The sequence below is a fragment of the Sneathiella sp. genome (assembly GCF_036844445.1).
Classification (GTDB): Bacteria; Pseudomonadota; Alphaproteobacteria; order Sneathiellales; family Sneathiellaceae; genus Sneathiella.
The window spans coordinates 115,076-169,670 of the sequence record NZ_DAIUFV010000006.1 but is presented as its reverse complement, the minus strand read 5'-3'; the positions used below and the strand labels follow the sequence as shown (position 1 = coordinate 169,670).

The window sequence follows — 54,595 nt, the reverse complement described above, 5'->3', positions numbered from 1 at the left end:
GAAAGCGAAGAGAACCGCCCTCTCGTCTATTGCGAAAAGGGCGTTCCGCGGGAGGAACTTTTGGGCAGACTGCGGAGCGCTGACGTCGGCCTTGTCACCCCGCTGATCGACGGGCAGAACCTCGTTGCCAAGGAATTTCTTGCGGTCCAGGATCCACGCGATCCGGGCATGCTTGTGCTCAGCAAATATGCCGGCGCGGCGGAGGAGCTGGAGCGTCTCGGGGTTCTCTGTGTCGATCCGACTAATCCGGCCGATATCGCCGAGAAGATCAATCAGGCGCTGACCATGCCGCTGCCGGCGCGAATAGAGACATATCGCAAAACCATCACGCATCTCTATCGGTACGATATCGAGCACTGGACGGAGAGCTTTTTGAATGAATTGATCAAAGCGCCCGGAAAAACCGCATGGCGGAGTTCCCGCGTATCAGGCAACGCGCCGGTATTTCCGATTAAGCCTTACAACAATCATCGCTTCTGAAGCCGCCTGCCGCGGCCGACCTCACATAAAAAAGCCGGGAGCATAGTCGCTCCCGGCCGGTATCGCAGATGGCGTCAATCAGTTGACGGAAACCACCTCGCCCACGGGGACGAATTTCTCACCATCAAAGGCGATGGGCATCATGGCCTCGATGGGGAAATAGTCGGTCGGGCTCGTCTGAATCTTGATACCGGGCAGCATCATGTCCAGTTCGAGATCAAGATTGGCGGCCTGCTTCATGACGTTTTCACGCGTCAGATCGTCACCGCACTGCTTCAGCACCTGTTCCATGGTCTGGGCGACGAGATAGCCATAAGCCGTGAAGGAGCTGCTCTTATCGCCATCAGGATAATATTCGTCCATGAACGCCTTCCACTTCTTGTAGGGTTCAGTGTCAAAGACGCTCGGGTCCGTGATGTCCATGAAATACTGCAAGGAGATGATGCCCTTGGAGTTTTCAAGGCCGGCCGGCTCGTAAACCGCGCCGACGGAGTTTGAAACCGAGTTGTTCAGGAATACCGGATCCCAGTTCAGTTCGCGCACTTTCTTGATGGCCTGTGCAGCGAACTTCGGCGTTGCGACGTTGAAGAATACGTTCGCGCCGCTGTCTTTCAGCTTGATGATCTGCGAGTTGATGGTCGGATCCGTCACCTCATAGCTTTCTTCCGCAACGATCAGATCCTTCGCCTTGTCGCCAAGGACGTCCTTCATGCCCTTTACATAGTCTTTCCCGTAGTCATCATTCTGATAGAGAATGGCAATTTTCGGATTTTCGACATTCTGCATCACATAGGTGCCGAAAAGCTGCCCTTCAGTCTGGTAGCTCGGCTGCCAACCCATGGTCCAGGGGAAATTCTCAGGGTCGCCCCACTTGGTTGCGCCTGTCGCCACAAACAGCTGCGGGATTTTCTTCTGATTCATATAGGCGTGGATCGCCGAGTTCGACGGGGTGCCAAGGCTCTGGAAGATCAGCAGAACTTCATCCTGCTCCACCAGTTTACGCACCTGCTCCTTGGTTTTCGGCGGGCTGTAGCCGTCATCAAGTGTGATAAACTCAATCAGACGACCGTTCACGCCGCCATTTTCCTTGTTGATCTTTTTAAAATACGCCTCGATCGACTTGCCAATCGCGCCATAGGCCGCAGCCGGGCCGCTGTAAGGCATGGTGTTGCCGATCTTTATGCTGGTATCCGTCACGCCCGGCCCGTACATTTTGTCGGCCAGCGCTGTGCCCGCCGCCAGCCCCATGGCGGCGATGGCAGCGAAGGTGATCGCTAATTTTCTCCCGGTGTTCATATCGTTCCTCCTGTTAGATTGCCCCGCGCGAAGACACGGGGGTACGCTATTCACTCAACCCGTTGTCTCATCCTGCCGGTTATTTTTGCTTTTATGAATTTCACCAGGCCAGCGAAGCCCGACGGCATGATGTAGATGATAAGAATAAGAATAATGCCGAAAATCGCATAGGAAAGGCCGGTTGAAATTTCCTCTGCGAAATTCGGGATGATCAGAATGAAGAAGCCGCCGAAGATCGCGCCCCAGATGGACCCTGTCCCGCCCACCACCATGCCGATGAAGAGCAGGATGGAGAGCTGGAAGGTGAAGCTGTCGGGGGCGACGAACTCAATCACGATGGCCGCCATAGCGCCGGCGATGCCGGTATAGAAGGCGCTGACGCCGAAGGTGAGCGACTTGTAGAGCGCCGCGTTGACTCCCATCGACCGCGCGGCGATCGAGTTGTCACGAATGGCCATCATCGCCCGCCCGGTCCGGCTGTTGATCAGGTTCCAGGCGACCCAGAACATCAGCAGCATCACGGCGAAGACAATCAGATACCACCACTGATCCAATGTCAGCGGCAGCATTTCCGGCACCTCCGGGCGGAACACGTCGAGCCCCTGCACGCCGCCGGTCAGCTCCTCCAGATGCGAGGATTTCAGGATCTGCGGCACCGCGATGCCGAGCGCGAATGTCGCAAGCGCAAGATACAGCCCTTCGAGGCGGAGGGCGGGCAGGCCAAACAGGAACCCGGCGACGAAGCAGACAATCCCGCCAATAGGGATCGTCGCATAGACGGACCAGTTATAGTGAAAGACGAGGATCGCCGCCGTGTAGGCGCCGATGGCGTAAAACGCGCTATGGCCGAGCGAGAACTGTCCATTGAAACCCGTCAGCAGGTTGAGCCCGAGGATCGCGATCGCATAGATCATGATCAGGGTGGCTTGAAAGGTCGAATAGCCAGTCAGGAAAAAGGGCAGCAGCACCCCGATGATTACGAACGCGCCCACCCACAGCATCGGGACACGGGCGCCGACAGTCAGTCGCGGGTCGGTTTCCACTTTTACATCATCCGCCATACTATCACACCCTTGTCACAATGGTTTTGCCGAACAGGCCGGTTGGCTTGAACAACAGGACAATCACGATCAGCGCGAGCGCGACCGTCAGCTTGAGCTCGCTTCCGATCGCGGGAATATAGGTGCCCGCCAGATTTTCGATGATGCCGACGATAAAGCCGCCGGCGACGGCGCCGGCCGGGCTCGAAATGCCGCCGACGATGGCCGCCGCGAAGCCGTAAAGCAGAATGCCGAGCATCATATTCGGATCGAGGAAAACGATGGGGGCGATCATCATCCCGGCAACCGCGCCGATCGCCGCCGCGAGACCCCAGCCGAGCGCCAGCATCCAGCCGACCCGGATGCCGACCAGCTCGGCCGAGACGGGATTGGCGGCCGCGGCCTGCATCGCCATGCCGATGCGCGTAAAGCGGAAGAAGCAGAAAATGGCAAGCAGAAGGATCAGGGTGATGAAGAACATGCCGACTTCATGCAGCCCGATCAGCCCGCCGAAGGAACCGCTCGGGAAGGGCGAGGGAAACGTCTTGATGGTGTGATCCCAGATGGCGCCCGCAAGGCTGTTGAAAATCGCGATCAGGCCGATAAAGACAACCACATGGCCAAGCACCGAGGCTTTATAAAGCGGCTTGATGATGATCCGCTCGATCGCCAGCCCGCCGAGGAAGGATATGATGACGGTCAGAACGAAGGCGACCCAGTAGGGGATCCCCGCAGCGATCATCGACCAGCAGATATAGGTGCTGAACATCGCCATTTCGCCCTGCGCGAAATTGAAGTGATCGATCGCCTGATAGATCATCACCACCGCCAGCGCGAGACAGGCGTAAATCGCGCCGTTCGCAAGCCCGGTCAGCATTTGTTGCAGAAAAAGATCCATGGAATTTTCCTAATAGCCCAAGTAAGACCGCCGAACGGTCTCGTTTTCCAGAATGCTCGACGAGGTACCGGAAAGAACGATGTTGCCGGTTTCCAGAAGATAGGCGTTATCCGCCATTTCCAGCGCGAGCGCGGCGTTCTGCTCGACCAGCAGCATGCTCACCCCCTCCTCCGCATTGATCCGCTTCAGGATCGCGAAAAGCTCCTGCACGATCAGCGGCGCAAGGCCGAAGGACGGCTCATCGAGCAAAAGCAGGCGCGGGCGCAGCATCAAGGCCCGGCCGACCGCGAGCATCTGCGCCTCGCCGCCGCTCAAGGTACCGGCCTGCTGCGTCCGCCGCTGTTTAAGGATCGGGAAATAGCTGTAGACCCGCTCGATATCCTCGGCGATGCCCGCCTTGTCGGTGCGGCTGTAGGCGCCGAGATTGAGGTTATCCTCCGTCGACATGCGCACGAAGGTGCCGCGCCCTTCCGGCACATGGGCGATCCCCTGACGGGTGATGTCCGCCGTCGCCATATTGCTGATGTCGACATCTTCGATCCTGATCTCCCCGCGCCGGCTGATCATCCCGCTGATCGCGCGAAGCGTGGTGGTTTTCCCGGCACCATTCGCCCCGAGAATTGCCGTCACGCCGCCTTTCTCAAGGCTGAAATCGAGACCATGAAGGACGTTCGACAGCCCGTAGGATGCATGCAGGCCTTTTACGTCAAGCAACCGACTCATTTTTTACCCGTCCCAAGATAAGCCTCAATAACATCGGGATGGCGCTGAATTTCCGCCGGCGCGCCCTCCGCCAGCTTGCGTCCGAAATTGAGCGCGACGACTTTCTCCGACACCGCCATAACCAGCCCCATGTGATGCTCCACCAGCAGGACGGTCGTGCCAAACTCGTCCCTGATCCGGCGGATCGTTTCGATGAGAAGTGAAAGTTCGTTGTGATTGAGGCCACCCGCCGGCTCGTCCATCAGCAGGAGCTTCGGCCGGCCAAGCAGGGCGCGGGCGATTTCCAGGCGTTTCTGGACGCCGAAGGGAAGCCCGCCGATGCGCTGCAATGCCGTTTCTTCGAGTGCCATGAAACGCAACATCTCCATCGCCCGGGCGCGCAGCTCGCGCTCCTCCCGCCGGGTCCACGGCAGGTGAAGGGCATTGCTGAAATAATCTGATTTGCCCGTCGAGTGCCCGCCGATCATGATATTGTCGAGAACACTGAGGTTCGAGAAGAGCGCGAGGTTCTGAAACGTGCGGCCGATACCGATGCCGCTCATTCTATGCACCGGCATTTTCAGGATCGATTCCCCGCAATAGAGGATATCGCCTGAATTGACCTCATAAAGCCGGCTGATACAGTTGAAAAGCGTGGTTTTCCCTGCACCGTTGGGTCCGATCAGACCGACGATCTGACCCGGTGCGATGTCAAACGACACACCATCTAGGGCGACAATGCCGCCGAAACGAACGCCGACATTCCGGACAGCCAGTAACGCGTTGGTCGCCGAAACATCCGAAGACGTTTCCAGGTTGAGTATTTTATCCAATCACAGCTTATGGATGCATAAGCTCCCAGATGCATATCACACGAAATATGAAACGCTTCCGGACGCCTAGGCGTCCACCTCCCAGTTAAAAACGTTCGTTATTCGTTATTCGCGGGTAACTGTGCCTGATTATTCTCGCTTTGGCTAGAGAAAATTTTATCAGTAGTTCTTAATGTATTGGATTATCAATTGTTTATGAGAAATGCTGTGGCCAGAAAATGAATATGCTCCGGAGATTGAAATATTAACATTCAATCATCCAGAGCATATGATAATACTAATGTATTAGTTGCTAATTCTTAGCTTGCGCGAATACTTCCAAGGAAGCTCTCGACTTCATGATCAAGGTCCTTCACCTCTTTTGCGAGCTGGTTGGAGACTTCCTGCACTTCGTGCGCGGTCTCGCCGGTCGAGGCGGCAGCGTCCCGTACGAGGTTGATGTTCTGCAGAACTTCCTGCGCGCCGTCCGCGGCCTGGCGAACGCTGCGGGAGATTTCATCCGTTGCAGCGCCCTGTTCTTCGACGGCGGCGGAGATCATCGTCGCAATGCTGTTGATCTTGCCGATTGTCACGGTAATTCCGCCAATCGCGCCGACGGCATTGCCGGTTTCCTCCTGAACGGCCTTGATCTGCTCGGAGATCTCTTCCGTCGCTTTCGCAGTCTGCGCGGCGAGATTCTTCACCTCGCTTGCAACGACCGCGAAGCCCTTGCCCGCATCGCCCGCGCGCGCCGCCTCGATGGTGGCGTTGAGCGCAAGAAGGTTCGTCTGGCCAGCAATGTCATTGATGAGATCGACAATGGCGCCGATCCGGGACGCGGCCTCGTTGAGGGAGGTCACCATCTGGTTGGTCCGCTCGGCTTCCGAGACGGCTTCACCCGCGATCGAGGCGGCGTCGCTGACCTGACGGCTGATTTCGTTGATGGAGGCGGTCAGCTCTTCCGTCGCCGTGGCAACGGCATTCACGCTTGACGAAGCGAGATCGGATGCCGAGGCAACCGTCCGCGTCCGTCCCGCCGTATCCTCGGCGGAGACGGCCATCGACTGCGACATCTTTGTCATTTCCGATGCCGCGGCGGCGAACTTCTCGACGAGATGCTTGACGCTGCCCTCAAAAGTATCGGCAAGCTGGTTGCGCTCCCGTTCCTTCGTCTCGGCCGCCTCTTTCTCAAGACGCTCCCGCTCTTCGCGCGCGGCGCGTTCCGCCTCACGCTGCTCTTCCTCGCGGCGGGCCTTCTCGGCCTCGCGCTGCTGGCGCGCTTCTTCCGCTTCCATGCGCGCTTTCTCGGCATCGCGCGCCATGTCGCGGAAGCCGACCAGCGCATGACCCATCCGGGCAATTTCGTCCGTGCCGTCACGATAGATATCGGCGTTGAGATCCCCCTCGGAGAGGCGATCCGCCGAGGCGACGAGCAGCATCATCCGCCGGATGATATTGCGACGCACGTAGAACCAGCCGATGGCGACTGTCGCGAGCAGCGTACCCAGCGCACAGACCAGGAGCGTCATCCGCGTATTGTCGGCGAGCACCTCGTTCGCCGCCGTCGCTTCGGCGAGCGATCCCTCAACCTTAGAGGTGAAGCTGTGCACATTCTGAACCAGCGCGCCGGCGAGGAACTGGCTCTGGGTGACTATTTTCTCGGCCGCATGTCCTGCTTCCAGTTCCAGCACGCGGGTCTGGAAGATATTGACCGAGTCTTCACTGTTGTTTTTCACGCCGAGCGTCAGGAAGTCTTCGAATAGAGCGGAAAGCTTGTTGAAGATTTCCGGAGGCGTCGTGCCTTCCAGGTCATTCAGAGGACCGCTGACCGTCGAGATGGAGGAGAGGAAAATGGCTTCGAGTTCCTTCACCGTCTCGACATCCGTCGCCTGCAAGCCGGCCGACAGCAGATTGAGCATCTGATAGCCGTTGCTTTTGAACATGAAAATATCTTCCTGCGTGGACAGGATGGCCGCAGACTCCCGCGACAGGGTGCTGGTGTCATATTTCCCCGCCACGCCGTTCGATGCTTCTTCAACCGCCGTCTTGAGCATGCCCTTCCAGTTGTCCGCATTTTCAAACATACGCACGCGAAGCGGCAGCAGCAACGTGTTGAGCGCCGTGTCGAGAACGTCGCGCGCTTCCGTCAGCTTGGGCATCACGGTTTCGAGGCGCGCGGCATGCTCAAGCCGCGTTTGCACCTGCTCATTAAGCAGGGTGAGGCTTTTCTGAATCTCGGTAAGGCCGACATTGACGTCCTTGAGAGAGCTGTCATCGGCCATATAATGTCCGAGGGCCTCCAGCCTTTCCGAGGCCGTTTTGGCGGCATCAGTAATACGGTTGTAGCTCTGACGGCGTTCCGCCTCGCTCGTTGCCGAGCTGAGCTGCGGCGTCGCGGCGGTCAGGGCCGTCGTTTCATTGGCGAGATTGAGCGCGAGGGTAATTGCCGGAAGCTGCTGATCCACCAGTTCCTTCTCTGCCGAGCTCAGCCGGCCAAGGCTGATCCAGCTCACTACGGAAATAGCGACAGTCAAAACAGCAACGACCGAGAACGCGGCGAGCAGGCGGGGCCCGATCCCAAATTGCACCCGGCCCGCGCCGCCCTTGCGGTTAAAAAGGGTCGAAAGCTGTTTCAACCATGAATTTATTCTTGCTCCCTGCATACGCTTCAAGCCTCGCATTAAATTGAACTTCAAGGGTCACACATATCGAACAATGATTAACAACCCGTTAGTATTAACGCGTGTATTTTTGAGCTTATGCAACTTGGCGCGCCACCTCCCCTTCCCCGGGCCGGTTACGGAATTGTGAATGGGCAAAAGCGATATCGGCTGGCGTTTGCATTCCCGCTGCGTCAAACTGCGTGAATTATCCGCAACCCGCAGGGAAGCCCATGAGCAAGGCCGCGCTCCCGACAACCCGATTTCTCTTGGTGATCTCTCTCTTGCTCGCCGCGGCGCTTTTGCGGCCGAGTGAAGCGCGCGCCGCCGAGGAAACTGCCATATTCGCCGGCGGCTGCTTCTGGTGCGTGGAAGCCGATTTTGATTATGTTCCGGGCGTTCTCTCGACCATCTCTGGCTATATCGGCGGGGATGCACCGAACCCGACTTACGCGCAGATATCGGCAGGCGGAACCGGCTATTATGAAGCTGTCAAAATCACCTTCAATCCGGATATCGTCTCCTATGAAAAGCTGCTCGACACTTTTTGGCGCAGCGTCGATCCGACTGATGCCGGCGGTCAGTTCTGTGATCGGGGCGACAGCTACAAAACGGCGATATTCACACTGAGCGACGCTCAGAAAGAGATCGCCACGCAATCGAAAGTCACGCTGCAGCGGGCCGGTCAGCTTGACGATCCGATCGTCACCGTCATTCGCACCGCAACCGCATTCTACCCGGCTGAGGATTATCACCAGGACTACTACGCCCGAAATCCCGTGCGCTATAAATACTACCGCTTCAGTTGCGGACGCGATGCGCGCATAGCCGATCTCTGGGGCAAGGAAGCGCACCGCGGCATCTTGCCTCACTGAGATCCATCCTGCCCGCGCCACCTCAACTTACTGGCCGCCGAATAAATAATTAGTCAAAGTCCCCGACGCGATCTAAGATAGCCCGATTATCTCCGGTTCAGATCAGAACCTTTCGCCGCAACCGCATAATGACAAGAACAGGCGCGCAGGTGGGTATTTCTAGTAGTTTGAAGAACAGTACAACCCTGCAGGGGATCGTGTGGATGGTACTGTCGACACTTCTTTTTGTGGCGATGAACGGCATCGTTCGCTATCTCGGCGGCGCTCTCCCGGCAGCCGAAGCCGCTTTCATCCGCTATTTCATGGGCACCCTTTTCATTCTGCCGATGGTGATAAAGAACTGGCCGGGGCGCATCAGCAGCAATGATACGAAGCTTTTCGTGCTCCGTGGCCTCTTTCATGGCATCGGCGTCGGGCTGTGGTTCTATGCGATGGCGAATATTCCGATCGCCGAGGTCGTTGCGATCGGCTATGTCTCGCCGATTTTCATCTTCATCGGCGCCGCCCTCTTTCTTGGTGAAGGGCTGCAGATGCACCGTCTCTTCGGGATCTTCTGCGGGCTGCTCGGGACGATGATCATCCTGCGTCCGGGGTTTCAGGAGATTAACCTCGGTCAGCTCGCCCAGCTCTGCGCAGCGCCGCTCTTTGCCGCATCCTTCGTGATCGCAAAAAAACTGACGCAGACGCAAAGCTCGACCGTTATCGTCGGGATGCTGTCGCTCGGCTGTACGATCACGCTGATCCCCGCAACCATCATCCAGTGGCAGACGCCAACGCTCGCGCAGTTCCTGTGGCTGACCCTCACCGCCGGCATCGCCACCCTCGGCCATTACGCGCTGACGCGGGCGTTCCAGGCCGCGCCGATCACGCTGACGCAGCCGCTGAATTTTCTGCAGCTCGTCTGGGCGACAATCCTTGGCGTCTTGATGTTCAGCGATCCGCTTGACCCCTTTGTTTTGACGGGCGGAGCGATTATTCTCGGGGCAGCGACCTTTGTTTCGCATCGGGAGCTGAAACTCAACCGGCAGAGAAATGCCGCCGCAGCGGGAGGATGAGATGACCGTAAAAGTCGAATTTCACTATGATTTCGGAAGCCCTAACTGTTACCTGGCGCACAAGGTCATCCCGCAGATCGAGGCCCGCACGGGCGTTGCCTTCAGCTATTTCCCGATCCTGCTCGGCGGCGTCTTCAAGCTGACCAATAACGCCTCCCCCGTTCAGCAGTTTGCCGAGATCCCGCACAAGATGAAATATATGCGTCTTGAGATGCGGCGCTTCATCGAAGAACACAATCTAAGCGCCTTTCGCATGAACCCGCATTTCCCGGTGAATACGCTGCAGATCATGCGCGGCGCCATCGTCGCCGAAGATGAAGGAACGTCAAAGCTTTACGTTGAGACGATGCTGAACGCGATGTGGGAGCAGGAAAAGAAAATGGACGACCCCGCCGTCATCAAAGAAGTTCTGGATGCGGCAGGTCTCGACGGCGACCATTTCCTCGCCCGGATACAGGAAGCGCCGATCAAGGAAAAGCTGCTCGCTAACACCGCGGCTTCCGCCGAGCGCGGCTGCTTCGGCGCGCCGACATTCTTCGTGGGTGATGAAATCTATTTCGGCAAAGATCGTCTGGAGGCCGTCGAGAAAGAGATCCTGCGACAGAAAAACCGTTAAATTTTATATTAACCGGTTATATCTTGAAATCTTCCAGCGCGGCGGCGGTGGCGTCCTCATTGGCGAGATAGGCCGTGATCGCATCCGCTCCGGCCATCTCGCGGTCGGGCTCCTGATCATCGGCAAGGCGGATGAGATTGAGGCAGAACCAGCCGAGCCCGGCCTTCGAGGGTTTGATCGTCGCTTCATAGGAGACGGCGCCAGCCTCCCTTGAGGCCAGCAGCGCGTTCGGGACATCGGGATCAACACACATCGGCCGGCCGATGCCGATCACATCTACATCGCCGCCTTCGAGCGCCGCATCCATGGCGGCGCGGCTGCGAAACCCGCCCGTGACCATCAGCGGAATTTTCGTCGCGGCGCGAATGCTTTTGGCATAATCGAGGAAATAGGCTTCGCGGGTAACGGTGGTTTCGCGGATCTCCTCCGCGCCCCGCACGCCGATCATCATCGCCGGGTTCTCATAGTTGCCGCCGGAGATTTCCAGAAGATCGACGCTGTCCTCCTCCAGCCAGCGGGCGACCTGCAGGCAATCCTCCAAATCAAAGCCGCCCTTCTGGAAATCCGACGAGTTGAGCTTGACCGAGATCGGATAGTCCGCCCCGACGCGGGTGCGAATGCCCTGCACGACACGGCGGAGCAGCCGGGCGCGGTTCTCAAGGCTGCCGCCCCATTCATCGTCGCGCCGATTAGCCAGCGGGGAGAGAAATTCCGAGATCAGGTAGCCATGCGCCGCATGGACCTGCACACCTGAAAAGCCGGTCTCTTTCGCCACTTCCGCGACGCGGATAAAGCGGCGGATGATATCCTCGATCTCATCAGACAGAAGCGCGCGCGGCGCGCCAAACGCATTTCCGGGAAGCGCCAGCGCCACATCGGAGGGCGCGACCGGCGTCGGATTGACGCGAACCGGTGTCTGCCGTCCGGCGTGGTTGATCTGCATGAAGAGAAGCGTGCCGTTCGCGGTTCCTGCGGCAGCGAAGGCGCGGAGCTCCTCAAGTCCTCCGTTCTGATCGATGACGACATTGCCCGGCCGCTCCAGATAGCGCCGATCGACCTGCACATTGCCGGTAATCAGAATGCCCGCGCCGCCTTCCGCCCATTTGCGATATAGCCGGACGTGGCGCTCCGTTGCCCGGTTCAGGGGATCGGCAAGGCCTTCCGTCATCGGCGCCTTGGCGATGCGGTTCTTCGCGGTCACGCCGCAGGGAAGTGTTAGGGAGGAGGCAATATCAAGGCTCATGTCAGGTCCGTTCTTTCTTTCGTCATTCTTGAGGGTGACAATTAAAAACGGGGAAGGCGATGCCTTCCCCGTCTCACTTAATGGGCGAGAAAATTCCCGGTCTGGAAATCACGAACGGCCTGCTGGATTTCCTGAGGCGTATTCATGACGAACGGGCCGTAGCGCGCGACGGGCTCCCCGATCGGCCGACCGGCGACCAGAATGGCGCGCCCGCCCGTCTCGCTCGAAAGGCGCACGTGATCGCCCTGCCCAAGGATCGCGAGATGATGCTGCGCGACGTCGCGGCCGCTCACATTGACGCTGCCCTCAAACACATAGGCAAAGGCTGTATGCCCTTCGGGGATCGCATGCTCGAACGCCCCGCCCGCCTCCAGCATCACATCGATATAGATGGGATCGGTCGCAACGCCCGTGACCGGACCCTTTACAACGCCCGTATCACTCTCAACCTCGCCGGCGATAAGACGGAGCTTCGCGCCGGGAAGCTCGACCTCCGGGACATTCTCAGGCTCGATATTCTGATAGCGCGGACGGCACATCTTGTCCTTCGCCGGAAGATTGACCCAAAGCTGGAAGCCGCTCATCCGGCCTTCCGTCTGCTCCGGCATTTCGGAATGGATGATACCATGGCCGGCGGTCATCCACTGCACGCTGCCGGGGCCGAGAACGCCTTCGGATCCAATCGAATCCTTATGCCTCATCTGCCCCTCGATCATATAGGTGACGGTCTCAAAGCCACGGTGCGGATGCGACGGGAAACCAGCGATATAGTCATCGGGATTTTCGGTGCCGAAGTTATCGAGCAGCAGAAAGGGATCCAGCTCCGATATCTGGCCACTGCCGATGGACCGGCGCAGCTTGACGCCCGCCCCGTCGGAGGCGACCTGCGAGAGGATCACGCGGCTGACTTCACGAATTCTGGACATTGGATCGACCTTTCTCTTCTCTATATGGAATGATTGTTCCAAATATAGATACTCATCAGGGAGTTTAAAGCCCCCGTCATCCCCTGCCTATATAGGGCATCTTCGTTGCCATGACAGTCATGAACTGGACATTGGCGTCGAGAGTGAGGCTGTCCATGTAGAGAACCGCCGAGGCGACATTTTCGACATCCATCACCGGCTCCGCGGCGACCTGGAGATTGGCCTGCAGGACGCCTTGCTGCATCGCCTTCGTCATCGGCGTTGCCGCATTGCCGATATCAATCTGTCCGACAGCGATGTTATAGGCCCGCCCGTCGAGCGACAAGGTGCGGGTGATGCCGGTGATCGCATGCTTGGTCGCGGTATAGGCGATACTGAACGGGCGCGGCACATGCGCCGAGATCGATCCGTTATTGATGATCCGCCCGCCCATCGGCGACTGATGCCGCATCATCCCGAACGCTGCCCGCGCGCAGTAGAAGGCGCCGTTGAGATTGGTATTCACCACATTCTGCCAGACATCGATACCAAGCTCATCCACCGGCACGGGCGGCGCGCCGATCCCGGCGTTGTTAAAGAGGAGATCAAGCCGGCCGTAAGTCTCTTTCACCGCCGCGAAGAGGGCATCGACGGCTTTAGGGTCTGCCACATCCGTCGGGACAATGAGCGCATGCGCCGCGTTCGCGCCCGCCATCTCCTGCGTCTCCTCGAGGGCCGCCCGGTTACGCCCGGCAAGGGCAACGCTGTAGCCGCTCCGAAGCAGCGCAAGCGCGACCGTGCGCCCGATCCCCGCGCTTGCCCCCGTGACTACTGCAATCTTCCGGCTATCGCCCATCTTCACCTCCAACTTTTTTGTTATTGCTGCGCCAGCGCCCGCTTTCGCGCCTGACCGGCAACAAGCCGCCGTTTCCGCGGCGCGGCCAGCCAGACCGAGACAATCGAAATCACAGACATGCCAAGAATGACGTAAAATGCAAGGTGATAATTACCGGCCTGATCGTAAAAATAGCCGGTCAGCCAGGGGCCGACAGCGCCGCCGACCAGCGCGAGCGTACTCACGGTGCCGAAGATAAAGCCGTAGCCCCGCCCCTGAAAGAGATCCGCCGGCATCGAGCCGAAGATCGTCGCCGCGCCGTAGCCGAGCCCACCCTGCAGAATGACCATGGCGTACATTATGACGGGGCTTGGCAGATCCTCCATGGCGAGCAGCAGAACACAGCTCAGGAAAAAGCCGAGCAGCGAGAGTGACCAGACCCATTCCCGCCCGACCTTATCGGAAAGGCTGCCAAGATAGATCTGCCCGAGCACCCCGGCGAGGCCGACGAGGCCAAGCGCGGACGCCGCCTCCATAGGCGAGAAGCCGATCTCGACGAGATATTTGGTCTGGTGGATCTGCACCGCGTACCAGACATAGAGCGCGCTCGCGCAGGAGAGCGCGAGCCACCAGAAGGAGGCCGTCCGCACGGCCTTGGCGAGTGTCCAGTCGGTATTGACCCAGTCGTGGTCGACGATCGGATCGGCCGCCGCCTGTTGCGCCGCTGTCTGCGCTTCACCGGGGGCCGCATCACCATCGGGATGCAGGCCGATATCGGAGGGCTGCTTGCGCTGGAAGAAAAAGTTGAGCGGCAGCACGATCACCAGCAGCAGGCCCGCCATCAGCCAGCATGCCTCACGCCAGCCGTCGGCGCTGATGGTCTCCTGAATGAGCGGCATCAGGACGATCGAGCCGATCCCGACGCCGGAGAAGGCGATCCCCACGGCGAGGCCGCGGCGACGCTGAAACCAGTTCGGCAGGAACATCGAATGCCCGACATAGGTCATCACGATCCCCGATCCGACCACCATGATGCCGAGCGTGATATAGAAGTGCCAGGGCTCTGTCGCAATGGTCGAGAGCAGCAGCCCGAGGCTTACGGAAATCGCCGAGAACGAGATCATAAAGCGCGGAGCAATGAATTCGAGCAGCTTGCCGATAACCGGCGCAAGGATGGCGCCGATCGCAAAGCCGATGGAAAATGCCGCCGCCGTCGTCGCCCGGTCCCAGCCATATTCATTCAGGATCGCCGGGAACAGGAGCGAATAGGCCGTGCGCACATTGACGCCGATGCCCATCGTCACAAAGACAATGGCGACCACTGCCCAACCGTAAAAGAAAGGTGTCCGGGCGAGCAGCGCATTTATGCCGCGCGGCGCCCTTGTGTGATGCTTCCCTGTCATGCCGCTCCCCGTTTTTCGTTATTAACAACCGGACCGTCCCACCAGCATGGATTGAGATTAACCCACTATGCGCGCGGGATGAAACGGAAAAAGCCGCAGCCATGCGTCCAGCCGATGCGGATTTGCCCACTCTAAAGGCTTCTGTTTGATCAAAAACAGTCTGTGCAGCCCGTAAAGTTCGGTTATAGTGCCGGGCGACTGATTATTTATCGGGCTGCAGGCCCGCTATTTTTTATCCGCTTTCCCGAAGCAATTTATAAAGCCAGTACCATGACCAACAGAAAAGCCGCCTCCGGAAATCCTGGATTTATCGAGCAGGTCGTGCTCCTCGCCCTGATGATTTCGATGGTGGCGCTCTCGATCGACGTGATGCTGCCCGCCCTTTTCGAGATCAGCACGGACCTGCAGGCGGGCGATCCGAACGACCGGCAATATGTTATCTCCTCGCTGTTTCTGGGGCTTGCTATCGGCCAGCTTTTCTACGGTCCCATTTCCGACAGCACGGGGCGCAAACCTGTTATATATTTCGGCTTCGCCCTGTTTCTCATCGGCTGCCTGCTGTCCGTCTTTGCGACGAGTTTCACCGTCATGCTGATCGGCCGGTTCCTTCAGGGCATCGGGGCGGCATCCCCCCGCATCGTCACGCTCGCGCTCATCCGCGATCAGTATGAAGGACGGCAGATGGCGCGATTCGTCTCGCTCGTGATGACGGTGTTTATCCTCGTGCCGGTGCTCGCCCCCTCGCTCGGCCAGCTCATCCTCTTTGTCGCCGAATGGCGGATGATCTTCATTGCGCTTTTCCTGCTTGGCGCGGGCACGCTCGTCTGGTTCGGCTTTCGCCAGCGCGAGACGCTCCCGCGCGAGCGCCGTGTCCCCCTGTCTCTCGGCCGCATCTGGCATGCGACGAAGGAAGTCATCATGACCCGCGCGGCCTTCGGCTACACATTCGTCGCCGGGCTGATCTTCAGCGCCTTCATCGGCTATCTCACCATCTCGCAGCAGATTTTTCAGGATGTTTACAAAGTCGGTGACATGTTCGCCGTTTACTTCGGCGCGCTTGCGCTCGCGCTCGGGCTCTCCTCCTTCCTGAATGCGCATCTCGTGATCCGCTTCGGCATGCAGCGGCTCTCCTTCATCTCGCTCCTGAGCCTGACTCTCCTGTCGACGCTGTATGCGATCTATACATATCTCTCCGGCGGCATCCCGCCCTTCTGGACGCTGCTGGTGTTCCTGACGGCGCTCTTTTTCTGCTTCGGCATTCTGTTCGGCAATTTCAACGCGCTCGCGATGGAGCCGCTTGGCCATATCGCCGGCGTCGCGTCGGCGGTGATCGGATCCCTCACCACTTTCATGTCGATGGGCATGGGAACGATGATTGCCCAGATGTTCGATGGCACGCTCAACCCGCTGATGTTCAGTCTTGCCGGTCTCGGCGCGCTGTCGCTGCTCACCATGCTGTGGACGGAACGCAAACCCCGGCGCATGGACGGGGGCGTATAGGATTGCCGACCCGCCGCCCTCAGTTTGCCATTGCTCTGGGTGAACAAACTTGAGTACACTTTCCCTTAATCTGGGAATATAACGCAGGAAAGTAGCGCAATGAGTGTCAGCAATGGCCGCCAGTTTTTAGGGATCCCGGGCCCCACGAATGTCCCCGATGCCGTCCTCTCCGCGATGCACCGCCCGGCGGTCGACATCCGCAAGGGTGAGCTGGTGGAGATCACGCAGCAGATCAAGGAAGATCTGAAAATGATCACCAGATCTTCCGGGATGCCGTTTCTCTTTATCGCCAACGGCCATGGCGCGTGGGAGGCGGCGCTGACGAATGTGCTCTCGCGCGGCGATAAAGTCCTCGTGCTGGAAAGCGGCTCCTTCGCCGTCGGCTGGGGCGAAGCCGGCGCCCGGCTTGGCCTTGACGTCGAAGTTCTTGGCGGCAGCTATCAGCGGGCCGTCGATCCGGACGCGCTCGAAGCGCGCCTGAAGGCGGACACCGCCGGCGAGATCAAGGCGATCCTCGTCGTGCAGGTCGACACGGCCTCGAGCGTTCTCAACAACATTCCGGCGCTCCGCCGCGCCATCGATAACGCGGGTCATGCGGCGCTCTTCCTCGTCGATACCATTGCCTCCCTCGGCACGATGGATTATCGCATGGATGAATGGGGGGTCGATGTCACCGTATCGGCCTGCCAGAAGGGGCTGATGATGTCGCCGGGAGTCAGCTTCGTTGTCGCCAGCGAAAAGGCGATGGAACGGCATCAGACAGCCGATCTTCGCACCGCCTATTGGGACTGGACGGGACGTCTCGCGCCCGAGCACTACCGGAGCTATGCCGGAACGCCGCCCGTGCATCACCTTTTCGGCCTGCAGAAATCTTTCGAGATGATCCGCGCGGAAGGGTTGGAGGCCATTTTTGAACGCCACCGCCTGCTCGCCGGCGCAACCCGCGCGGCCGTTGGCAAATGGGCGGAGAAGGGCGAATTTTCCTTCAATATCACCGCACCGGAAGAACGGGCCAATTCGGTGACAACGGTGCTGCTCCGCAACGGCGACACTCTTCCCGCCATCCATGATTACTGTCTTGAGAAATGCGGTCTGGTGATCGGCGTCGGGATTGCGGCCCTCACCGGCAAGGCCATGCGCATCGCCCATATGGGCCATGTCAACGCCCCGATGATGCTCGGCACCCTCGCCACCCTTGAGATGAGCTTCAAAGCCCTCGGCATCCCGCATGGGGAGGGCGGCATTACGGCAGCCGTTGAATATCTCGCGGCCCATGTCCCGCGCTGACGAAATATGCTAGAATAAAGAGGAACGCATCATGCGCGTTCCGATTGTGGGGAGGACCAAGGATGACACGATCCGATAGCGCCGGCGTGCGCCTGCCGCCGCCCATTATCTACTTCCTCTTTCTCGGCGCCGGCCTGCTGCTCGGCTCGGCCTGGAGAGACGGGCATTTTGCGCCCCTCTATCTGACCGTGATCGGCGCGCTTCTCGTCATTGCTTCCGCCTTGCTTCTGCTGACTGCGGCGGGAAAATTCCGCCGCGCGAAAACGCATCTCGAGCCATGGAAGCCGACGACGCGGATTGTCACGGACGGGATTTACCAATATTCGCGCAATCCGATCTATCTCGGGATGGCGATCGGCTACGCCGGGATCGCCATCGCGGCGGCAAGCCCGATCGCCCTTGTTCTGCTGCTGCCCTGCCTCATCGTCATACGCTATTACGTGATAAGGAAAGAAGAGGCCTATCTTGAACATAAGTTCGGCAGCGAATATCTAGACTACAAGGCCAAAGTCAGGCGCTGGATCTAGCCAGCGCGGGACTTCGCCTCAGTTGTCAACGATCTATGAGGGATGCGGCACATGACGGATGATATAGGAACCAATGTCAAATCGAACGCAACCTGGACGCGGCTGATCTATCTTATCCTCTATGGGATTATTTACTGGTTCGCCAATTTTGTCCTCTTTGCAATCGCCATTGTGCAGTTCATCAAGACATTGCTGAGCGGCTCCCCGTTCGAGCAGTTGCAGGCGTTTGGCAGCTCGTTCGCCGAATATAACCGGCAGCTCGTCGCCTATATGTCCTATCACAGCGATTTCAAACCCTTCCCCGTTGGCCCGTGGCCGCCGGAGACGCCGCGCCCTGATGCCCCCGCGACCACCGACGATGTCATCATCGTCGCCGCAACGCCGGAGCAGAAACCGAGTGATAGCACGGAGCCGAAGAAGCCGTCATCGCCGCGCAAAAAGCCCGAGGCCCCGAGCGAGGGCGACGGCGAGAGCGGCGCCTCGACGAGCTGAGTACCGCATTTTCCTGACAGATACCGACAAGAGGGCGCAGCGCAGGTTGCGCCCTCTCTGCTTTTTATGGGAGATTGCCGGCCGAGATGAAGGGAGACGGCATGACGGGGCGGTTTCAGGAATTTCTGGCAACGAAAGCGGTGCTGCTTGCCGACGGCGCGATGGGGAGCAGCCTTATCGCACGCGGACTTTCCCCGCGCGATGCGCCGGAGCTCTGGAACCTCTCAAGGCCTGATGAAATCCGCGAGATCCACCGGCAATTCATCGGCGCGGGCGCGGATATCATCCTCACCAACAGCTTTGGCGCAAACGCCTGCCGGCTTGGCCCACAGGGGCGTGGCGATAAGGTCGGAGGGCTCAACATTGCCGCCGCGCGTATTGCCCGCTCAGCTGCGGACGCGGCCGGGCGAGAGGTTCTCGTCGCCGGCAGCATCGGGCCGCTTGGAACCGCCGTCGCGGAGAGCGGCCTTCTCACCCCGGCCGCCGCCTTCGTCGCCTTCAAATCCCAGGCGGCGGCTCTTAAACAAGGGGGCGTTGACCTTCTCTGGATTGAAACGCTGTCAGGGCGCGCGGAACTTCGCGCCGCCCTCGCTGCCGCGGCAGATTGCGCCCTCCCCGCCATCGCGACGCTTTCTTTTCATTCTGGCCAGAAAGGGAAGGACACCCTCTGCCCCGCCGATCTCCCCGCCTTCCTTCGCGCCCTCGGCGCGCCGCCGCTTGCGTGGGGGAGCAACTGCGGCGACGGGCCGCGCGAGGTGCTGCACCATCTACGTGATTTTGGCGGGCAGGCGCGGGCCAGCGACATCATCGCGGTGAAAGCGAACTGCGGTCTGCCCATCCGGGAGGGGGATGCGCTTCGCTACCCCGCGACCCCCGCCGTCATGGCGGCCTATGCCCGGCTTGCGGCGGATCTCGGCGCGCGCATTATTGGCGGCTGCTGCGGGACGACGCCCGCGCATCTGCAGGCAATGGCGGCCGCGCTCGAAGCCTATGAACCTAAGCCCGCCCCTACCGCGACGGAGATAGACGATATCTTCGCCCGCGTAGGCTCCGGATAAAGCGCGACTTAGGCGCTCGCGCTCGGCCGCGCCGAAATCTCCTTATACCAGCGCGTCAGGTTATCCAGCCCTTCCGGCAGGGGAATACGGCCCATCCCCTTGGCGAAATCGACCACCACCAGAACGCCGATATCGGCCGCCGAAAAGCTGTCGCCGACCATAAACTTCCGGCCTTCGAGATGCGTATTCACATCTTCGAAAAAATAGATGGTGCGCTGCCGCCCGCGATCGGCCAGCGCGAGGATCTGCTCAAAGCCGTGAATGCCGGTAAGGGCGCGCCCGACCATAAAGGGGGCGGAGTTGCGCATCGCCTCGGCAACGGCGAGGAAGCCGTTCACATGGATATAGTGGCACCAGTTGTTGACATGCGCCCGCTCCTCCGCAGTGTGGCCAAAGAGCGCGGGTTCGGGATATTTCTCCTCGATATAGCGGTTGATGGCGTCGATGGAGGAAATGAAGCTGCCATCCTCGATCTGCAAAACAGGAACGGTGCAGTTGGGATTGATCTTGCGAAATTCTTCCGTCATATGGGCGCCCTTTTGCAGGTCGACCATTTCCTTCTCCAGCGTGACGCCTTTTTCGGCGAGAAATATCCGCACCCAGCGGGGGCTCGGCGCTCCCGGATAGTCATAGAGTTTCATGTTGCTTCTTTCCCTTGTTCATTTTTGCGCCCGCATCAGAGAAGGGGGGACGCCCGGCCGCGTTACACTTTCAGCCAGTAGTTCCCCTCCGCATCCTTTTTGAGATGACCCGCCGTCGGCGTCGCGAAATGCGTGCCGATAATCAGCGTGTCCGTATCGCAATAGCGCGCGAGGAATTCTTCGCGCGTCGCCCTCGCCGCCGCCTTATCGGTATCGGCCGTGCAGGACCAGTCAGGATGCGCGATCTGGCAGGGGTGATGCATGCTGTCGCCGGTGATGACCGCCTCTTCCCCTTTCGATCTGATCCGGATGCAGACATGGCCGGGCGTATGCCCGGGGGATGGGAACAGGCTCACCTCATCGCAGACCTTGTGATCCATCGCGACGAGATCGGCGAGCCCTGCGTCGATGACGGGCTGCACGGAATCTTCAACGACGTCGCCATATTCCTCCTGCGGTGTCGTGCTCCAGTGCTGCCATTCCGTCTCGCCGAAAAGATAGCGCGCATTGGGGAATGTCGGTACCCATTTGCCACCCACCAGCATCGTGTTCCAGCCGACATGATCGACGTGAAGATGCGTGCAGAGCACCGTATCGATACTGTCGCGCGGGTAGTCGGCCGCCTCGAGATCGGTAAGGAAGCTGCCCTGCAGCATGTTCCAGGATGGAATTTTGCGCTCCTTGTCGTTGCCGATACAGGTATCGACGATGATCCGCCGGCTGCCGGTGTCGATGACGAGCGCATGGATGCTCATGATCAGACGGCCCGCTTCGGTCGCGAAATGCGGCACCATCCAGCGGAGCGGCTGCACCGCTTCCGGCGTTGCCTGCGGCAGGATAAAACGCGTCCCGCCGATCGCCTCCACCTCGATGATCCGGGTGATCGTCACATCCCCGATCTGCCATCTGTTCATTGTCCGACCCCCTCTTTTCATTCTTGTTGGGCACAGTATAACCGCGCCGTGGCGGCGGACAAGAAGTTCAACGCGTCCGGCCGAAAGTTATCCACGCAGCATAAATGCGCGCTGCCGTCGTCAGCCAGCAGAGCAGACCGAAAATCACTGCGATCGTGGTGAAATGAGTCGGCAGGAGGCACATCAGGACGAAGGCAAGGATCGTCTCGGTCCCCTCGGTCAGGCCGCCGAGATAGTAAAGCGATTTATGGCCGCGAAGGTCCGTCGTGATGCCGTGCCGCTCGGCAAGGATCGCATGGGCGAGGAAGGTCGCGCCGGTTCCCATAAAGCTGAAGACAAGAAATGCGGCGGCAACGGCATTTCCCGCATCGGCGAGCGCAAAGCCGAACACGACGCCTGCGTAAAAAATAAAATCGCAGACGATATCGAGATAGCCGCCGAAATCGGTGAGCCGCGTCTGGCGGGCAACCGCGCCGTCGAGCCCGTCGCCAAACCGGTTGAGCAGGATGAGAGCGAGCGCGGCGAGATAATAGTCGAAGGCGAGCAATGGCACCGCCGCGAGGCCGAGCGCAAATCCGCCAAGAGTGATCGCGTTCGCCGGAACGCCGAGCGCCGCGATTCTTCGCCCTGCCGCATTGAGGGGCGGATCAATAACCTGCCGGAGCGCCGCATCTAACATGGACCGTCAACAAATCCCTTATTGCCTGCACGGACAGCGAATGAGAGTGTATGAGACATGACATATTCCCCGCGGCGGAGCAAGAGAGCGCGGCCTGGAAGTCCAGAGGAGAAGGAGGAGAAATGCACCACATCCATGAATTTACCGCCCGCCTTGACTGGACCGGCGCAAGCGAGGGGCCGACAACGACCTATCAGAGCTATTCCCGTGATTATAGCGTGAGGCTGCCGAGCGGTCCGGTCCTGCAAGGCACGGCCGCCGTCGCCTTTCGCGGCGTTGACAGCCGCTTTAACCCTGAAGACATGCTGATTGCCTCTCTTGCGGCCTGTCATATGCTGAGTTATCTCGCGCTTTGCGCGCGCAAAAAAATTATCTGCACCGCCTATTCTGATACGCCCTATGGGCGGATGGAGCAGATGGATGGGCGCATCCGCTTCACCGAGGTTTTGCTAAAGCCCGTCGTCACCATCAGCCGCGACAGCGACATGGACCGCGCCATCGCCCTGCATCACGCGGCGCATGAGGAATGTTTCATCGCCAACTCGGTCAATTTCCCCGTCCTGAACGATCCGACAGTCCGATATGCGGACTAACCAATTTTTAAGGATAGCTGTGCAAAGCTGCGCCGAAAATAAACTGATTTCGGAATGAAGAATGCAACTCAAGTTTGAAGCCGCCATCTTTAATCAGGACGTTCTCGCCGCACTGAAGGAAGGCGAGCATCACAAGGATCTCTCAGACAGCTGGGCCGAAACCCATTATTTCGACGTCTATGCCGCGAGCATCGACGAGGCCTGGGAGAAGATGAAGCGCAAATACAGCGCCGCACGTGGCTTCGTCATCAAGTCGATCGACCCGATCGACTGAGCGCGCCTTAATACCCCACGTAATAGGGGTTGGTGCCGCCCGCGTGATCGGTGACATCGAGCACCCGCGCAATCGACGGCACGGCGGTCTTGATCTCCACCTCGACGCCCTGCTTCAGCGTGGCGTCGGCCATGCCGCAGCCCTGGCATCCGCCCGCCATTTCCACATAGGCAGTATCATCCTTCACATCGATGAGGGTGATATAGCCGCCGTGGGCCGCAATGGCCGGATTGATCCGTGTCTCGAGCAGGTCCTGGATGCGCTCCGCCTCTTCCGTCAGCAGGCCGGGGCGATCCGATGTCTCCGCCGTCTCTTCGACCATCCGCTCGAAACGCACGCGCTGGATCTCGGGCACATAATGCTTCAGCGTATTCTCGATCTTGATCTGCGTACCGAACGCGGGCGTCGACAGCCCGCGGCTGTCCATCTCGAGAATGACGAGACCTTCCGAGGGATCATAGGCCTTGAAAGCGATATCGCCGCCGTCGGCGCTCAACTGCGGCTGGATACGGGTTTCGATCAGGTCGCGAAGCGCATCGACAATTTTCTGATCCGCTTCCGAATAGCTTGCGCTCGCTTTCGGCGCCGCATCGTTCAGCACCGGCATCCCGCTCATGTAATGATCCATGATGGCGGCGAGAACCATTGGCTTCAACTGGATCCAGAGAATTTTCTCTTCCGTCTCCGGCTTTTTCACGATGGTGACATAATCCTCGCCAAGCTCCACGCCCTTGACGCCCGGGATCCCGAACAGCCGACCGGCGAGCGGTGAGCGGGCGCGCGCCTCCTCTTCATCACCGAATGACACGGACCCCGACGCCAGAACCTGACGGCCCGGCATGAATTTCATCTTGTCCTCATTCTCATGCGGCAATGTCTGAATGAACATGAACCAACTCCTGCCCCTCGCCATTGCAAGGGGGTATATAAAAGACCACCGTCAGCTAACAGAAATTCGGTAACCCTACAAGTTACAATGATAACATATGGTGCGGCGGCGGCGTTGCAATAGCGCGCCCGTCACACCGTTGCGACCGGATTGGCGGGTGAGCCGACCGCCCCCGGCAGACGGAGCGGCGGCGCCGTCAGCAGAAAGCGCGAGCGCCCCGCCGCCTTCAGCCACCTATTCAGCGGCGTCAGATACCAGAGCTCGCCGAGGTGAATGCCGAGCTTGAAGAGACAATGCTCATGGATCGGCAGAAATGCGCAGCATCCCTCGCCGGGACGGGAGGGATACGCCTCCACCGCATAGTTGTCGGCGATCAGCACGGAGATGCCGCTGTCGGTGATCCAGTTCAGCAGCCGTGCATCACGGCCGTCCAGCGTGGCGCAGGAATTATGCAGCTTCTCCTTGTCGGGATTTCCCTTCATATCCATGATCATCTGCGCAAATCCCGTGTGCAGGCAGAGCATGTCACCCGCCTCGACGGTCACCGCGTCCTTGTCCAGCACCTGCATCAGATCGTCATAGCCGACCACTTTTCGCGCCCTTCCGAACGCGCCTTCCAGATCGACCATCACGCCGCGCCCCTGCACGCCGGCCGCCGCCATATTCTCGATCCCGAGCGCGCGGGCGCGGCTGCCGCCGGCATCATCGGGCCCGCAGATATGCTCGCCGCCCCGATAGCCGTTGTAATAGACGATCTCCGCCTTGCCGTCGCCATCGGCATCGAACTCCTGCCCGACATGGGCGAGGCTGTCCCACTGCGTGGAATATTGCGTATGCAGCACGACGAGATCATCGCAGATGACATCGATCAGATTCGGATCATCGCGCGAGAGGTTGTAATTCATATTGGGAACGTCGCCACCCCGCTTCGTCGGCAGGAGTTCCGGCGGATAGCGGCGCGGATTGAGCAGGTTGCCACCCGGCAGATCAAGCGGCAGACTGAGGCAGAAGCGCTCCCCCGTCTTCACTTCGGCCGCAGCGGCACGCACGCGTTCGGGTGTGATCAAATTGAGCCGGCCGATCTGGTCATCGGGCCCGAAATCCCCCCAATTCGAGCCTTCCGGCCGGTTCACCCAACGTGACATGCTGCTTCTCCCCCTTAAAATTATTTTCCGCAAGCATAGCGGGAAGTGCCGCGCCTGCAAAGACCCAGGCAGCGCGAATTGACGGACGCCCCGGAAGCTGTTAGCTGTTGTAAAAAACAATCAAGAATGGCCTTCCCGATGACGAGAGAAACGGCGAACGCGATCAGAATTATTCTGACCCTGTCGGCCATCTATGTGGCAAGCAACTTCTTCCGCTCGGCCGTTGCCGTTATTGGGCCGAACATGATGGATGAGCTGGGACTGACGCCGGAGGAGTTCGGGCTCGTCGGCGGCAGCTTCTTCATCGCCTTTGCCCTGATGCAGGTGCCCGTCGGGATTTTCCTCGACCGCTACGGGCCAAGAAAGACGATCTTTGTACTGATGCTGCTCGCCAATATCGGTTCGATCGGCTTCGCGCTTGCGTCAACCTTTTTTGAACTGATCAGCACCCGCTTTATCATTGGCGCGGGCTGCGCGCCGGTTCTGATGGGCTCGCTCGTCATCATCTCGCGCTGGCTGTCGGCGGAGCGTTTCGCCTTCTACCTCTCGCTTATCGTCGCGATGGGCGGTGTCGGCAACCTTCTCGCGACGACGCCAACGGCGCTGCTTGCCGATATGGTCGGATGGCGCGCCGTCTTCTGGATTGCCGCGATCATCAGCCTTTGCTCGCTGGTCCTCGGCTGCCTCATCATTCGCGATGCGCCGCCCGGCCACACCTTTCACGACCGCGCGCCCGAGACCTTCCGCGACGCCTTCCGCGGCGTTGTCGAGGTCGTCAGCAACCGGCAGTTTCAGTATCTCTTCGCCCTCAACCTTGTCATTTACGGCGCGGTGATGGCCATTCTCGGCCTTTGGGGCAGTAATTTCCTGCGCGATATTTACGGGCTCGACCTCGCGGCGCGCGGCAATATTCTGCTTCTGATGACCGCCGGTGTCATATGCGGCAATTTCTTCTACGGGTATCTCGACGGCATTGTCGCGCGGCGAAAGCCGCTCGTGATGTATGCGGCGGGCGCGACGATCCTCATCCTCTTCATCCTCGGCACCGTGCCGGTGCTTCCCGTCTGGCAGGTGACGATCCTGCTCTTCCTTCTCTGTTTTACGGGGAGTTACGGCGTGCTGATCATGTCGCATGGCCGGACGATCTTCCCCGAACGCCTGCTCGGGCGCGGCGTCGCCACGCTGAATACGGCGGTCATGCTCGGCGTCTTCCTGTTGCAGGCGCTTGGCGGTTTCATCGTCGGGCATTTCGTACACCCGGACGGAACCGCACCAATCGAGGCCTACCGCGTACTTTATTTCGCGCTCGCGGGCGTCATCGTCGCGGGACTTCTCTTCTATAGCCGGACCCATGAGTCGAAGGCCGTGCAAAAGAAAACGCCGGATCCCGCGTAAGGGATCCGGCGTTTATCCGTTCAGTTAAGCCGCGTATCAATCGCGGTAGTGGCTGCCCTTGCGATCGAGAATACGGAGCAGGCCCGGCCATTCCAGCGTCGGCCGGCCGGCATTGTCGGTCGCGGCAAACTGCGCCGCGGCATGTTCGCAAACCTCGCGCGGCGGGAAAACCAGCTCGGCATCGCCCGCCATCGCCTTGATCTGCGCCTCACACGACTTTTCGAGATAGAAGATCCGCCGGAAAGCTTCCGGCACCGTCTTGCCGATCGTCAGCAGCCCATGATTGCGGAGAATCATCGCGATGCTGTCGCCCATGTCGCGGACCAGCCGTTCCCGCTCATCAAGATCGAGCGCAATGCCCTCATAGCCATGATAGGCAAGACGGCCGTAGAACATCATCGAATGCTGGCTGAGCGGAAGCAGGCCATGCTTCTGCGCCGCAACGGCCATGCCCGCCGTCGTATGCGTATGCAGGACGCAGTTGATGTCATGGCGGGCGCCGTGGACGGCGCTGTGGATGGTGTAGCCGGCGGGATTGATCTTGAACGGCGTGTCGTCAAGAATATTCCCGTCGATATCGACCTTCACGAGGCTGGAGGCGGTGATCTCGTCGAAGAACAGCCCATAGGGGTTGATCAGAAAGTGATTCTCGGTTCCGGGGACCCGCGCGGAAATATGCGTGAAGATCAGATCGCTCATGCCAAAGTGGGCAACGAGCTGATAGCAGGCCGCCAGATTGACCCGCGTCTCCCATTCTTCGTCGCTGACCTTGCCTTTCAGGCTGGGCACCAGTACGTCTACACCCATCTCGACCTCCTTTTTGCTTTGTTTTATGATTTCAGCATGTTACGGGCGATAACCAACTGCTGAATCTGGGTTGTTCCTTCATAGAGACGGAGCAACCGGACATCGCGATAGAACCGCTCGACCTTATATTCGGCCATGTAGCCCGAACCGCCGTGGATCTGCACAGCCCGGTCAGCAATCCGCCCCGCCGCTTCCGTTGTAAACATCTTACAGCAGGCAGCGAGCATCGCAATCTCTTCCTTGTTGTCGTACTTTTTCGCCGCATCCATCGTCATCGCCAGTCCGGCGTAAAGCTCGGCCTGGCTGTCGGCCAGCATCGCCTGGACAAGCTGGAAGTCGCCGATCCGTGTGCCGAACTGCTTGCGTTCGGACGCATAGGCGACGGCCTCTTCAAGGATGCGCTCGGAAATACCGGTGGAGACGGAACTGAGATGTAGCCGGCCCCGGTCGAGCACCTTCATGGCGGTGTAGAACCCCTGCCCCTCGACACCCCCAAGCAGAGCGGAGGCCGGAATGCGGGCATCTTCAAAAATGATATCGCTGGTCTTGGTGCCGCGCTGCCCCATCTTCTCGTCCGCCTTGGCGATGGTCACGCCCGGCGTTTTCGGATCGACGAGGAAGGCGGAAATGCCGGACGCACCCTTCTTGTTCGGATCGGTGCGGGCCATCACGGTCAGCATCCCGGCGCGGAGCGCATTGGTGATAAACCGCTTGGTGCCGTTCAGCACGTAGTCATCGCCGTCGCGGATGGCGACGGTGCGAAGCGAGGCCGCGTCCGATCCGGCCTCCGGCTCGGTCAGGCAGAAGGAGGAGATGATCTCGCCCGAGGCGAGGCGGGGCAGGTACTGCCGCTTCTGCTCCTCGGTGCCGGTCATGACGAGGCCCTGGCTGCCGATGCCGACCGTCGTGCCGATAACGGAGCGGAACGCGAGCGCTGCCTTGCAAAGTTCATGAATGACTTCGCATTCCTGCGCCATACTGAGGCCGAGCCCGCCATATTCCTCCGGGATGGAGAGGCCGAACAGGCCAAGTTCGCGCATTTCCTGAATGATGTCTTCCGGCACCTCGTTGGTCTGTTCCACTATATCTTCTGCGGGTACCAGCCGGTCACGGACAAAGCGCGTGACAGAATCTTTCATCAGCTTAAAGGTCTCGTTATCCAGAGCCATCTTCTTTCCTTTTTATGTCAATGCATCCGAAGCTATCTCACGCCTCCCGCAACGCCGCTTCAAAAGCGGCTTCTGCGGCGGGGGCGGTGGAACATCTTGCGTCCTTTACACACCGCTCTGTTAGCAGATATGGGACGCCCTCGCAATTAAAGGAAGTGAAATTTTCGCGCCGGAGGGCGGCGCATAACGAGCCGGCCCGCGCGCGCGAAAAGGCGGCGTTTGCCGGCCTCTTCCCATCTCCTGCCTCGCTTCCCGCCGTCAATATCAGGCTTGCGGCCCCCGGGGGCGCAGCGTATGTTGCGCCGGCGTCATCCGCAGGAAGGGACCGAAACATATGAGACGCGTTCTCACATTCATCGTGATCGGTATCGTCGCGATTATCTGTATCTCCATCGCGACCGTCTATCTCTCGATCGGCTCGGTTATCGTCACGGCGTTTGAAAAATATGGCAGCGCCATTGCCGGCGCGCCGGTCACGCTCGAGACTGCCGACTTCTCTCCGACGAGTGGCGAGACAGCCTTGAAGGGGCTCGCCGTCGACACCCCGCCGGGGTTCAAGGCGACACATGTGTTTCTCGCGCCCAAGATCGATCTGCTGATCGATCCGCAGACCCTCGGCACGGATGTCATTGCCATCAAACGCCTTGAGATTACGGCGCCGGAGATCACATTCGAGATTGTCGAGGGAACCGACAGCCTTCGCACCCTTCGGACGCATATCGATGCCGCCATCGCCGACGAAAAGGCGGGACGGTTCATCACCGGAGAGAATGGCAGGACGCCAAAATTCATCATCCACGACCTTTATATCAACAAGGGCGTCGTGATTGTCGAAGCGGAAAAGCTGAACGGGCGGCGGACAACGGCGGTGCTGGATGATATCCATTTGCAGGATGTCGGGCGCGATGAGAACGGCCTCGCCCCCGCCGCGCTGGTGCGCAGGATCTATTCGCCGCTCCTTCAGGCGGTAAGCCTTGCGATCCTCGAAACCGACCTGCCGCTCAGCGACCAGATTCTAAACCTGCTGCGCAGCGCCAGCGAGGAAACCGACGAGATGCTCGAACGGCTCCGGAAACTGCTGGAAAAATAAAGTTGCCGCCTGTGGCCTGAGCGGGCATAAACAAGGGCCCTTGCAACTGTTTGTCAGGATCAGCCCGTGGCACAAAATCCACCCCCGCGAGAAGAAAACCTTCATCGCAGTGACAACCGCCGTCAGGAGCTCATGGCAGCGGCGGCCCATCTGTTCAATCAGCGGGGGTATGACGCGACGTCCATGCGCGATATCGCGCGCGAGGCCGGGATGCTGGCCGGCTCCATGTATTATCACTTCTCCTCGAAGGATGAGCTGATTATTGCGACTTATGAGGAAGGGCGCCGGCTGATCAGCACCGCGGTCCTTGAGGCGATCGAAGGCGTCGAGGATCCGTGGGACCGCTTACGCGAGGCGGCGATTGCGCATATGAACACGCTCTTTAGCGGCAACAATTTCTCGATCCTGCTCTGCGCCGATATCTCCCGCACCGCGCCGACGCTGCGCAGCCGGCTGATCGAGATTCGCGACAAATACGACAAGCTCTTTATGGACCTGATCGAGGATCTCCCCCTCGCCGACGATATCGACCGCGGCCTTTTACGCCTCAGCCTGCTCGGGTCGCTCAACTGGTCGAGCAGCTGGTATCGCCCGGGCGGACAGACGCCGGCCCAGATCGCGGCGTTTTTCGTCCGCGTGATGAAGGACGGGCTGACCTGAGGCTGTGGAGCGGGGCTAATTATACATATTCTACATGTGAATAAATTATTTCACATCATTTCACAGAAAATTATATTGCGTTCCCCGCCGGAAAAGCTATATCTACAGTGGATGCGGTGCATCCTGATCCCGCGGCACCCGGCACAATGCATCCGGCGCGCCTATTGTGATCAGAATTGTGCAACGGAGCGCACAATCGGTGACATCGTTCGTTGATTGCGGCTTCAAAATAAGGCTAAACTAAGGCGACACCAATGCCTGTCAGCGGGGATCGCCCTGTCCCTCCCCGGACAGCACAAGGCGAGTAGAAAAGTTGAACGAACCAAAGCTCAAGACAGAAATTCCGGTCGTGCCCCGCCAGGAGGTTTCCTCGGTCGTCATCCGGTTCGCTGGCGATTCCGGCGATGGCATTCAGATTACCGGCAGCCGCTTTACGGACACGACGGCGCTGGCCGGCAATGACCTTGCCACTTTCCCCGATTTTCCGGCCGAAATCCGCGCCCCTGTCGGCACGACGTTCGGCGTCTCCGCCTTCCAGATCAACTTCGGCTCGCGCCGCATTGAAACGGCGGGCGATGATCCCGATGTGCTGGTCGCGCTCAATCCGGCGGCGCTGATGGTCAACCTCGCGCGGCTGAAAACTGGCGGGCTGATCATTGTCGATGGCGGCACGTTTAATGACCGCAATCTCAAAAAGGCCGGCTATCTCTCCAACCCGCTGGAAGATAATTCGCTGGAGGCCTACCGGCTTCTCAATGTCGATATCACGAAGCTGACGCTCGAATCGGTGAAGGAATTCGGCCTCTCCCAGAAGGAGGGCCTGCGCTGCAAGAACTTCTGGGTGCTCGGCCTCGTTTACTGGATTTACGGCCGCGACCGCAGCGATACCATCGACTGGCTGCGCCGCAAATTCGCCAAGCGCCCCGAGATTGCCGACGCCAACATCGCCGCGCTCAACGCCGGCCATGTCTACGGCGAGGTATCGGAGATTGGCGCCTACACGCCGCTTTACGCCATTCCGGCGGCCCAGATGCCGCACGGCCTTTACCGCACCATCACGGGCGGCGAAGCCCTCGCGCTTGGTCTCGTTGCCGGAGCGGAGCTTGCCAACCTCAAAATTTTCTTCGGCTCCTATCCGATCACACCGGCCTCTCCCGTGCTCCACACACTCGCCCGGATGAAGCAGTTCGGCGTCAAAACCTTCCAGGCCGAGGATGAGATTGCCGCGGTCTGCTCGGCAATTGGTGCATCCTACGCAGGATCGCTCGGGATCACCTCTTCGTCCGGTCCCGGCATCGCGCTCAAAGGCGAAGCGATCGGTCTTGCCATCTCGACGGAACTGCCGCTCGTCATCGTTAATTCGCAGCGCGCCGGCCCCTCGACCGGCATGCCGACGAAAACCGAACAGTCCGATCTTTATCAGGCCGTCTATGGCCGCAACGGCGATGCGCCACTCGTCGTACTTGCCGCCCACGGCCCCGCAGACTGCTTCGATGTCGCAATCGAGGCGTGCCGCCTTGCGACGCGCTATATGACGCCGGTGATGCTGCTGACCGACGGTTATATCGGTAACGCGGCGGAGCCGTGGCTGATCCCGACAGTGTCTACCCGCGAGAAATTCCCGGTCGCGTTTGCGACCAATCCCGAAGGCTTCGCCCCCTTCAACCGCGATCCCGAAACGCTGGCCCGCCCGTGGGCGATCCCCGGCACCCCGGGATTGGAGCATCGAATCGGCGGTATCGAGAAGCAGGACGGATCGGGCAATATTTCTTATGAGCCCGCCAACCATCAACGGATGACTGACCTTCGCCGCAACAAAGTGCTCAATATCGCAAACGATATCCCCGAGCAGAAACTTGAGAGCGGCGTTGAAGGCGGCGACCTCGCCGTTGTCGGCTGGGGCTCGACGTACGGCCCGATCAGCCGCGCCGTCGACAACAAGCTGCAGGAAGGCAGGAAGGTCGCGCATATCCACCTTCGCCACATCTGGCCGCTGCCCCGCAATCTCGGCGATCTGCTGCGTGGATTCAAGCAGGTTATCGTACCCGAAATGAATGACGGCCAGTTGAAAACACTGCTCCGCGATCAATATTTAATTGATGTACAGCCTTTGACCAAAGTGACCGGTCAGCCGTTCAAGATTTCCGAAATCGAACGCGCCATCGATGCGGCGCTGGAGAACTGACATGAATGTTGCCGTACAAAAAGACAAGCTGAAAGCAACCGACTTCGCCTCCGATCAGGAGGTACGCTGGTGCCCCGGCTGTGGCGACTATGCGATCCTCAAGGCTGTGCAGCGCACCCTTCCCGATCTCGACACCCCGAAAGAGAATTATGTGTTCATCTCGGGGATCGGCTGCTCGTCGCGTTTCCCCTATTACATGTCGACTTACGGGTTTCACACAATCCATGGCCGCGCCCCCGCCTTCGCAACCGGCATCAAGATCGCCAACCCCGAGCTTGACGTCTGGATGATCACGGGCGATGGCGACGGCTTCAGCATCGGCGGCAACCATATGCTGCATGTGCTGCGGCGCAATGTGAATTTGCAGATCCTGCTCTGCAACAACGAGATTTACGGCCTGACCAAGGGGCAGTATTCGCCGACATCGGCCATTGGCCTTCGCACCCCGTCCTCCCCCGACGGATCGGTGGACACGCCACTGAAGCCGCTGGTCTTTACGCTTGGCGCCGGGGCCCGCTTTGCGGCCCGCGCCTATGATACGCAGAAAACCCTGCCCGATATCCTGAAGCGCGCGCATGAGCATAAAGGCACGTCGCTAGTCGAGATCCTGCAGAACTGCATTGTCTATAATGACGGCGTGTTCGATGGCGTGCTCGCGCGCGATGTGGCCGCCGAACAGCAGCTCCATGTCGAGCATGGCAAGCCGCTCCTCTTTGGTGCGGAGAAGAACAGGGGGATCCGCCTCAACACCCGGACCCTCACACTCGAAGCCGTCACGCTTGGCGAGAAGGGCGTCACGGAAGATGACATCCTCGTTCATGACGAGAAGAACCGCGCCCTTGCCACCCTGCTCGCGGCGATGGACGGCGATGACCTGCCGGTCGCCTTCGGGGTGATTTACTGCGATCCGGCGCCGACCTATGAGGACGGCATTGAAGCGAAAATCAGCGCATCTCAGGGCGCAGAAGCTCCCTCACTCGACAAGCTGCTCCGTCAGGGTCACACCTGGCAGGCATAAGATTGCAGAATAAGAAAATTGAGAGCGAAAGCCGATCGTGTGCGATCGGCTTTTGTCATTTAAAGCCTTGTGGCATTATTCTTCCGGCTTTGATGAGGATGACATACGGCGGCGCGTTTTCCGCTGCAGATAGTTAAGCCCGGCAATGAGCGCCCAGATCGGCAACACGATCACCGCGCCGAGCAGAATATAATCCCCCGCCCAGCGGAAGGTGCTGAGCGTCAGGGAGTAGATCTCGCCGATCGTCCCGCCGAGATCCTTCAAAAGATCCAGCGGCGTGATATCAAAGAATGTCAGCCCCCAACCGACGAGGAATGAGGCAAGCAGGAGCTTTACAATCAGCGAGCCGATATTTTTTGGCATATATAATCCTCAACAAATGCCGCACGGCGGAACCATCCGGGTATATCTCTATAATATCGTTCAACGCCGGAGCCTGACCAGATATTATTTTGCGCGCGCCCTCCGAGGTTAAATCGGCATATCGCGTGCGCGCAGGAGGACAATCCGCTTTTGCACATTAGCCAACAGTTGCTATAGTAGGAAAAAGTCCAGCGTAGAGAGGGGTTATGTCGCTAAAGTTTCGCATTCCGGCCGGCGAGAAGATTGTCGTCAACGGCGCCGTCATTACCAACACCAGCCCCCGGGCCATGCATTTTTCTTTGGAAAATGACGCCTCGATCATGCGCGAGCGGGATATTCTCCTGCCCGAGGACGCCAAAACGCCGCTCCAGACGGTTTATCTCTTCATCCAGCTCATGTATATCGAACCCGATAACCGCGACGCACATTTCAAGAGCTTCCAGGAGGCGGCGCAGATTGCCTTCCTCTCGACCGCGGAGCTGACCGAGCGCAACCTCGTTTTTGAACTCGTCGGGCTGGTGGGGGAGAAAAACTACTACGCCGCCCTCAAGCTGCTGCAGAAGCATTTCAAGCAGGCGGACGCCGGCGAGACGGAATCGGCGGATTAATTGTCACTGCCTACGTGCTTCTTTCGCTCTGATTCCGGGTGAAACTTCAGGAAATAATGCCAAAAAATATCGGCCGGCGGACAAAATCACGCCCCGGCCAATTTTTTTTGCGTGGAAAAGCGCTCTGAAAATCCTTAGTTTTCTGCGCTTTTACGCCGCTAGCCGGTCGAGTTTTGAAAAAAATATCACCTTACGGGCAAATTCATTTCCCCGTTAAGCTTTTGTTAGCAAATGGGAGCGATAGTCATCCCACGGTCTCGAAGTAGACCCGCGGCTCAAATGAGCCATAACCGTCGCAGAGGCGACAACTCTAGAAATGAGGATGACTAAAATGGCTTCTATTAACACAAACTCCGGTTCCATGGCTGCTCTGCGTACTCTTGCTAATACGCAGAAGAATCTTGCTTACGTCCAGTCTCAGCTCGAAACCGGCCTCCGCGTCAACAGCGCCAAAGACGCCCCCGCAACTTTCGTTATCGCGCAAGGCATGCGTGCCGACATCGGCGCCCTGAATGCTGTTTCTGAAGGTATCGCATTCGGCCAGGCCACCATCGGTATGGCAATGGCTGCTGCAACCGCGATCTCCAACCAGCTCACCTCGCTGAAGCAGCTCGCGACCCAGGCGAAGAACGAAGGCCTCGACGGCGCCGTCATCCAGGGTCAGATCGATGCAACCCTCGCCCAGATCGATACGATCACCAGCACGTCCGCCTTCAACGGCGTCAACCTGCTGACGGCAACGGCGGCAACGCTGAACGTCCCGACGGGTCTTGGTGCCGCTGACCAGATCTCTTTCTCGAACGTCGACCTGACGTCCACCACGGGTCTTGCGCTGAACACGGTTGACGCAACGGACACCGCCAACCTCGATACGCACATCGCGACGATCGATGCCGCCATCGCCACCGTTGGCGCGGCTCTGACCAGCATCGGTACCTTCTCCAGCCGTCTCGATGACCAGGCAGAGTTCACCACGCTGCTGACCGATACGATGAAGGAAGGCCTTGGCGTTCTCGTCGATGCCGACATGGCAGAGGTTGCCGCTGAACTGCAGGCCGTTCAGACCAAGGAACAGCTCAACATCCAGTCGCTGAGCATTGCAAACGCAGCGCCGCAGTCAATCCTGGCTCTGTTCCGCTAAACTTCACCAACGGGGAGACGGCCTTTCGGGGCCGTCTTTTCCGTTAACCTCCCGTTCATGAATTCTGCGCTAACATAACGCAAATTCCTTTTCATCGGGAAACGCGATGCAGGTATCGTCGAACAGTCCGCTCCTCTGGTACAAGCTGGCCAACAGCTTGAAGGATTCGCATATGAAAGCGTTCGAGGCGCAGCCTTCGGTCACGCGCGATATGACGACCTTCCGCGAGAAGATCGGCGAGGTCAGGTCGGTTGACGATCTGATGAAGAACCGCACGCTGCTGACGATGGTGCTCTCCGCCTTCCAGCTCGAGAGCGAGATCGACAAGCCCGCGATGGTGCGGAAAATCCTCACCGAAGATCCGGCCGACAAGAAGAGCCTCGTCAACCGGCTGGTAGAGCCGCGCTGGACGAAGCTGGCGACCGCCCTGCAGGGACTTAAATCCGACCCCGAGTTCTTCCAGAAAGAAGCGAATATTAATGCCATTCTCGCCGGCTATCGGACCAATGAATTCGAGAAATACGAAGGCGAGAAAGCCGACGGCGTGCGCGAGGCGCTCTATTTCAAGCGCATGGCGGGCGGCGTCGAGACGCTGTCGCAGATCATGGCCGACAAAACGCTTATGCATGTGGTGCGCGTCGGGCTCGGCCTGCCGGAAAGCTTCCAGTCGCTCGAATATGCGCAGCAGCGCGACCGCCTTGAGAAGCAGATCAATATCGAGGATTTCAAGGATCCCGAAAAAATCGAGAAGATGATCCAGCGCTTCCTGATCTATACCGAGATCAACAATACCGACGCAACGGCCAACCCGATCCTGTCGCTGTTCCAGCCCATCAATCGCGACGGCGGGTTCATTGGCCCGCAGCCGATCCAGGTCAACCTGTTCGTCTAATTGGCGAACGATTAACCGGTTAATTTTGCCCCTATAGCGGGGCAGAAGTTTCATCCCCCAAAGAAAAAAATGCCTAGCCCGGCCGGACGCTGCTCTCGGCCGCGCTCTTTTTGCCGCCTGTCTCCCCACTGAAATTGGCAGTTTTCTGCGCCCTACAGCAACTGGCACGGCCTTTGCTTATGTAGCTGCGAGTGAATGGCGTTCAAAGGTAACGCAGAAAACGACAGGAGAAACAAAATGGCTGCTTTTTCTATCAACACCAACGCAACGGCGATGGCAGCACTTCGCACGTTGACGGCAACCCAGTCCGCCCTTGGCGAAACCCAGCGGCAGGTAGAGACGGGTCTCAAGGTTGCCGAACCCAAGGATAACCCGGCTTCCTTTACCATTTCGCAGGCGATGCGCGGCGATATTGCCGCCATGGACGCCATTGAAGAGGCGCTCACCTTCGGTCAGGCAACCGTCGCCATGGCGAATGCCGGCGCGCTCAAGATTTCCAACATCCTGATCGACATTAACCAGAAAGTGACGCAGGCCTTCAACGATGGTTTGGATACCGCCGTTCTGCAGGAAGAAGTTGATTCGCTCCTCGCCGACATCACGACGACCGTCAATTCCACGGTGTTCAACGGGGTTAACCTGATCGATGGCGTCAGCCCGTCGCTCGAAGTTCTGACCGGTCTTGGCGGCGTATCGCAGACCATTCCGATCCAGGACCTGCGCCTTGCAACACTTGGTCTTGCCACCCTCGATCTGACCGATCCGGCCGCCTCCCTCACGGCGCTCGAAGCCGCTGAAACGCTGGTCGGCAACGTACTCACAACGCTCGGTACCGCGGCGAACCGGCTGGATCGCCAGGCAGAATTTACTCAGCTTCTGACCGACAAGCTGAAAGAAGGTCTCGGCATTCTGGTCGATGCGAACCTTGCCGAAGCCAGCGCCCAGCTGCAGGCCCTTCAGACGAAAGAACAGCTTGGCATCCAGTCGCTCTCCATCGCCAACGCCCGGCCGCAGTCGATCCTGCAGCTCTTCAAGTAACGGGTTGTTAGGAATTTAGTAAGAGTATCGTAGGACAATTTATCCTCGTATCCTCTACTGCTGATCGGATGAGATAACGATGTCTGTAGCTGCTTACCAGAAAGCCAACCAGAATGCGGAGGCCCCTCGGCTGACCGAATATCGGGCGTTCGCATTATTCACTCGCGCCATGGAGGAAGCTGACAAGGAAGACGATGCAATGGCCAGGATCCGCGCCATCGCCAACAACCGGCGATTGTGGCTGACCTTGCAGACCGATCTTCTCTCCGAGGAGAACAATCTCCCGGATGATTTGAAAGGTCGGCTTCTTTCCATCGCGTTATGGGTGGGACGCTACAGCACGAAGGCCATGAAAGGCGAAGCCACCGTCGATCCTCTGGTGACGGTGAACAAGCAGATCATGGAAGGGATGAAACCGCGCGATGTCGCGCGAAAATCACCGGAGACGACGAGCGAACGTCCACGTCTCGACACCAGCATCACCCTCTGACACGATACCAAGTCGGCCTTAGCCCCGCATAAACCACCGCTCTACGCGGCGACGGCGCATTTTTCGCACTGCCGGCCTTTTTGGCAAGCCGCCCTATCTCACGCGGGCCCCAGCCGCTATACTCCGCCCGATCTGATTTTCGCGGAGAGAGAATATGAGTTGGGAAAAAGAAGCCGAAGACATCCGCGCCATGCGCGCTGCCGCCCTGGCCCAGGGCGGAGTGGACGCGATCCGCGCCCAGCATGCCAAGGGCCGCCTTACCATTCGCGAGCGGATTGACGGTATTCTCGACAAGGGGAGTTTCCGCGAGCACGGCCGCATCGCCGGCGCCGCCGAGCGCGATGAGGCGGGTAACCTCACCGGCTTCTCCCCCGCCAATTATGTCACCGGGCTTGGCCTGATCGACGGCCGCCCTGTCGCCGTCGGCGGGGAGGATTTCACGCTGAAGGGCGGCTCGCCCAACGCGGCGGGCCTTCGGAAAAGCATCTACGCTGAAGAGCTTGCCTCGCAATATCGCGTCCCCCTCGTGCGTCTGCTTGAAGGTGCGGGCGGCAGCGTCGCCAAGGGAAAAGGCAGCGGGACCGTCGGCAATCCCGTATTCGAGAAGCCGCGCTTTCTCTCGATTGCGAAGCTGCTCGGCGAAGTTCCGGTCGCTTCCGCCGCGCTTGGCCCCGTCGCAGGCTTCCCGGCGGCGCGCTTTGCAGCCTCGCATTTCTCGGTGATGACACGCGAGACGGCGCAGCTTCTGATCGCCGGCCCTGCGCTGGTCGAGCGCGCGCTCAATATCAAGATAACGAAGGAAGAGCTCGGTGGTGCAAATGTTCACAGCCGAAACGCCGTTGCCGCCAATATCGCGGCTGATGAAACGGACGCCTTCCGCCAGATCCGCGGGTTCCTCGGCTATCTCCCCGGCAACGTCTGGGAGCTTGCACCGCGCGCAGAGCCGACCGATCCCGCCGACCGGATGGCGGAGGAGCTGATCCGCATCGTGCCGAAAAACCGCCGCCAGATCTTCGATATGCGAAAGCTCGTGCAACTCGTCCTCGATCAGGACAGCTTCTTTGAGATGGGACGCCATTTCGGCCCCGGTCTGATCACGGCCTTCGCGCGGCTCGATGGCTACAGCGTCGGCGTGATCGCCAATGACAGCAAATTCTACGCCGGCGCGATGAGCGCGAAAGCGGCCCAGAAGGTCCGCCGCTTTATCGAGCTTTGCGACACCTTTCACCTTCCCATTGTGAATTTCGTCGATGAGCCGGGCTTCATGATTGGCCCGGAGGCGGAGAAAGAGGGCACGATCAAATATGGCACTTCTGCTGTTGCGGCGGCCGTCATGTCGGTCGTCCCCTGGGCCAGCGTGATCGTGAAAAAATCCTTCGGCGTCGCCGCCGCGGCGCATTACAGCGAGAACGGCTATGTCCTCGCCTGGCCTAGTGCGGAAGTAGGCCCGCTGCCCGTTGAAGGCGGCGTCGCGGTCGCCTATCGCCGCCAGCTCGAAGCGGCGGAAGATCCCGAAACGCTCCGCGCCGAGCTCGAGGAAAAGCTCTCCTTGCAGCAGTCGCCCTTCCCGCGCGCCGAGAGTTTCGCCGTTCACGACCTGATCGATCCGCGCGAGACGCGCCCCGCGCTCTGCCAGTGGATCAACTGGGTCGCGCCGCAGCTTGAGGCATTGAAAGGGCCGGTCAGCTTCGCCTTCCGCCCCTAGGCCATTTACCTGCCGCAGGCGCTTTGCTAGTATCGGGCGCCAGAAAATCAATAACGGGAAGAAAGCGATGACAGCCACATTGAAAGTTCAGATCGACGGATGGGAAAACGGCGGCACGATACCGGGGAAATTCGCCTTTGGCGTCCCGGCGAGCGAAGGGCATGTCGCGCTCAGCGATAATATCAGCCCTGCGATCAGCTGGTCCGGCGCGCCTGCGGGCACCAAATCATTTGCAATTATCTGCCACGATCCGGACGTGCCCTCGAGCGGGGAAGACGTCAACCAGGAAGGCCGGACGATCCCGTCCACCCTGCCGCGCGTCGATTTCTATCACTGGGTCCAGTTGGATATTCCGGCGAGCGTGACGCGCCTTGAGGAAGGCGCGGCCGGAAAGGGCGTGGTCGCGAAGGGCAAGGCACCGGGTAAAAATGCCCACGGCATCTCCGGCCTCAACAATTATACCGACTGGTTCGCGGGCGATCCGGACATGGGCGGCGACTATGGCCAGTATGACGGACCCTGCCCGCCGTGGAACGACAGCATCGTGCATCACTATCACTTCACCGTCTATGCCCTCGATGTCGAAACGCTGGGGCTTCAAGGCAAGTTCGGCGGCCCCGAAGCGCTTGCCGCGATGGAAGGCCACATCCTCGCGAAAGGCTCTGTTGTCGGGAAATATAGCCTGAACCCGGACGTTCCGGCTTAAAGCTTACATCTGCGTCTGATCATTACCGCCTCCGTCTCGCGCGGGGGCGGTTTTCTTTTGGATGTGCGTCAGGCGCGCTCCATAAAGGCAAGGCGGATGGCGAGGCCGATAAAGATCGTGCCCGAGAGCCGCGAGATCCATTTCGCCGCCGAGGGGCGCTGCAACAGCAGCCGGCCGGCCCCGCCCGAAAAAAGCCCGACCGCCCCGTTGCAGAGTATCCCCGTCAGGTTGAAGATCAGCCCGAGGATCAGGATCTGCAGTGCGATGGAGCCCGCACTGACCGAGACGAACTGCGGCAGGAAAGCAATAAAGAACAGCGCGACCTTCGGATTGAAAATGTTCGTCAGCATGCCGCGGCGAAAGACCGTCGCCATCGTCGCCGGCTTCACATGCGGGCGGCTGAGGTCCCCTGCCCGCTCGGAAAAGCTGCGGATGCCGATCCAGAGAAGATAGCCCGCGCCTGCGAAGCGCAGAATATCGAAGGCGAGCGCCGAGGTCTTGAAAATCGCCGTCACCCCGACGATGGCAAGCAGGATATGCACCATCGAGCCCGCGGAAATGCCGAGCGCGGCGGTGACGCCGGCGCGCGGCCCCTGCTTCAACCCGCTCGCCGTGGTGAACAGCATGTCCGGTCCCGGCGTCAGGTTGAGCGCGAGCGCTGAGACGACAAACAGCCAGAAGGGCCCCCACTCGATCAGCATCGATCAGTTTCCTTTTGCAAACTCCGGCCGGATCACGGCCTGCGCAACCAGCATCCGGTTGGTATTGGGATCGAAGGTGGCGGCGGGCGATCCGTAAAGAACATAGCCCTCGGCCAGCGCCCTGCTTACCCGGACGCAGAATTCATGGGTATCTTCGCCGCTCAGCAGCCGGTAAACGGGTTTTTCATCACTCATCAGTCAAGCCTCTTGCACGTCAATTCAGCTTCGTTTTTTCCGCGTCAGTAGTAATGCGAGCACCGCGACCGCGAAACAGGCAACGCCTGCGATCAGCAGCGGCAGGCGAAGCGGTGTCACATTCCGCCGGAGCGAGATCGCCTGCGCCGATATGGTCGCTTTTTCGGGCGTAATCCGCCAGTCGAACAGATAGTCGCCCGGCGCCGGCACGTCGAAGTCCGTGATGACCTGTTCCGCCGTTCGCGATGCATATTCGGGCGCATTATCCTCGCGCTTGTCGCGCTGCACGCCCTCGGCGGTAAAGGCAGGCAGCCCGCCGGGGCCGACGAGGATGATGCTGTATTCAAAAGCGGGATTGCTCTCCTCGCGAAGTTCAATCTCGTAGGAGATATCGAGCAGCGCCCGCATCGGGTTCATCGCGGGATCGAGCCGAACGAGCGGCGTGCTCCCCTCCGGCCCCTGCAGTTCAAAGCGGACCGCCTCCCTGCCGCTCGTCGAATAGTCATAGGCCGCCCAGCCGATCAGGCCGGCCCCTGCCAGAAAGAGCAACAGAAAATAGTGTCTTTTCATATGGTTTACCGCAAACGAGCGCCCGCCGATACAATGCCGCGACAATCGGCATTGCGCAAGCGCAACTCCGCGCGCGGCAGAAAATTCATGGGTCTTCGGGGAAGCGTGTGATGGTGCCGCCGGATAGATTTGAACTATCGACCTCTCCCTTACCAAGGGAGTGCTCTACCCCTGAGCTACGGCGGCAATGCAGATCAGAACGCGGCGGAATATATAGGGATTTCCTCCCTTGTCAAAGAAATTGTGCATTCCCCGGGTTTTTAAAAACGGACGCCGGACAAGGGTTGCAAAGCCGGCCGGAAGGGCATGAAAAGCGCCCTCTCGGGACGTTGGCGCACGTCTCCATAGACGCACCCACAGGGCGGGCGACGTATCCGTTTCGTCACAGAACTTTCAAGAAACTGCAACGCACGCCCTTTATCAAGTAGCCGATCACGGTGCCCCTTAAAGGGGGTGTCGCTAACCAGAGAGTTGCAGGAGTGCTACGATGTCTGCCGAAAAAAATGACCGCTTGTCGTTCGACGACTTTGACGAGGCGAACTATCCGCGCCGCGAAACCACCGATTTTGAGAGAATAACGGACCGGGTTCTCTCGCGCCGCCGCTTTCTTGGCGGAAGCGCCAAACTCGGCGCCGCCGCGTTTCTGCTCGGGACCACCTCCCTGCTCAACCGCGAGGGCCACGCCGCCAGCAGTCTTGATTTTCCCCCCGTCGCCGCCAACAGCCTCGATACCATCACCGTGCCCGATGGCTTTGACTGGCATGTCGTGACCCTTTGGGGCGATCCGCTCTGGTCGCACAGCAAGCCTTTCGATCCGGTAACGCGCGGCACGGCGGCGAGCCAGCTTCTCGCCGTTGGCGATAACACCGACGGGATGAGCCTTTTCGAGATTGACGGGCGGACCGTTCTTGTCGCCAACAATGAATATGTGAACCTTGATATCATCTATGGCAACCGGGCCAGCAAGGGGCCGGAGACGGCAGATGATGTCCGGAAGGCTATGGCCGCGCATGGCATCACCATCTCGGAAATCAGGAAGGACGGCGGCAAATGGCGCATCGTCCGCGACAGCCCCTATAACCGTCGCCTGACCGCGAGCAGCCCGATGGAGATCACCGGTCCCGCCCGTGGCCACGCCCTGATGAAGACGGAAGCGGATTCCGCCGGCACCCGCGCGCTTGGCACGCTCAACAACTGCGGCAACGGCCGGACGCCGTGGGGCACCTACCTCACCTGCGAGGAAAACTTCAACGGTTATTTTTCGAGCAGCGATGAGGCCTACGCCCCCTCCCCCTCGATGACGCGCTATGGCGTTGGCAACAAGGACTGGGGGTATGGCTGGGCCCGCGTGGAGCCGCGCTTTGATATCAGCAAGCACCCGAACGAGCCAAACCGATTCGGCTATATCGTTGAAATCGATCCCGAAGATCCCACCTCGACGCCGAAAAAGCGCACCGCGCTCGGCCGCTTCAAGCATGAAAATGCCGAACTTGTCGTCGCCAAGAACGGCGAAGTGGTCGTTTATCTCGGCGATGACGAACGCGGCGAATTCCTCTATCGATTTGTGAGCGCCGGGAAATATGTCGAGGGTGGCAACAACCGCGATCTTCTGGAAGAGGGAACGCTCTTCGTTGCGAAATTCAGCGATGACAGCAGCGGCCGCTGGATCCCGCTAACACCCGCGACAACGGGGATGTCGGAAGCGGAGATCGCCATCCGGACCCGCGAGGCGGCCTCCGCTGTCGGGGCAACGACGATGGATCGCCCCGAATGGGTCGCCGTCAACCCGCACCGCGCGGAAGCCTACCTCACCCTCACCAACAACAAGAACCGCGGCATTGACAAGACCAACGCCGGCGGCGATCCGATGCCGCTGAATGGTCCCAATCCGCGCGCCGAGAATAATTACGGACATATCGTCCGCTGGCGGCCGGCAGGTGAGGATCATGCGGCAGAAACCTTCACGTGGGATATCTATGTTCTTGCCGGCAACCCGGCACTGCATGAGGGCGCCAATGCGGGGTCAGTCAATATCACCGCCGATAACATGTTCAACTCGCCCGACGGGCTTGCCTTTGACGCAAGCGGCAACCTCTGGATCCAGACGGACGGCAATTATTCCGACAGCGGCGATTTCAAGGGCATGGGCAACAACCAGATGCTGCTCGGCGACCCGGCGACGGGCGAGATCAAACGCTTTCTGGTCGGACCGAAAGAATCCGAAGTTACCGGCATCACCTGGAGCCCGGATCGGCGCACGCTTTTCGTTGGCATCCAGCATCCCGGCGAAAAGGGCAACAGCCACTTCCCGGACGGCGGCACATCCGTTCCCCGCTCCGCAGTGATTGCGATCAACCGCAAGGACGGCGGCCTCATCGGCTAAGCCGCCGCTGATATGAGGGGATGAGAGAAGAGGGAAGAGGGAAGAGGGGCGCATCGCCCCTCTTTTTATGTCGCCCTTTTTTGTGCGGACATGACATAATAGGGCGAGACGCAGTCCCACGGCATTTGAGACGATGACGAACGAGAGCATAAAGAAGCAACAGCAGGCCGAGAAAGCCGAGCGACTTGCCGAGGCGCTTCGGCAGAATTTGCGCAAACGGAAAGAACTTCAGCGCAATCGCGGTGAAGCCGCGCCGCCGCCGATCAAGAACCCCGACCGTTTCGGCAAGGCGTGAATTCGTCTTTTACCTTGGCCCTTTCCCCCACAAACGCTAGTATGCCGCTCAAAATCAATAGTTTGAGCGGAGAGTGACGACCCATGGCAATTATGTCGGACAAATGGATCAGGCAGGCGGCGCAGGACATGAAGATGATCGAGCCGTTTGTCGAAAGCCAGAAGCGCGAAGGCACCATCTCCTATGGTCTTTCCTCCTATGGCTACGACGCCCGGGTTTCCGATGAGTTCAAGATATTCACCAATATCGATTCGGCCACTGTCGATCCGAAAGCCTTCTCCAACAACAGTTTCGTTGATCGCAAGACGGATGTGTGCGTTATTCCGCCGAATTCCTTTGTTCTTGCGCGCACCGTCGAATATTTCCGCATCCCGCGCGATGTCCTCGTCATCTGCCTCGGCAAATCCACCTATGCGCGCTGCGGCATCATCGTCAACGTGACCCCGCTCGAGCCGGAGTGGGAAGGCCATGTGACGCTGGAATTTTCCAACACCACGCCGTTGCCGGCAAAAATCTATGCCAATGAAGGAGCCTGCCAGTTCCTGTTCCTGAAAGGAAACGAGCCGTGCGAGGTCACCTACAAGGACCGCGCCGGCAAGTATATGGGCCAGCAGGGGGTCACCCTGCCGCGCCTGTGAGCGACGATAATCAGGCGCATCGCGGCGAAAAGCGGCAAGGTCCTGTCCTGCGGGCCCCCAAATTCTTTCCCTTGGCGGGAAAAATGGGATAATAAGGCGCTCTTTCGACAAATTTCATGGCGGATATGGCAGGGAAGGCTCCCCTCTCCTATCGTCAGAATGAAGCAGGATAGTCAATATGGATAGTATTCGGATCAGAGGCGGCAAACCGCTTATTGGAAAAATCGAGATCAGCGGCGCGAAAAACTCGGCGCTGCCGCTGATGGTTGCGAGCCTGCTGACAGAAGAAACGCTGACCCTCTCCAACCTGCCGCATGTTGCCGATATCTCGACGCTGATCACCCTGCTCTGCCAGCATGGCGTGACGGCGGTCATGAACGGCGAAAGCGGAAACGGCGGCGGCTCGGACGGCCGCTCCCTCGCGCTGACCGCGAAAGAGATTACGAGCACCGAGGCCCCATACGACATTGTTCGCAAAATGCGGGCGGGCGCGCTCGTCATCGGCCCGCTGCTTGCGCGGGTCGGCAAGGCGCGCGTCTCGCTTCCCGGCGGCTGCGCCATCGGCACCCGGCCAATGAATTTGCATATCAGCGCGCTTGAAGAGATGGGCGCAAAAATCACCATTGCGGGTGGCTATATGGAGGCAGAGGCGCCGAACGGCCTCGTCGGCGCGGAGATCCGCTTCGAGACGGTATCGGTCGGCGCGACCGAGAACCTGCTAATGGCTGCCTCACTCGCCAAAGGTACAACGGTGCTGGAGAACGCCGCGAAGGAGCCGGAGATTACCGATCTTGTCGAACTGCTCCGCGCCATGGGGGCCGATATCGAGGGCGAGGGCACGAGCCGCCTCGTCATCCGCGGGGTGGAGCGGCTGCACGGCGCGAGCCACCGCGTCATGCCGGACCGGATTGAAACCGGCACCTACGCGATGGCGGCAGTGATCACGGGCGGGCGGATCGAGCTCACCAACACGCGCGCGAATATCATCCGCTCCGTTCTCGATGTGCTGGAGGAAGCGGGCGCCGATATCACGGAGACGGAAAACGGCATCATCGTCGCCCGCCAGAACTCCGCGATCCATGGCGTTGATATCATGACGCTGCCCTACCCCGGCTATCCGACCGACATGCAGGCGCAGCTCATGGCGCTGATGACCCTTGCCGACGGCGCGGCGATGATTACGGAAACGATCTTTGAAAATCGCTTCATGCATGTGCCGGAGCTTGCCAGGCTTGGCGCGAATATCACCGTGCATGGCCATTCGGCGCTTGTCCGCGGAGTAAAAAGGCTGGTCGGCGCGCCGGTGATGGCGACGGATCTTCGCGCCTCCGTCTCGCTCGTGCTTGCGGGCTTGGCGGCGGAGGGAGAAACGATTATCAATCGTGTGTATCATCTCGACCGCGGCTATGAGCGGCTTGAAGAAAAGCTCGCGGCCTGCGGCGCGGATATCGAACGCATCCACGCGAGTTGACCAAACCATGAGGAACCGCAATGCCCGATCCCCTGAAGCTTGTCGCGACCGAAATTGAAGATATGCAGATCCTCTCCGCCGCGCTTGAGGGATTGATCACCAGCGCAGGCGAGATGAGCTATCTTCGGCCCGCCCGCGCTTTCACGGTGATGGGCTCGCGTTTTCGATGGGAGGAGCCGGCGGCGCAGGATGAGGACAGTAAAAGCTGGCATCGCATCCGCTCCGGCGTTTATATCGGGGATGTGATCGCGGTCAAGGCAAGTGGCATCTCCCAGCAGCGGCCGCGCGAAGTACTTGAATTATTGAGCCTCTCGACACATGTCGGAGAGGATATGGAGACCGAAATCACGTTCAACTTTGCCGGCGGCGGAACCCTTCGGATAAAAGCGGAATGTATTAATGTAACCCTGACCGACACAGGCGACGCGTGGAAAACGGACCATCGGCCGACCCATGAGACGGCGCCGCTCGCGGATCAGGACAATTAGGAAACGGAGCGAACGCGTGTCATCAAGCGAAGAACTGGTCATTGCCCTGCCGAAAGGTCGGATACTGAAAGAGGTCATGCCGCTCATTCGCGCGGTCGGGATCGAACCCGAGCCGGCGTTTGACGATCCGGACAGCCGCCTGCTGCAATTTCGCACCAACCATCCGCATATCTCCATTATCCGCGTGCGTTCGTTCGATGTCGCGACCTTCGTTGCCTTCGGCGCGGCGCAGCTTGGTGTCGCGGGCAACGATGTGCTGCTGGAATTCAACTATCCCGAAATCTACGCTCCGGTCGATCTCGACATCGGGCATTGCCATATTGCCGTCGCCCAGCCCGTCGATATGGAAGAGGACAGCGATCCCGGCCGCTGGAGCCATATCCGCATCGCGACGAAATACCCGAACCTGACGCATAAATTCTTTGCCGAGGCAGGGATCCAGGCGGAATGCATCAAGCTTTCCGGTGCGATGGAGCTTGCCCCCGGCCTCGGGCTTTGCCGCCGCATCGTTGATCTTGTCTCGACAGGCGCAACACTGAAGGCCAACGGGCTGGTGGAGGTTGAGAAAATCCTCGACATCACCTCGCGCCTCGTCGTCAATCGCGCCGCGCTGAAGACCCGCTCGGTCGAGCTCAACGGCTGGATCGAGAAATTCCGGGAGGTTGTGAATGCCGCTTAAACTTGAGAGCCGCGACGCCGGATTTGAGGCTGCCTTCGCCGCATTTCTCGACCAGAAACGGGACGAGGATCGCAACGTCGATGCCATCGCGGCCGATATCCTCGCTGATGTCCGTGCAAGAGGCGATGCGGCGCTGCTCGACTACACCGCGAAATTCGACCGGCTGACGGTGACGGCCGCGGCGGATTTGCGCCTCTCCCGCGCCGAGATCGACGCCGCCATCGCCGCGTGCGATGCCGAAACGCTCGCCGCGCTTAAAGTCGCGGCCGACCGCATCGAGGCCTATCACAGGAAGCAGCTTCCCGAGGATGCCTTTTACGAGGATGCCGACGGCGTCTCCCTCGGCTATCGCTGGACGGCGATCGAGAATGTCGGCCTCTATGTGCCGGGCGGGCGGGCGACCTACCCCTCCTCTGTCCTGATGAACGCGATCCCGGCGAAGGTTGCCGGCGCCTCGCGCCTCGTCATGGTCGTGCCGATGCCAGAGGGAGCGTTCAACCCGCTCGTCCTCGCCGCGGCGGATCTTTGCGGAGTCGATGAAATCTACCGCATTGGCGGCGCGCAGGCGATAGGCGCCCTCGCCTATGGGACCGAGACAATCGCCCCCGTCGACAAGATCGTCGGCCCCGGCAATGCCTATGTCGCGAGCGCCAAGAAACAGGTGTTTGGCACTGTCGGCATCGACATGATCGCAGGGCCCTCGGAAATCCTGGTCGTCGCCGACAGCCGCAATGATCCGGCGTGGATCGCCGCGGATCTCCTCAGCCAGGCCGAGCATGACCCGGTCGCGCAAAGCATCCTGATCACGGATGATGCGGGTTTCGCCGCGGCTGTCGAGAAGGCGATCGAGACGCATCTTACGACGCTCGAGCGCGCCGCGATTGCCCGCCAAAGCTGGCAGAAATTTGGCGCCATCATCATCGTTGGCGACATGGCGGAGGCGCCAGCCCTTGTCGATCGCATCGCACCCGAGCATCTTGAGCTCTGCGTTGATGAGCCTGAGGCGCTTGCCGCAAAAATCCGCCATGCAGGCGCGATTTTCCTCGGTCGCTACAGCCCCGAGGCGATTGGCGACTATGTTGCCGGGCCGAACCATGTGCTGCCGACCTCGCGCACGGCGCGCTTCTCTTCGGGGCTTTCGACCCTCGATTTCGTCAAGCGCACGTCGCTGATGAAGCTCGGGCCCGACAGCCTCAGGCGGATCGGCCCCGCGGCGCTCGCGCTTGCGAGATCCGAAGGCCTTGGCGCACACGCCCTCTCCATCTCGATCCGCCTGAACTGACGGGAGCCTGATCGGAATGGCGTCATGAGCACCCAGCGGATTGTCAAAATCGCCCTCGATGAGAAATCGGTCGTGCGCCGCAACGCGGATATCGAGCATGAGCGGAAAGTCGCCATTTTCGATATTCTGGAGCAGAATCATTTCGCGGTCGTTGGCCATGAGGAGAGCGGTCCCTATTCGCTGCATCTCAGCATCGAGGACAACCGCCTCGTCTTCGATATCCGCAGCGAGGATGACGAGACGGAACTGGCGCGCGTGCCGCTGCCCGTCATTTCATTCCGCCGCATCATCAAGGATTATTTCCACGTCTGCGAAAGCTATTTCGACGCCATCAAGACCGGCTCGCCCTCCAAGATCGAAGCCATCGACATGGGCCGGCGCGGCTTGCACAACGAAGGCTCGGAACTGCTCAAGGAACGGATCAGCGACAAGGTCGATACCGACTTCGACACGGCCCGCCGCCTGTTCACCCTGATGTGCATTCTCCATATAAGAGGATGATCATGCCGGGGGGAGGGGTTCATATCAAGACCCGAAAATCGGGCCTCAGCCGCGCATGAGCGACCATGCCTACAGCGACAAACTGCCGGGAAGCGTTCTCTTCGCCTGCACGCATAACAGCATCCGTTCGGTGATGGCGGAAAACATCATGAAGAGCCTTTATGGCCACACGGTCTATGTCGACAGCGCCGGGGTGCGCGCCCAGACGGTCAATCCCTTCGCGGTCGAGGTGCTGGATGAAATCGGCCTCGATGCGTCGCGCCATATCGCCAAGAATATGGACGATCTCGGCGATGAGTCGTTCGATCTCATCATCTCCCTCTCGATCGATGCCCACCACAAGGCGGAAGAGATGACCCGGACAACGGCGACCGAGCTTGAATTCTGGAATATCATCGATCCATCGGTCACGGAAGGAAACCGGGAGATGCGCCTCAACGCCTTCCGCCACGTCCGCGATGATCTTTACGAGAAAATAAAAGCAAGATTTAGGACGGTGCCTTTACCCGAAGTTTAAGTCAACCGGCCGCTTACTGTTGCGAATTCACCAGAATTCCCTTTGAATTTGCGTTTTCTATACCTATCTGACAAGGAAAGACTTGCATTTTATCGGTGCTGACCCTTATTTTGCAGCATCCGAAATAACTGGAAATAGGATTTTATGGCCAAAGAAGAACTGCTTGAATTTGAAGGAACTGTAACGGAACTGCTGCCAAACGCGATGTTCCGTGTCGTCCTTGAGAATGATCACGAAGTACTGGCGCACACCGCCGGCAAAATGCGTAAACACCGTATCCGCGTTTTGGCAGGTGACAAGGTCACTGTCGAGATGACCCCGTATGACCTGACCAAAGGCCGTATCACCTTCCGTTATAAATAAGGTGATCGCGTATGGGTGATCACGCCAACACCGGAAAGACGGCGTCCGGCCACGCTCCAGCGCGTCATCAGGTTACCCCGCACTTGTCCCCCGCTCCCGAATTTATCCTGGCATCGGCATCGCCGCGGCGGCTTCAGCTGCTCGAGCAAATCGGCATCCGCCCCAATGCCATCGATCCGGCCGAGATTGATGAGAGCCCGGCGCGGGGCGAACTGCCCCGCCATCTCGCCGCCCGTCTCGCCGAGCAGAAAGCACGGGCCGTCGCGGACCGCCATAGCGGCAAATTCCTTCTCTCCGCCGATACCGTCGTCGCGGTCGGTCGCCGCGCGCTTGGCAAAGCGGAAAGCGAGGCCGAGGCGAGGCGCTTTCTCACGCTCCTTTCCGGCCGCCGCCACCAGGTGCATACCGGCGTCACGCTGATCACGCCGAGCGGCAAGGCGATCGCGCGCACCGTCTCGTCAGCGGTCATTTTCAAACCGCTCGACGCGGTCGATATGCGCGTCTATCTCGCCTCGGGAGAATGGCAGGGCAAGGCCGGCGGATACGCCATTCAGGGCCTGGCTGCGGCCTTCATCCGCCAGATCCAGGGCTCCTACAGCAACGTTGTCGGACTGCCGCTTTTTGAAGTCGCCAACATGCTGAAAGGAGCCGGTTTTCCGCTCTGGGCCGAGCTTCGGGCATGACCCGCACCCTGCTCATCGAGGAGGGCCCGATCGAGACCCGGGCCGCGCTCCTTGACGGCGGCGACCTTCTGGAAATCCATATCGAACGGCCGGAGACGCTGTCGCGCGTCGGCCTCTTCTATCTCGGGCGCATCGCCAAAATTCTCCCCGACATGAACATTGCCTTCGTCGATATCGGCGGCGGCGAGACAGGCTTTCTCCAGCTTGGCGACCTCGCATCGGCGGAGAAAAGCATCTCCCGCGCTCTTCATGAAGGCGAAAAGCTGCTGCTACAGGTGCGGAAGGACGCAACCGGGGACAAGGGCATCCAGCTCGGCGCGCGCTACGAGCTTGTCGGCAATTTTCTCGTCTTTCGGCCGGGCGGCCGCGGGCTTCTGTTCGCCAAAGGCCTCCGCGATGAGACGCGCCGCGCCGCGCTCCGCTCCCTCCTCGCGCGAGAGGCGGAAGACGCCGGGCTCACCATTCGCACGAGCGCCGGAGAGGCAAGCGATGCCGAGATAACTGCCGACCTTGCCCGCCTGCGCGAGACGTGGGCCGAGGCAAAGGCCACGGCGAAAATAATGAAAAAGCCGGGGCTGGCCGGGTCCGCCCCCTCCCCGCTACACCTCCTGCTCAATCGCTGCCTCGCGCCCGGCCTTGACATCATCGTCAATAATGTCGCGGCGCTGAACGGCGTCAAACGCTACCGCGTGGCGCATCCGCAAATGCCCGCCGGCGCGCTCACCCTCTGGACGGAGCCGACGGCTCTGTTCGAGGCGATGGAGGTCGAAGCCGGGATCGAGCGCGCGCTTCGCCGGCGCCTCACCCTTCCTTCGGGCGCGAACATCGTTATTGAGCCAACCGAGGCGCTTACCGTGATCGATGTCAATTCGGCCGGGCGGACGGCAGGCGACGGGCGTCGCTCCGCCGAGCTCGCCGTCAATATGGAAGCGGCCGCGGAAATCTGCCGCCAGATCCGCCTTCGCAACCTCGGCGGCATTATCATCATCGATTTCATTCAGATGAACGGCAAGGGCGAAGCGCGGGAACTCACCGCCGCGCTCGAGGCCGCCCTTGCGCGCGATCCCGTGCCCACCCGCGTCGTCGGCATGACCGAGCTTGGCCTGATGCAGATCACCCGCAAGCGCCAGCGCCAGCCGCTTCGCGACCTGATGCTCGAGCCTTGCCCGCCATGCGGCGGCGATGGTTTTCGAAAATCCGACGCCGCGCTGCTCGCCGATCTTTTCCGCGCCCTGCAGCGGAGCGCGCCGCATGTCAAATCGGCGGCACTCCGCATTCGAACGGGAAGCGCTCTTGCCTTCCTGCTGCAAAAGCATCAGAGTCGTTTTGAAGCGGCGCTCGCCCGCCCGCTTGTCCTTGAGACGGACGCAACCATGGATGCGTTCCAGTATGAGGTGAGTTGAAAAGTGACTGAGACCAACATTCCGGCAAAGCCCTGCCCGCAATGCGGCAAGCCCGCCGTATTCAAATACCGGCCCTTCTGCTCGGCCCGCTGCAAGCAGGTGGATCTTGGCAAATGGTTTAACGAGGCCTATGTCATCCCCGGCGAACCGGCCCTTCCCGATAGCGACGAAACCCCGGACTAGCCCGGCCTTTTCGCGCCGATGCGGAAAAAAACCTCTCCGGAACAGAGACTTGCCGCTTTTCTTGTTTTTTGCGTCAACACCTCTGGACAGCCCGTGATATTTCTTTTATAACCCAGCAGCCGCGCCGGAATGACGGCGCGAAGAACATGAAATGCCCAGGTAGCTCAGTTGGTAGAGCAGCGGATTGAAAATCCGCGTGTCGGTGGTTCGATTCCGCCCCTGGGCACCACTTCCCCGCCCCCCGAATATTATGTGATGACGACAGTCGGTCTTAACCAACCGCCGTTGGGCTCTCGGATGCGTGCGCAGGAAAGCCGCGCTTTGGGATCAGCAGCACGATAAGGCCCGCGCCGACGGCGAGCCAGAGGGAGCCGATCCAGAGGAGGTCATAGCTGCCGGTTGTATCGAAAACATAGCCGCCAAGGAATGCGCCCATCGCCCCGCCGATCGAGTGTCCCGCCGCAATCAGCCCCATCGTCAATCCCATGACTTTCAAACCCACGTGGCTGGCGACGAGGCTGGCGGTCACCGGCAATGTCGCGTAATCCACCGTGCCAAATAGTATGGCGAACAGAAACAGGGTTTCCATGGAACTGCCGGGAAGGTTCGCGAGAAGGACAAAGGTCACGCTTCGCAAAATATAGATTGCGCCGAGAAGCATCGGACGATTGACCCGGTCCGTCAGCCAGCCCGCCGTGATCATGCCAAGCAGGTTGACGCCGGAGAGAACGCCGTAAGCCGTGGCGCTTGGGATGGGCGGAAAGCCGCAAAAGGCGGCAAACGGCATTAGATGCGTTTCAATCACGCCTGTCGTCGTAAATCCGCAGATCAGGAAGCTCCAGAACAGCGCATGGAACGCCGGCTTTCTGATAATAAAGAGGAAATCCTCCACCATCCCGGATGTATCAGAGTGCTGTGCAAGCGGACGCCCGGCCGCGCCATCGCGGCGCTTCAGACTTCCGGCAATGCAAGGGATAAGCATCAGACTGGCGATGCCGAGCGCCCCGAAACTCCAGCGCCAGCTCGCAAAGGCCAGCAGCACGGCAATCAGGGGAACGATGAGGAACTGGCCGCCCGTCGCCCCCGATGTCGCGATGCCGGTCGCGAGCCCGGTATGTGTCTGAAAAGTTCGCGCAATGGCGGTCGCGACGACATGAGTTGCAACGATACCAAATCCGACAGCGGCAAAGCCGGCGAATCCGATAACGAACATTACCTTGCCATCCATCGCGGCCACCAGAAGACAGCCGATGCCAAGGAGGCCCATGCCAAGGTTGAGGGTGAAACGCGGTCCGCGCCTGTCGACCAGCCGCCCGGCAAAGGGCGCAACTATCGCCATGACAACAAGCGCCGTCGCGCCCACACCGGAAATATAGCTGCTTGACCAGCCAAACTCGCTTTGCCAGACCGGCATGACAAGCCCGAGCGCGGCGCGCCCCGAAAAGGCGATGGCCAACACCAGAAAGCCGAAGATAACAACAGCCCAGTGCTGGGGCTTCGTCTGCAAGGTTGCATTGTTCATATGGATGTCTCCGTGCCCTACAGATGACACGCGAAGACGGAAAAACAAAGCGAGAAATTTTAAGTTCGAATATAATGCGCAAGATGGACCGTAGGCTGAATTGAGCCTTGAGCAAGATGCACCACTCGCGAAAAACCCTGCCGAACGAGGAGGATCTGATGCAAAAGATGAAAGCCGCCAATAGCATAGAGCCCGGACGAATCATTTCGGATGGCGTCAAGGCGAGGGTGGCGCCATGACTTTGGCGGAAAGCGACGCGAACGGGGATAACGCGGCCGCGTCATCGGGCTCACAGCTCGACCGGCTGCTCGCACTCGCGGCTGAGCGGGAGCCGGTGCGGACTGCCGTCGTGCATCCTTGCGATGCGGTTTCTCTGACCGGCGCGCTCGAAGCGGCGCGGATGAGACTGATCGAGCCGATCCTGGTCGGCCCGGCCGAAAAGATCAAGGCCGCTGCTGCTGCGGCGGACGAAGATCTCACCGGCATCCCTCTCGTTGCGGTCGAGCACAGCCATGCCGCCGCCGCGGAAGCCTGCCGCATGGCGCGCGCCGGCGAAGTTGGCGCGATCATGAAAGGCAGCCTCCATACGGACGAGCTGCTCGGCGCGGCGGTGGACGGCGCATCGGGATTGCGCA

Annotated in this window: 59 protein-coding genes and 2 tRNA genes (2 of these 61 cut by a window edge); 38 read left to right on the top strand and 23 right to left on the bottom strand. The window is 59.7% G+C overall.

Going from position 1 to position 54,595, the window contains the following annotated elements; translation table 11 throughout:
* Positions 1–480 carry the final stretch of an alpha,alpha-trehalose-phosphate synthase (UDP-forming) gene (locus V7Z56_RS13070; protein ID WP_334129945.1) on the top strand. Its footprint begins 1,005 nt before the window's first position, so 480 of the gene's 1,485 nt are visible here — the last part of the coding sequence; its start codon lies beyond the left edge, outside the window; the stop codon is at positions 478–480.
* Between the two features lie 78 nt (positions 481–558).
* Here the strand turns inward: V7Z56_RS13070 and V7Z56_RS13065 are convergent, their stop codons facing one another.
* The 6 genes from V7Z56_RS13065 to V7Z56_RS13040 form a co-directional block, all read right to left on the bottom strand.
* Positions 559–1,776 (bottom strand): ABC transporter substrate-binding protein, encoded by a 1,218-nt coding sequence (locus V7Z56_RS13065; protein WP_334129944.1) that lies wholly within the window; start codon positions 1,774–1,776, stop codon positions 559–561.
* Between the two features lie 50 nt (positions 1,777–1,826).
* Positions 1,827–2,837, bottom strand: a complete 1,011-nt coding sequence (locus V7Z56_RS13060) for a branched-chain amino acid ABC transporter permease (RefSeq protein WP_334129943.1) — start codon at positions 2,835–2,837, stop codon at positions 1,827–1,829.
* Between the two features lie 4 nt (positions 2,838–2,841).
* Complete coding sequence (locus tag V7Z56_RS13055; protein WP_334129942.1) at positions 2,842–3,714, bottom strand: branched-chain amino acid ABC transporter permease; 873 nt, start codon at positions 3,712–3,714, stop codon at positions 2,842–2,844.
* 9 nt (positions 3,715–3,723) lie between these two features.
* Positions 3,724–4,437 carry an ABC transporter ATP-binding protein gene (locus V7Z56_RS13050; protein ID WP_334129941.1) on the bottom strand — a complete coding sequence of 238 codons (714 nt, stop codon included), beginning with the start codon at positions 4,435–4,437 and terminating at the stop codon, positions 3,724–3,726.
* Entirely contained in the window at positions 4,434–5,231 is a 798-nt protein-coding gene (locus V7Z56_RS13045; protein ID WP_443023814.1) for an ABC transporter ATP-binding protein, read from the bottom strand. The genes V7Z56_RS13050 and V7Z56_RS13045 overlap by 4 nt, the downstream gene beginning before the upstream one ends.
* A gap of 317 nt (positions 5,232–5,548) precedes the next feature.
* Positions 5,549–7,864, bottom strand: a complete 2,316-nt coding sequence (locus V7Z56_RS13040; RefSeq protein WP_334129939.1) for a methyl-accepting chemotaxis protein — start codon at positions 7,862–7,864, stop codon at positions 5,549–5,551.
* Positions 7,865–8,121: 257 nt separating this feature from the next.
* Between V7Z56_RS13040 and msrA the strand changes: the two genes are divergently transcribed.
* The 3 genes from msrA (at position 8,122) to V7Z56_RS13025 (ending at position 10,434) form a co-directional block, all read left to right on the top strand.
* Positions 8,122–8,763, top strand: a complete 642-nt coding sequence (gene msrA, locus V7Z56_RS13035; RefSeq protein WP_334129938.1) for a peptide-methionine (S)-S-oxide reductase MsrA — start codon at positions 8,122–8,124, stop codon at positions 8,761–8,763.
* A 128-nt stretch (positions 8,764–8,891) separates the two neighbouring features.
* Positions 8,892–9,818 carry a DMT family transporter gene (locus V7Z56_RS13030; RefSeq protein ID WP_334129937.1) on the top strand — a complete coding sequence of 309 codons (927 nt, stop codon included), beginning with the start codon at positions 8,892–8,894 and terminating at the stop codon, positions 9,816–9,818.
* 1 nt (position 9,819) lies between these two features.
* The gene (locus V7Z56_RS13025) at positions 9,820–10,434 is read left to right on the top strand and encodes a 2-hydroxychromene-2-carboxylate isomerase (protein WP_334129936.1); all 615 of its coding nucleotides are present in this window, start codon (positions 9,820–9,822) and stop codon (positions 10,432–10,434) included.
* 16 nt (positions 10,435–10,450) lie between these two features.
* On the opposite strand, the gene V7Z56_RS13020 is transcribed toward V7Z56_RS13025, so the two are convergent.
* The 4 genes from V7Z56_RS13020 to V7Z56_RS13005 form a co-directional block, all read right to left on the bottom strand.
* Complete coding sequence (locus V7Z56_RS13020; protein WP_334129935.1) at positions 10,451–11,677, bottom strand: NADH:flavin oxidoreductase/NADH oxidase family protein; 1,227 nt, start codon at positions 11,675–11,677, stop codon at positions 10,451–10,453.
* A 77-nt stretch (positions 11,678–11,754) separates the two neighbouring features.
* Positions 11,755–12,603: a pirin family protein gene (locus V7Z56_RS13015; RefSeq protein ID WP_334129934.1), complete on the bottom strand. Its 849-nt coding sequence runs from the start codon at positions 12,601–12,603 to the stop codon at positions 11,755–11,757.
* Positions 12,604–12,679: 76 nt separating this feature from the next.
* Entirely contained in the window at positions 12,680–13,438 is a 759-nt protein-coding gene (locus V7Z56_RS13010) for an SDR family oxidoreductase (protein ID WP_334129933.1), read from the bottom strand.
* Positions 13,439–13,458: 20 nt separating this feature from the next.
* Positions 13,459–14,820 (bottom strand): MFS transporter, encoded by a 1,362-nt coding sequence (locus V7Z56_RS13005; protein ID WP_334129932.1) that lies wholly within the window; start codon positions 14,818–14,820, stop codon positions 13,459–13,461.
* Between the two features lie 270 nt (positions 14,821–15,090).
* Between V7Z56_RS13005 and V7Z56_RS13000 the strand changes: the two genes are divergently transcribed.
* The 5 genes from V7Z56_RS13000 to bmt all read left to right on the top strand — a co-directional run bounded on the left by V7Z56_RS13000 (position 15,091) and on the right by bmt (position 19,684).
* Complete coding sequence (locus V7Z56_RS13000) at positions 15,091–16,320, top strand: multidrug effflux MFS transporter (RefSeq protein ID WP_334129931.1); 1,230 nt, start codon at positions 15,091–15,093, stop codon at positions 16,318–16,320.
* 99 nt (positions 16,321–16,419) lie between these two features.
* Positions 16,420–17,607, top strand: a complete 1,188-nt coding sequence (locus tag V7Z56_RS12995; RefSeq protein WP_334129930.1) for a pyridoxal-phosphate-dependent aminotransferase family protein — start codon at positions 16,420–16,422, stop codon at positions 17,605–17,607.
* Between the two features lie 62 nt (positions 17,608–17,669).
* Positions 17,670–18,134 (top strand): methyltransferase family protein, encoded by a 465-nt coding sequence (locus tag V7Z56_RS12990; protein WP_334129929.1) that lies wholly within the window; start codon positions 17,670–17,672, stop codon positions 18,132–18,134.
* 51 nt (positions 18,135–18,185) lie between these two features.
* Positions 18,186–18,626 carry a DUF4389 domain-containing protein gene (locus V7Z56_RS12985; RefSeq protein WP_334129928.1) on the top strand — a complete coding sequence of 147 codons (441 nt, stop codon included), beginning with the start codon at positions 18,186–18,188 and terminating at the stop codon, positions 18,624–18,626.
* Positions 18,627–18,727: 101 nt separating this feature from the next.
* The gene (bmt, locus tag V7Z56_RS12980) at positions 18,728–19,684 is read left to right on the top strand and encodes a betaine--homocysteine S-methyltransferase (protein WP_334129927.1); all 957 of its coding nucleotides are present in this window, start codon (positions 18,728–18,730) and stop codon (positions 19,682–19,684) included.
* Positions 19,685–19,692: 8 nt separating this feature from the next.
* Here bmt and V7Z56_RS12975 read toward each other — a convergent pair whose 3' ends face one another.
* The 3 genes from V7Z56_RS12975 to V7Z56_RS12965 form a co-directional block, all read right to left on the bottom strand.
* Positions 19,693–20,325, bottom strand: a complete 633-nt coding sequence (locus tag V7Z56_RS12975; protein ID WP_334129926.1) for a glutathione S-transferase family protein — start codon at positions 20,323–20,325, stop codon at positions 19,693–19,695.
* A 62-nt stretch (positions 20,326–20,387) separates the two neighbouring features.
* Entirely contained in the window at positions 20,388–21,239 is an 852-nt protein-coding gene (locus tag V7Z56_RS12970) for an MBL fold metallo-hydrolase (RefSeq protein ID WP_334129925.1), read from the bottom strand.
* 67 nt (positions 21,240–21,306) lie between these two features.
* Positions 21,307–21,918 carry a CDP-alcohol phosphatidyltransferase family protein gene (locus tag V7Z56_RS12965; protein ID WP_334129924.1) on the bottom strand — a complete coding sequence of 204 codons (612 nt, stop codon included), beginning with the start codon at positions 21,916–21,918 and terminating at the stop codon, positions 21,307–21,309.
* A gap of 122 nt (positions 21,919–22,040) precedes the next feature.
* On the opposite strand from V7Z56_RS12965, the gene V7Z56_RS12960 reads away from it, so the two are divergent.
* Both V7Z56_RS12960 and V7Z56_RS12955 read left to right on the top strand, forming a co-directional pair.
* Positions 22,041–22,511 carry an OsmC family protein gene (locus V7Z56_RS12960; protein WP_334129923.1) on the top strand — a complete coding sequence of 157 codons (471 nt, stop codon included), beginning with the start codon at positions 22,041–22,043 and terminating at the stop codon, positions 22,509–22,511.
* Between the two features lie 61 nt (positions 22,512–22,572).
* Entirely contained in the window at positions 22,573–22,785 is a 213-nt protein-coding gene (locus tag V7Z56_RS12955) for a hypothetical protein (RefSeq protein ID WP_334129922.1), read from the top strand.
* A 7-nt stretch (positions 22,786–22,792) separates the two neighbouring features.
* Here V7Z56_RS12955 and V7Z56_RS12950 read toward each other — a convergent pair whose 3' ends face one another.
* Positions 22,793–23,674 (bottom strand): NifU family protein, encoded by an 882-nt coding sequence (locus V7Z56_RS12950; protein ID WP_334129921.1) that lies wholly within the window; start codon positions 23,672–23,674, stop codon positions 22,793–22,795.
* A gap of 131 nt (positions 23,675–23,805) precedes the next feature.
* Positions 23,806–24,819, bottom strand: coding sequence for a cyclase family protein (locus V7Z56_RS12945; RefSeq protein ID WP_334129920.1), 1,014 nt, complete (start codon positions 24,817–24,819; stop codon positions 23,806–23,808).
* Between the two features lie 138 nt (positions 24,820–24,957).
* On the opposite strand from V7Z56_RS12945, the gene V7Z56_RS12940 reads away from it, so the two are divergent.
* Positions 24,958–26,214, top strand: coding sequence for an MFS transporter (locus V7Z56_RS12940; protein ID WP_334129919.1), 1,257 nt, complete (start codon positions 24,958–24,960; stop codon positions 26,212–26,214).
* Between the two features lie 36 nt (positions 26,215–26,250).
* On the opposite strand, the gene V7Z56_RS12935 is transcribed toward V7Z56_RS12940, so the two are convergent.
* The gene (locus tag V7Z56_RS12935) at positions 26,251–27,021 is read right to left on the bottom strand and encodes a class II aldolase/adducin family protein (RefSeq protein ID WP_334129918.1); all 771 of its coding nucleotides are present in this window, start codon (positions 27,019–27,021) and stop codon (positions 26,251–26,253) included.
* A gap of 23 nt (positions 27,022–27,044) precedes the next feature.
* Positions 27,045–28,190 carry an acyl-CoA dehydrogenase family protein gene (locus V7Z56_RS12930; protein WP_334129917.1) on the bottom strand — a complete coding sequence of 382 codons (1,146 nt, stop codon included), beginning with the start codon at positions 28,188–28,190 and terminating at the stop codon, positions 27,045–27,047.
* A 334-nt stretch (positions 28,191–28,524) separates the two neighbouring features.
* Here V7Z56_RS12930 and V7Z56_RS12925 point away from each other — a divergent pair, with 334 nt between their 5' ends.
* The 4 genes from V7Z56_RS12925 (at position 28,525) to V7Z56_RS12910 (ending at position 33,143) form a co-directional block, all read left to right on the top strand.
* Entirely contained in the window at positions 28,525–29,280 is a 756-nt protein-coding gene (locus V7Z56_RS12925; protein ID WP_334129916.1) for a hypothetical protein, read from the top strand.
* Positions 29,281–29,412: 132 nt separating this feature from the next.
* Entirely contained in the window at positions 29,413–29,940 is a 528-nt protein-coding gene (locus V7Z56_RS12920; RefSeq protein ID WP_334129915.1) for a TetR/AcrR family transcriptional regulator, read from the top strand.
* Positions 29,941–30,253: 313 nt separating this feature from the next.
* Positions 30,254–32,125 carry a 2-oxoacid:acceptor oxidoreductase subunit alpha gene (locus V7Z56_RS12915; RefSeq protein WP_334129914.1) on the top strand — a complete coding sequence of 624 codons (1,872 nt, stop codon included), beginning with the start codon at positions 30,254–30,256 and terminating at the stop codon, positions 32,123–32,125.
* Between the two features lies 1 nt (position 32,126).
* Entirely contained in the window at positions 32,127–33,143 is a 1,017-nt protein-coding gene (locus tag V7Z56_RS12910; RefSeq protein ID WP_334129913.1) for a 2-oxoacid:ferredoxin oxidoreductase subunit beta, read from the top strand.
* A gap of 75 nt (positions 33,144–33,218) precedes the next feature.
* On the opposite strand, the gene V7Z56_RS12905 is transcribed toward V7Z56_RS12910, so the two are convergent.
* The gene (locus V7Z56_RS12905; protein ID WP_334129912.1) at positions 33,219–33,506 is read right to left on the bottom strand and encodes a DUF6460 domain-containing protein; all 288 of its coding nucleotides are present in this window, start codon (positions 33,504–33,506) and stop codon (positions 33,219–33,221) included.
* Positions 33,507–33,712: 206 nt separating this feature from the next.
* Here V7Z56_RS12905 and V7Z56_RS12900 point away from each other — a divergent pair, with 206 nt between their 5' ends.
* From V7Z56_RS12900 to V7Z56_RS12870, 7 genes are all read left to right on the top strand, one after another.
* Entirely contained in the window at positions 33,713–34,114 is a 402-nt protein-coding gene (locus V7Z56_RS12900; RefSeq protein ID WP_334129911.1) for a flagellar biosynthesis repressor FlbT, read from the top strand.
* Between the two features lie 331 nt (positions 34,115–34,445).
* Complete coding sequence (locus V7Z56_RS12895) at positions 34,446–35,255, top strand: flagellin N-terminal helical domain-containing protein (RefSeq protein ID WP_334129910.1); 810 nt, start codon at positions 34,446–34,448, stop codon at positions 35,253–35,255.
* 106 nt (positions 35,256–35,361) lie between these two features.
* Entirely contained in the window at positions 35,362–36,147 is a 786-nt protein-coding gene (locus V7Z56_RS12890) for a DUF1217 domain-containing protein (protein WP_334129909.1), read from the top strand.
* A gap of 237 nt (positions 36,148–36,384) precedes the next feature.
* Complete coding sequence (locus tag V7Z56_RS12885; RefSeq protein ID WP_334129908.1) at positions 36,385–37,185, top strand: flagellin; 801 nt, start codon at positions 36,385–36,387, stop codon at positions 37,183–37,185.
* Positions 37,186–37,264: 79 nt separating this feature from the next.
* Positions 37,265–37,675 (top strand): flagellar biosynthesis regulator FlaF, encoded by a 411-nt coding sequence (flaF, locus tag V7Z56_RS12880; protein WP_334129907.1) that lies wholly within the window; start codon positions 37,265–37,267, stop codon positions 37,673–37,675.
* 154 nt (positions 37,676–37,829) lie between these two features.
* Positions 37,830–39,380: an acyl-CoA carboxylase subunit beta gene (locus V7Z56_RS12875; RefSeq protein WP_334129906.1), complete on the top strand. Its 1,551-nt coding sequence runs from the start codon at positions 37,830–37,832 to the stop codon at positions 39,378–39,380.
* Between the two features lie 79 nt (positions 39,381–39,459).
* Positions 39,460–40,086, top strand: a complete 627-nt coding sequence (locus V7Z56_RS12870; protein WP_443023813.1) for a YbhB/YbcL family Raf kinase inhibitor-like protein — start codon at positions 39,460–39,462, stop codon at positions 40,084–40,086.
* A 68-nt stretch (positions 40,087–40,154) separates the two neighbouring features.
* Here the strand turns inward: V7Z56_RS12870 and V7Z56_RS12865 are convergent, their stop codons facing one another.
* The 4 genes from V7Z56_RS12865 to V7Z56_RS12850 form a co-directional block, all read right to left on the bottom strand.
* The gene (locus tag V7Z56_RS12865) at positions 40,155–40,787 is read right to left on the bottom strand and encodes a LysE family translocator (RefSeq protein WP_334129904.1); all 633 of its coding nucleotides are present in this window, start codon (positions 40,785–40,787) and stop codon (positions 40,155–40,157) included.
* Between the two features lie 3 nt (positions 40,788–40,790).
* Positions 40,791–40,982, bottom strand: coding sequence for a DUF1737 domain-containing protein (locus V7Z56_RS12860; RefSeq protein WP_334129903.1), 192 nt, complete (start codon positions 40,980–40,982; stop codon positions 40,791–40,793).
* Positions 40,983–41,006: 24 nt separating this feature from the next.
* Positions 41,007–41,552, bottom strand: coding sequence for a hypothetical protein (locus V7Z56_RS12855; protein ID WP_334129902.1), 546 nt, complete (start codon positions 41,550–41,552; stop codon positions 41,007–41,009).
* Positions 41,553–41,663: 111 nt separating this feature from the next.
* A tRNA-Thr gene (locus V7Z56_RS12850) sits at positions 41,664–41,738 on the bottom strand.
* Between the two features lie 301 nt (positions 41,739–42,039).
* Here V7Z56_RS12850 and V7Z56_RS12845 point away from each other — a divergent pair.
* From V7Z56_RS12845 to V7Z56_RS12780, 14 genes are all read left to right on the top strand, one after another.
* Positions 42,040–43,935 (top strand): PhoX family protein, encoded by a 1,896-nt coding sequence (locus V7Z56_RS12845; RefSeq protein WP_334129901.1) that lies wholly within the window; start codon positions 42,040–42,042, stop codon positions 43,933–43,935.
* Between the two features lie 133 nt (positions 43,936–44,068).
* Positions 44,069–44,230, top strand: coding sequence for a hypothetical protein (locus tag V7Z56_RS12840; protein ID WP_334129900.1), 162 nt, complete (start codon positions 44,069–44,071; stop codon positions 44,228–44,230).
* Between the two features lie 83 nt (positions 44,231–44,313).
* Positions 44,314–44,868, top strand: coding sequence for a dCTP deaminase (gene dcd / locus V7Z56_RS12835; RefSeq protein ID WP_334129899.1), 555 nt, complete (start codon positions 44,314–44,316; stop codon positions 44,866–44,868).
* 178 nt (positions 44,869–45,046) lie between these two features.
* Entirely contained in the window at positions 45,047–46,339 is a 1,293-nt protein-coding gene (murA, locus tag V7Z56_RS12830; RefSeq protein ID WP_334129898.1) for a UDP-N-acetylglucosamine 1-carboxyvinyltransferase, read from the top strand.
* A gap of 20 nt (positions 46,340–46,359) precedes the next feature.
* Positions 46,360–46,827 (top strand): DUF2948 family protein, encoded by a 468-nt coding sequence (locus V7Z56_RS12825; RefSeq protein WP_334129897.1) that lies wholly within the window; start codon positions 46,360–46,362, stop codon positions 46,825–46,827.
* Positions 46,793–47,506 (top strand): ATP phosphoribosyltransferase, encoded by a 714-nt coding sequence (gene hisG / locus V7Z56_RS12820; RefSeq protein WP_443023805.1) that lies wholly within the window; start codon positions 46,793–46,795, stop codon positions 47,504–47,506. The genes V7Z56_RS12825 and hisG overlap by 35 nt, the downstream gene beginning before the upstream one ends.
* Positions 47,496–48,788, top strand: a complete 1,293-nt coding sequence (gene hisD, locus V7Z56_RS12815) for a histidinol dehydrogenase (protein WP_334129895.1) — start codon at positions 47,496–47,498, stop codon at positions 48,786–48,788. Before hisG ends, hisD begins: the two co-directional genes overlap by 11 nt.
* Positions 48,789–48,812: 24 nt before the next feature.
* A complete protein-coding gene (locus V7Z56_RS12810; RefSeq protein ID WP_334129894.1) occupies positions 48,813–49,289 on the top strand; it encodes a UPF0262 family protein in 477 nt (158 codons plus the stop codon).
* A 55-nt stretch (positions 49,290–49,344) separates the two neighbouring features.
* Entirely contained in the window at positions 49,345–49,806 is a 462-nt protein-coding gene (locus tag V7Z56_RS12805) for an arsenate reductase ArsC (protein ID WP_334129893.1), read from the top strand.
* A 144-nt stretch (positions 49,807–49,950) separates the two neighbouring features.
* Positions 49,951–50,169, top strand: coding sequence for a translation initiation factor IF-1 (gene infA / locus V7Z56_RS12800; RefSeq protein ID WP_161315948.1), 219 nt, complete (start codon positions 49,951–49,953; stop codon positions 50,167–50,169).
* Between the two features lie 11 nt (positions 50,170–50,180).
* Positions 50,181–50,852, top strand: coding sequence for a Maf family protein (locus tag V7Z56_RS12795; protein WP_334129892.1), 672 nt, complete (start codon positions 50,181–50,183; stop codon positions 50,850–50,852).
* Positions 50,849–52,255, top strand: coding sequence for a ribonuclease E/G (locus V7Z56_RS12790; RefSeq protein WP_334129891.1), 1,407 nt, complete (start codon positions 50,849–50,851; stop codon positions 52,253–52,255). The genes V7Z56_RS12795 and V7Z56_RS12790 overlap by 4 nt, the downstream gene beginning before the upstream one ends.
* Before the next feature lie 3 nt (positions 52,256–52,258).
* Positions 52,259–52,438 (top strand): DNA gyrase inhibitor YacG, encoded by a 180-nt coding sequence (locus V7Z56_RS12785; protein WP_334129890.1) that lies wholly within the window; start codon positions 52,259–52,261, stop codon positions 52,436–52,438.
* Positions 52,439–52,591: 153 nt separating this feature from the next.
* A tRNA-Phe gene (locus V7Z56_RS12780) sits at positions 52,592–52,667 on the top strand.
* Positions 52,668–52,709: 42 nt separating this feature from the next.
* Here V7Z56_RS12780 and V7Z56_RS12775 read toward each other — a convergent pair.
* Positions 52,710–53,960 carry an MFS transporter gene (locus tag V7Z56_RS12775; RefSeq protein ID WP_334129889.1) on the bottom strand — a complete coding sequence of 417 codons (1,251 nt, stop codon included), beginning with the start codon at positions 53,958–53,960 and terminating at the stop codon, positions 52,710–52,712.
* A 235-nt stretch (positions 53,961–54,195) separates the two neighbouring features.
* Between V7Z56_RS12775 and V7Z56_RS12770 the strand changes: the two genes are divergently transcribed.
* Positions 54,196–54,595 carry the 5' end (the start) of a bifunctional enoyl-CoA hydratase/phosphate acetyltransferase gene (locus V7Z56_RS12770; RefSeq protein WP_334129888.1) on the top strand. 572 nt of this gene lie beyond the right edge of the window, so the window shows 400 of its 972 coding nt (coding positions 1–400); the start codon lies at positions 54,196–54,198; its stop codon lies off the right edge, out of view.

What these genes read in the sequence shown, in the direction of transcription:
- V7Z56_RS13065 (WP_334129944.1), bottom strand. Translation starts at nt 1,776, where the DNA reads ATGAACACCGGGAGAAAATTAGCGATCACCTTCGCTGCCATCGCCGCC.
- V7Z56_RS13060 (WP_334129943.1), bottom strand. Translation starts at nt 2,837, where the DNA reads ATGGCGGATGATGTAAAAGTGGAAACCGACCCGCGACTGACTGTCGGC.
- V7Z56_RS13055 (WP_334129942.1), bottom strand. Translation starts at nt 3,714, where the DNA reads ATGGATCTTTTTCTGCAACAAATGCTGACCGGGCTTGCGAACGGCGCG.
- V7Z56_RS13050 (WP_334129941.1), bottom strand. Translation starts at nt 4,437, where the DNA reads ATGAGTCGGTTGCTTGACGTAAAAGGCCTGCATGCATCCTACGGGCTG.
- msrA (WP_334129938.1), top strand. Translation starts at nt 8,122, where the DNA reads ATGAGCAAGGCCGCGCTCCCGACAACCCGATTTCTCTTGGTGATCTCT.
- V7Z56_RS13030 (WP_334129937.1), top strand. Translation starts at nt 8,892, where the DNA reads ATGACAAGAACAGGCGCGCAGGTGGGTATTTCTAGTAGTTTGAAGAAC.
- V7Z56_RS13025 (WP_334129936.1), top strand. Translation starts at nt 9,820, where the DNA reads ATGACCGTAAAAGTCGAATTTCACTATGATTTCGGAAGCCCTAACTGT.
- V7Z56_RS13020 (WP_334129935.1), bottom strand. Translation starts at nt 11,677, where the DNA reads ATGAGCCTTGATATTGCCTCCTCCCTAACACTTCCCTGCGGCGTGACC.
- V7Z56_RS13015 (WP_334129934.1), bottom strand. Translation starts at nt 12,603, where the DNA reads ATGTCCAGAATTCGTGAAGTCAGCCGCGTGATCCTCTCGCAGGTCGCC.
- V7Z56_RS13010 (WP_334129933.1), bottom strand. Translation starts at nt 13,438, where the DNA reads ATGGGCGATAGCCGGAAGATTGCAGTAGTCACGGGGGCAAGCGCGGGG.
- V7Z56_RS13005 (WP_334129932.1), bottom strand. Translation starts at nt 14,820, where the DNA reads ATGACAGGGAAGCATCACACAAGGGCGCCGCGCGGCATAAATGCGCTG.
- V7Z56_RS13000 (WP_334129931.1), top strand. Translation starts at nt 15,091, where the DNA reads ATGACCAACAGAAAAGCCGCCTCCGGAAATCCTGGATTTATCGAGCAG.
- V7Z56_RS12995 (WP_334129930.1), top strand. Translation starts at nt 16,420, where the DNA reads ATGAGTGTCAGCAATGGCCGCCAGTTTTTAGGGATCCCGGGCCCCACG.
- V7Z56_RS12990 (WP_334129929.1), top strand. Translation starts at nt 17,670, where the DNA reads ATGACACGATCCGATAGCGCCGGCGTGCGCCTGCCGCCGCCCATTATC.
- V7Z56_RS12985 (WP_334129928.1), top strand. Translation starts at nt 18,186, where the DNA reads ATGACGGATGATATAGGAACCAATGTCAAATCGAACGCAACCTGGACG.
- bmt (WP_334129927.1), top strand. Translation starts at nt 18,728, where the DNA reads ATGACGGGGCGGTTTCAGGAATTTCTGGCAACGAAAGCGGTGCTGCTT.
- V7Z56_RS12975 (WP_334129926.1), bottom strand. Translation starts at nt 20,325, where the DNA reads ATGAAACTCTATGACTATCCGGGAGCGCCGAGCCCCCGCTGGGTGCGG.
- V7Z56_RS12970 (WP_334129925.1), bottom strand. Translation starts at nt 21,239, where the DNA reads ATGAACAGATGGCAGATCGGGGATGTGACGATCACCCGGATCATCGAG.
- V7Z56_RS12965 (WP_334129924.1), bottom strand. Translation starts at nt 21,918, where the DNA reads ATGTTAGATGCGGCGCTCCGGCAGGTTATTGATCCGCCCCTCAATGCG.
- V7Z56_RS12960 (WP_334129923.1), top strand. Translation starts at nt 22,041, where the DNA reads ATGCACCACATCCATGAATTTACCGCCCGCCTTGACTGGACCGGCGCA.
- V7Z56_RS12955 (WP_334129922.1), top strand. Translation starts at nt 22,573, where the DNA reads ATGCAACTCAAGTTTGAAGCCGCCATCTTTAATCAGGACGTTCTCGCC.
- V7Z56_RS12950 (WP_334129921.1), bottom strand. Translation starts at nt 23,674, where the DNA reads ATGTTCATTCAGACATTGCCGCATGAGAATGAGGACAAGATGAAATTC.
- V7Z56_RS12945 (WP_334129920.1), bottom strand. Translation starts at nt 24,819, where the DNA reads ATGTCACGTTGGGTGAACCGGCCGGAAGGCTCGAATTGGGGGGATTTC.
- V7Z56_RS12940 (WP_334129919.1), top strand. Translation starts at nt 24,958, where the DNA reads ATGACGAGAGAAACGGCGAACGCGATCAGAATTATTCTGACCCTGTCG.
- V7Z56_RS12935 (WP_334129918.1), bottom strand. Translation starts at nt 27,021, where the DNA reads ATGGGTGTAGACGTACTGGTGCCCAGCCTGAAAGGCAAGGTCAGCGAC.
- V7Z56_RS12930 (WP_334129917.1), bottom strand. Translation starts at nt 28,190, where the DNA reads ATGGCTCTGGATAACGAGACCTTTAAGCTGATGAAAGATTCTGTCACG.
- V7Z56_RS12925 (WP_334129916.1), top strand. Translation starts at nt 28,525, where the DNA reads ATGAGACGCGTTCTCACATTCATCGTGATCGGTATCGTCGCGATTATC.
- V7Z56_RS12920 (WP_334129915.1), top strand. Translation starts at nt 29,413, where the DNA reads ATGGCAGCGGCGGCCCATCTGTTCAATCAGCGGGGGTATGACGCGACG.
- V7Z56_RS12910 (WP_334129913.1), top strand. Translation starts at nt 32,127, where the DNA reads ATGAATGTTGCCGTACAAAAAGACAAGCTGAAAGCAACCGACTTCGCC.
- V7Z56_RS12905 (WP_334129912.1), bottom strand. Translation starts at nt 33,506, where the DNA reads ATGCCAAAAAATATCGGCTCGCTGATTGTAAAGCTCCTGCTTGCCTCA.
- V7Z56_RS12900 (WP_334129911.1), top strand. Translation starts at nt 33,713, where the DNA reads ATGTCGCTAAAGTTTCGCATTCCGGCCGGCGAGAAGATTGTCGTCAAC.
- V7Z56_RS12895 (WP_334129910.1), top strand. Translation starts at nt 34,446, where the DNA reads ATGGCTTCTATTAACACAAACTCCGGTTCCATGGCTGCTCTGCGTACT.
- V7Z56_RS12890 (WP_334129909.1), top strand. Translation starts at nt 35,362, where the DNA reads ATGCAGGTATCGTCGAACAGTCCGCTCCTCTGGTACAAGCTGGCCAAC.
- V7Z56_RS12885 (WP_334129908.1), top strand. Translation starts at nt 36,385, where the DNA reads ATGGCTGCTTTTTCTATCAACACCAACGCAACGGCGATGGCAGCACTT.
- flaF (WP_334129907.1), top strand. Translation starts at nt 37,265, where the DNA reads ATGTCTGTAGCTGCTTACCAGAAAGCCAACCAGAATGCGGAGGCCCCT.
- V7Z56_RS12875 (WP_334129906.1), top strand. Translation starts at nt 37,830, where the DNA reads ATGAGTTGGGAAAAAGAAGCCGAAGACATCCGCGCCATGCGCGCTGCC.
- V7Z56_RS12865 (WP_334129904.1), bottom strand. Translation starts at nt 40,787, where the DNA reads ATGCTGATCGAGTGGGGGCCCTTCTGGCTGTTTGTCGTCTCAGCGCTC.
- V7Z56_RS12860 (WP_334129903.1), bottom strand. Translation starts at nt 40,982, where the DNA reads ATGAGTGATGAAAAACCCGTTTACCGGCTGCTGAGCGGCGAAGATACC.
- V7Z56_RS12855 (WP_334129902.1), bottom strand. Translation starts at nt 41,552, where the DNA reads ATGAAAAGACACTATTTTCTGTTGCTCTTTCTGGCAGGGGCCGGCCTG.
- V7Z56_RS12845 (WP_334129901.1), top strand. Translation starts at nt 42,040, where the DNA reads ATGTCTGCCGAAAAAAATGACCGCTTGTCGTTCGACGACTTTGACGAG.
- V7Z56_RS12840 (WP_334129900.1), top strand. Translation starts at nt 44,069, where the DNA reads ATGACGAACGAGAGCATAAAGAAGCAACAGCAGGCCGAGAAAGCCGAG.
- dcd (WP_334129899.1), top strand. Translation starts at nt 44,314, where the DNA reads ATGGCAATTATGTCGGACAAATGGATCAGGCAGGCGGCGCAGGACATG.
- murA (WP_334129898.1), top strand. Translation starts at nt 45,047, where the DNA reads ATGGATAGTATTCGGATCAGAGGCGGCAAACCGCTTATTGGAAAAATC.
- V7Z56_RS12825 (WP_334129897.1), top strand. Translation starts at nt 46,360, where the DNA reads ATGCCCGATCCCCTGAAGCTTGTCGCGACCGAAATTGAAGATATGCAG.
- hisG (WP_443023805.1), top strand. Translation starts at nt 46,793, where the DNA reads ATGAGACGGCGCCGCTCGCGGATCAGGACAATTAGGAAACGGAGCGAA.
- hisD (WP_334129895.1), top strand. Translation starts at nt 47,496, where the DNA reads ATGCCGCTTAAACTTGAGAGCCGCGACGCCGGATTTGAGGCTGCCTTC.
- V7Z56_RS12810 (WP_334129894.1), top strand. Translation starts at nt 48,813, where the DNA reads ATGAGCACCCAGCGGATTGTCAAAATCGCCCTCGATGAGAAATCGGTC.
- V7Z56_RS12805 (WP_334129893.1), top strand. Translation starts at nt 49,345, where the DNA reads ATGAGCGACCATGCCTACAGCGACAAACTGCCGGGAAGCGTTCTCTTC.
- infA (WP_161315948.1), top strand. Translation starts at nt 49,951, where the DNA reads ATGGCCAAAGAAGAACTGCTTGAATTTGAAGGAACTGTAACGGAACTG.
- V7Z56_RS12795 (WP_334129892.1), top strand. Translation starts at nt 50,181, where the DNA reads ATGGGTGATCACGCCAACACCGGAAAGACGGCGTCCGGCCACGCTCCA.
- V7Z56_RS12790 (WP_334129891.1), top strand. Translation starts at nt 50,849, where the DNA reads ATGACCCGCACCCTGCTCATCGAGGAGGGCCCGATCGAGACCCGGGCC.
- V7Z56_RS12775 (WP_334129889.1), bottom strand. Translation starts at nt 53,960, where the DNA reads ATGAACAATGCAACCTTGCAGACGAAGCCCCAGCACTGGGCTGTTGTT.